At 32.8% G+C, this 57,671-nt stretch carries 50 protein-coding genes and 4 tRNA genes (2 of these 54 running past the window's edge); 32 read left to right on the top strand and 22 right to left on the bottom strand.

The genetic code is table 11. The features are described from left to right. Nucleotides 1-471: the 5' portion of a cyclase family protein gene (locus Q7I96_04295; protein ID MDO9626831.1), read on the bottom strand. It extends 264 nt beyond the left edge of the window; the window shows 471 of its 735 coding nt (coding positions 1-471); its start codon is at nt 469-471; its stop codon lies beyond the left edge, outside the window. A 163-nt stretch (nt 472-634) separates the two neighbouring features. Beyond that, entirely contained in the window at nt 635-2,002 is a 1,368-nt protein-coding gene (locus Q7I96_04290; GenBank protein MDO9626830.1) for a transglutaminase family protein, read from the bottom strand. Between the two features lie 312 nt (nt 2,003-2,314). On the opposite strand from Q7I96_04290, the gene thsA reads away from it, so the two are divergent. The 3 genes from thsA to Q7I96_04275 all read left to right on the top strand — a co-directional run bounded on the left by thsA (nt 2,315) and on the right by Q7I96_04275 (nt 5,596). Next, a complete protein-coding gene (thsA, locus tag Q7I96_04285) occupies nt 2,315-3,949 on the top strand; it encodes a thermosome subunit alpha (protein ID MDO9626829.1) in 1,635 nt (544 codons plus the stop codon). Nucleotides 3,950-4,382: 433 nt separating this feature from the next. Beyond that, the gene (locus Q7I96_04280) at nt 4,383-4,724 is read left to right on the top strand and encodes a rhodanese-like domain-containing protein (protein ID MDO9626828.1); all 342 of its coding nucleotides are present in this window, start codon (nt 4,383-4,385) and stop codon (nt 4,722-4,724) included. 104 nt (nt 4,725-4,828) lie between these two features. Further along, the gene (locus tag Q7I96_04275) at nt 4,829-5,596 is read left to right on the top strand and encodes a hypothetical protein (protein MDO9626827.1); all 768 of its coding nucleotides are present in this window, start codon (nt 4,829-4,831) and stop codon (nt 5,594-5,596) included. A 194-nt stretch (nt 5,597-5,790) separates the two neighbouring features. Here the strand turns inward: Q7I96_04275 and Q7I96_04270 are convergent, their stop codons facing one another. The 4 genes from Q7I96_04270 to Q7I96_04255 all read right to left on the bottom strand — a co-directional run bounded on the left by Q7I96_04270 (nt 5,791) and on the right by Q7I96_04255 (nt 8,708). Next, nucleotides 5,791-6,942, bottom strand: coding sequence for a thiolase domain-containing protein (locus Q7I96_04270; protein MDO9626826.1), 1,152 nt, complete (start codon nt 6,940-6,942; stop codon nt 5,791-5,793). 12 nt (nt 6,943-6,954) lie between these two features. Further along, nucleotides 6,955-7,995, bottom strand: coding sequence for a hydroxymethylglutaryl-CoA synthase (locus tag Q7I96_04265; protein ID MDO9626825.1), 1,041 nt, complete (start codon nt 7,993-7,995; stop codon nt 6,955-6,957). 562 nt (nt 7,996-8,557) lie between these two features. Then, nucleotides 8,558-8,631: transfer RNA gene (locus Q7I96_04260), tRNA-Gly, on the bottom strand. A 3-nt stretch (nt 8,632-8,634) separates the two neighbouring features. Beyond that, nucleotides 8,635-8,708: transfer RNA gene (locus tag Q7I96_04255), tRNA-Gly, on the bottom strand. Between the two features lie 443 nt (nt 8,709-9,151). Here Q7I96_04255 and Q7I96_04250 point away from each other — a divergent pair. Together Q7I96_04250 and Q7I96_04245 are read left to right on the top strand one after the other, a co-directional pair. Continuing rightward, nucleotides 9,152-10,507, top strand: coding sequence for a DASS family sodium-coupled anion symporter (locus tag Q7I96_04250; GenBank protein ID MDO9626824.1), 1,356 nt, complete (start codon nt 9,152-9,154; stop codon nt 10,505-10,507). Nucleotides 10,508-10,620: 113 nt separating this feature from the next. Then, on the top strand, nt 10,621-11,070 hold the full coding sequence (locus Q7I96_04245; protein ID MDO9626823.1) for a universal stress protein: 450 nt from the start codon (nt 10,621-10,623) through the stop codon (nt 11,068-11,070). Between the two features lie 58 nt (nt 11,071-11,128). Here the strand turns inward: Q7I96_04245 and cobQ are convergent, their stop codons facing one another. Then, entirely contained in the window at nt 11,129-12,652 is a 1,524-nt protein-coding gene (gene cobQ, locus Q7I96_04240; protein ID MDO9626822.1) for a cobyric acid synthase CobQ, read from the bottom strand. A 360-nt stretch (nt 12,653-13,012) separates the two neighbouring features. On the opposite strand from cobQ, the gene Q7I96_04235 reads away from it, so the two are divergent. Further along, a complete protein-coding gene (locus Q7I96_04235) occupies nt 13,013-14,983 on the top strand; it encodes a PAS domain S-box protein (protein MDO9626821.1) in 1,971 nt (656 codons plus the stop codon). A 453-nt stretch (nt 14,984-15,436) separates the two neighbouring features. Continuing rightward, nucleotides 15,437-17,359, top strand: a complete 1,923-nt coding sequence (gene lonB / locus Q7I96_04230; GenBank protein MDO9626820.1) for an ATP-dependent protease LonB — start codon at nt 15,437-15,439, stop codon at nt 17,357-17,359. 201 nt (nt 17,360-17,560) lie between these two features. Here the strand turns inward: lonB and Q7I96_04225 are convergent, their stop codons facing one another. Further along, entirely contained in the window at nt 17,561-18,418 is an 858-nt protein-coding gene (locus Q7I96_04225; protein ID MDO9626819.1) for a ribose-phosphate diphosphokinase, read from the bottom strand. A 392-nt stretch (nt 18,419-18,810) separates the two neighbouring features. Here Q7I96_04225 and hypA point away from each other — a divergent pair, with 392 nt between their 5' ends. The 3 genes from hypA to Q7I96_04210 all read left to right on the top strand — a co-directional run bounded on the left by hypA (nt 18,811) and on the right by Q7I96_04210 (nt 21,018). Continuing rightward, nucleotides 18,811-19,200: a hydrogenase maturation nickel metallochaperone HypA gene (hypA, locus tag Q7I96_04220; GenBank protein MDO9626818.1), complete on the top strand. Its 390-nt coding sequence runs from the start codon at nt 18,811-18,813 to the stop codon at nt 19,198-19,200. Beyond that, a complete protein-coding gene (hypB, locus tag Q7I96_04215; GenBank protein ID MDO9626817.1) occupies nt 19,184-19,837 on the top strand; it encodes a hydrogenase nickel incorporation protein HypB in 654 nt (217 codons plus the stop codon). The genes hypA and hypB overlap by 17 nt, the downstream gene beginning before the upstream one ends. Before the next feature lie 149 nt (nt 19,838-19,986). After that, complete coding sequence (locus tag Q7I96_04210) at nt 19,987-21,018, top strand: DUF354 domain-containing protein (protein ID MDO9626816.1); 1,032 nt, start codon at nt 19,987-19,989, stop codon at nt 21,016-21,018. A gap of 151 nt (nt 21,019-21,169) precedes the next feature. Here Q7I96_04210 and Q7I96_04205 read toward each other — a convergent pair. Continuing rightward, a tRNA-Ala gene (locus Q7I96_04205) sits at nt 21,170-21,242 on the bottom strand. 111 nt (nt 21,243-21,353) lie between these two features. Between Q7I96_04205 and Q7I96_04200 the strand changes: the two genes are divergently transcribed. From Q7I96_04200 to mch, 8 genes are all read left to right on the top strand, one after another. Beyond that, a complete protein-coding gene (locus Q7I96_04200; GenBank protein MDO9626815.1) occupies nt 21,354-21,857 on the top strand; it encodes a GNAT family N-acetyltransferase in 504 nt (167 codons plus the stop codon). 315 nt (nt 21,858-22,172) lie between these two features. Next, entirely contained in the window at nt 22,173-23,252 is a 1,080-nt protein-coding gene (locus tag Q7I96_04195) for a hypothetical protein (GenBank protein ID MDO9626814.1), read from the top strand. Nucleotides 23,253-23,302: 50 nt separating this feature from the next. Beyond that, nucleotides 23,303-23,764 carry a DUF1890 domain-containing protein gene (locus Q7I96_04190; protein MDO9626813.1) on the top strand — a complete coding sequence of 154 codons (462 nt, stop codon included), beginning with the start codon at nt 23,303-23,305 and terminating at the stop codon, nt 23,762-23,764. 2 nt (nt 23,765-23,766) lie between these two features. Further along, nucleotides 23,767-24,075 (top strand): DUF1894 domain-containing protein, encoded by a 309-nt coding sequence (locus Q7I96_04185; protein ID MDO9626812.1) that lies wholly within the window; start codon nt 23,767-23,769, stop codon nt 24,073-24,075. A 111-nt stretch (nt 24,076-24,186) separates the two neighbouring features. Continuing rightward, complete coding sequence (locus Q7I96_04180) at nt 24,187-25,119, top strand: MBL fold metallo-hydrolase (protein ID MDO9626811.1); 933 nt, start codon at nt 24,187-24,189, stop codon at nt 25,117-25,119. A gap of 149 nt (nt 25,120-25,268) precedes the next feature. Further along, a complete protein-coding gene (locus Q7I96_04175) occupies nt 25,269-26,228 on the top strand; it encodes a methionine synthase (GenBank protein MDO9626810.1) in 960 nt (319 codons plus the stop codon). Between the two features lie 148 nt (nt 26,229-26,376). Next, nucleotides 26,377-27,057 (top strand): thymidylate synthase, encoded by a 681-nt coding sequence (locus tag Q7I96_04170; protein ID MDO9626809.1) that lies wholly within the window; start codon nt 26,377-26,379, stop codon nt 27,055-27,057. Nucleotides 27,058-27,225: 168 nt separating this feature from the next. Then, the gene (gene mch, locus Q7I96_04165) at nt 27,226-28,188 is read left to right on the top strand and encodes a methenyltetrahydromethanopterin cyclohydrolase (GenBank protein MDO9626808.1); all 963 of its coding nucleotides are present in this window, start codon (nt 27,226-27,228) and stop codon (nt 28,186-28,188) included. Nucleotides 28,189-28,387: 199 nt separating this feature from the next. Here the strand turns inward: mch and Q7I96_04160 are convergent, their stop codons facing one another. After that, nucleotides 28,388-29,101 (bottom strand): head GIN domain-containing protein, encoded by a 714-nt coding sequence (locus tag Q7I96_04160; protein MDO9626807.1) that lies wholly within the window; start codon nt 29,099-29,101, stop codon nt 28,388-28,390. 208 nt (nt 29,102-29,309) lie between these two features. Here Q7I96_04160 and Q7I96_04155 point away from each other — a divergent pair, with 208 nt between their 5' ends. Further along, nucleotides 29,310-29,720, top strand: coding sequence for a secondary thiamine-phosphate synthase enzyme YjbQ (locus Q7I96_04155; protein MDO9626806.1), 411 nt, complete (start codon nt 29,310-29,312; stop codon nt 29,718-29,720). 88 nt (nt 29,721-29,808) lie between these two features. Here the strand turns inward: Q7I96_04155 and pheT are convergent, their stop codons facing one another. Together pheT and Q7I96_04145 are read right to left on the bottom strand one after the other, a co-directional pair. After that, nucleotides 29,809-31,470, bottom strand: coding sequence for a phenylalanine--tRNA ligase subunit beta (gene pheT / locus Q7I96_04150; GenBank protein MDO9626805.1), 1,662 nt, complete (start codon nt 31,468-31,470; stop codon nt 29,809-29,811). A gap of 169 nt (nt 31,471-31,639) precedes the next feature. After that, a complete protein-coding gene (locus tag Q7I96_04145; protein MDO9626804.1) occupies nt 31,640-32,017 on the bottom strand; it encodes a hypothetical protein in 378 nt (125 codons plus the stop codon). Nucleotides 32,018-32,401: 384 nt separating this feature from the next. On the opposite strand from Q7I96_04145, the gene Q7I96_04140 reads away from it, so the two are divergent. The 9 genes from Q7I96_04140 to Q7I96_04100 all read left to right on the top strand — a co-directional run bounded on the left by Q7I96_04140 (nt 32,402) and on the right by Q7I96_04100 (nt 43,109). Next, nucleotides 32,402-34,516: a hypothetical protein gene (locus tag Q7I96_04140; protein MDO9626803.1), complete on the top strand. Its 2,115-nt coding sequence runs from the start codon at nt 32,402-32,404 to the stop codon at nt 34,514-34,516. Nucleotides 34,517-34,801: 285 nt separating this feature from the next. After that, complete coding sequence (locus tag Q7I96_04135) at nt 34,802-37,465, top strand: valine--tRNA ligase (protein ID MDO9626802.1); 2,664 nt, start codon at nt 34,802-34,804, stop codon at nt 37,463-37,465. A gap of 126 nt (nt 37,466-37,591) precedes the next feature. Further along, nucleotides 37,592-38,863 (top strand): 3-phosphoshikimate 1-carboxyvinyltransferase, encoded by a 1,272-nt coding sequence (aroA, locus tag Q7I96_04130; protein MDO9626801.1) that lies wholly within the window; start codon nt 37,592-37,594, stop codon nt 38,861-38,863. A 281-nt stretch (nt 38,864-39,144) separates the two neighbouring features. After that, a complete protein-coding gene (locus tag Q7I96_04125) occupies nt 39,145-39,777 on the top strand; it encodes a VTT domain-containing protein (protein ID MDO9626800.1) in 633 nt (210 codons plus the stop codon). Between the two features lie 39 nt (nt 39,778-39,816). After that, nucleotides 39,817-40,362 (top strand): manganese efflux pump MntP family protein, encoded by a 546-nt coding sequence (locus Q7I96_04120; GenBank protein MDO9626799.1) that lies wholly within the window; start codon nt 39,817-39,819, stop codon nt 40,360-40,362. A 332-nt stretch (nt 40,363-40,694) separates the two neighbouring features. Beyond that, complete coding sequence (locus Q7I96_04115) at nt 40,695-41,153, top strand: GTP-binding protein (GenBank protein MDO9626798.1); 459 nt, start codon at nt 40,695-40,697, stop codon at nt 41,151-41,153. Nucleotides 41,154-41,389: 236 nt separating this feature from the next. Then, nucleotides 41,390-42,016, top strand: coding sequence for an endonuclease III (nth, locus tag Q7I96_04110; GenBank protein ID MDO9626797.1), 627 nt, complete (start codon nt 41,390-41,392; stop codon nt 42,014-42,016). Between the two features lie 102 nt (nt 42,017-42,118). Next, complete coding sequence (locus Q7I96_04105; GenBank protein ID MDO9626796.1) at nt 42,119-42,499, top strand: DUF2085 domain-containing protein; 381 nt, start codon at nt 42,119-42,121, stop codon at nt 42,497-42,499. Beyond that, nucleotides 42,483-43,109 (top strand): zinc ribbon domain-containing protein, encoded by a 627-nt coding sequence (locus Q7I96_04100; protein MDO9626795.1) that lies wholly within the window; start codon nt 42,483-42,485, stop codon nt 43,107-43,109. Before Q7I96_04105 ends, Q7I96_04100 begins: the two co-directional genes overlap by 17 nt. Nucleotides 43,110-43,180: 71 nt before the next feature. Here Q7I96_04100 and Q7I96_04095 read toward each other — a convergent pair whose 3' ends face one another. The 8 genes from Q7I96_04095 to Q7I96_04060 form a co-directional block, all read right to left on the bottom strand. Further along, complete coding sequence (locus Q7I96_04095; GenBank protein MDO9626794.1) at nt 43,181-43,486, bottom strand: hypothetical protein; 306 nt, start codon at nt 43,484-43,486, stop codon at nt 43,181-43,183. A gap of 176 nt (nt 43,487-43,662) precedes the next feature. After that, nucleotides 43,663-44,862: a cation:proton antiporter gene (locus tag Q7I96_04090; protein MDO9626793.1), complete on the bottom strand. Its 1,200-nt coding sequence runs from the start codon at nt 44,860-44,862 to the stop codon at nt 43,663-43,665. Between the two features lie 273 nt (nt 44,863-45,135). After that, nucleotides 45,136-47,316 carry a DHH family phosphoesterase gene (locus Q7I96_04085; protein MDO9626792.1) on the bottom strand — a complete coding sequence of 727 codons (2,181 nt, stop codon included), beginning with the start codon at nt 47,314-47,316 and terminating at the stop codon, nt 45,136-45,138. Between the two features lie 260 nt (nt 47,317-47,576). After that, a complete protein-coding gene (locus Q7I96_04080) occupies nt 47,577-48,068 on the bottom strand; it encodes a hypothetical protein (GenBank protein MDO9626791.1) in 492 nt (163 codons plus the stop codon). Between the two features lie 254 nt (nt 48,069-48,322). After that, a complete protein-coding gene (locus Q7I96_04075) occupies nt 48,323-48,706 on the bottom strand; it encodes a desulfoferrodoxin (protein ID MDO9626790.1) in 384 nt (127 codons plus the stop codon). Between the two features lie 99 nt (nt 48,707-48,805). Then, nucleotides 48,806-49,387, bottom strand: coding sequence for a rubrerythrin family protein (locus Q7I96_04070; protein ID MDO9626789.1), 582 nt, complete (start codon nt 49,385-49,387; stop codon nt 48,806-48,808). Between the two features lie 245 nt (nt 49,388-49,632). Beyond that, complete coding sequence (locus Q7I96_04065; protein MDO9626788.1) at nt 49,633-51,777, bottom strand: thioredoxin domain-containing protein; 2,145 nt, start codon at nt 51,775-51,777, stop codon at nt 49,633-49,635. Nucleotides 51,778-51,927: 150 nt separating this feature from the next. Continuing rightward, nucleotides 51,928-52,470 carry a DUF1697 domain-containing protein gene (locus tag Q7I96_04060; GenBank protein ID MDO9626787.1) on the bottom strand — a complete coding sequence of 181 codons (543 nt, stop codon included), beginning with the start codon at nt 52,468-52,470 and terminating at the stop codon, nt 51,928-51,930. Nucleotides 52,471-52,890: 420 nt separating this feature from the next. Here Q7I96_04060 and Q7I96_04055 point away from each other — a divergent pair, with 420 nt between their 5' ends. The 4 genes from Q7I96_04055 to Q7I96_04040 all read left to right on the top strand — a co-directional run bounded on the left by Q7I96_04055 (nt 52,891) and on the right by Q7I96_04040 (nt 55,413). Beyond that, complete coding sequence (locus Q7I96_04055) at nt 52,891-53,817, top strand: DUF2121 domain-containing protein (GenBank protein ID MDO9626786.1); 927 nt, start codon at nt 52,891-52,893, stop codon at nt 53,815-53,817. Between the two features lie 263 nt (nt 53,818-54,080). Then, on the top strand, nt 54,081-54,857 hold the full coding sequence (locus tag Q7I96_04050) for an MBL fold metallo-hydrolase (GenBank protein ID MDO9626785.1): 777 nt from the start codon (nt 54,081-54,083) through the stop codon (nt 54,855-54,857). A 147-nt stretch (nt 54,858-55,004) separates the two neighbouring features. Continuing rightward, nucleotides 55,005-55,077 (top strand) — tRNA-Thr (locus Q7I96_04045). Nucleotides 55,078-55,272: 195 nt separating this feature from the next. Beyond that, nucleotides 55,273-55,413 (top strand): hypothetical protein, encoded by a 141-nt coding sequence (locus tag Q7I96_04040; protein MDO9626784.1) that lies wholly within the window; start codon nt 55,273-55,275, stop codon nt 55,411-55,413. A gap of 54 nt (nt 55,414-55,467) precedes the next feature. Here Q7I96_04040 and Q7I96_04035 read toward each other — a convergent pair whose 3' ends face one another. After that, nucleotides 55,468-56,841, bottom strand: coding sequence for a histidine kinase dimerization/phosphoacceptor domain -containing protein (locus Q7I96_04035; GenBank protein MDO9626783.1), 1,374 nt, complete (start codon nt 56,839-56,841; stop codon nt 55,468-55,470). A 393-nt stretch (nt 56,842-57,234) separates the two neighbouring features. Then, nucleotides 57,235-57,671 carry the end of a chorismate synthase gene (gene aroC, locus Q7I96_04030; protein ID MDO9626782.1) on the bottom strand. It continues 652 nt past the right edge of the window, so only the last 437 of its 1,089 coding nucleotides appear in the window; its start codon lies beyond the right edge, outside the window; it ends in the stop codon at nt 57,235-57,237.

Below are 57,671 nucleotides of genomic sequence, written 5' to 3'. Positions count from 1 at the left end.
TGGATTTTTGGTAAAATAATTATCTAAGCCCCAATTTTTACTCCATTTTGTTTTTATAATAACCAGGTCTCTTTTTTCCACACTATAAAATGAATTTACTTCTATTTCTTTATCAAGGTCTTCTTTTAATTTTAAATCATTCCTGGAATCAGTGGATAATGAGGAATTGGATAATGGACTTGAAAATTGATTTGGGTTTTTTGGAAGAGTTTTAAAATCTATAATTTTTACAGATCCCTCTTTAGAAGATTCCACTAATTCATCCAGTTTAATTTCACTAACTTTTTTTCCAGATGAATTGAAATGATAAGGTGCATCAATGTGTGTTCCTGCATGTAATCCTGTTTTTAAGATAGAAAGTGTAAACTCATCTTTTGTACTGTTTAATAACTCTTTAATTAAGAAATTAGGATCTTGAGGAAAAACAGGCATATTATTAGTTAGTGGTTGGGTTAAATCTACAATTTTCAAATTTACGCCTCTTATGGTCTTTGAGTGAATCTTAGTAATTTATTTATTAGTTTTTTGTTTCCATTTATTTTGAAAAATAATAAAATAAAAAAATGATAATCAAAAAAACAATCCAAACACTGGGAAAGTGTGCTAAAAATTGCAATGCTCTTAAATTGGCATTTTAAAGAGAGTACTGTAACAGCGTACCAGATATTTTTGATTTTTTGGGATCCCAACTTCTAATTACACCAAAAGAGTTTCTATAGTTTGTAGAATCTGCAGTTACCCAACCTTTCCCTCTGATCCATATTTGGGCCCATACATGACTGTAAGTATGTCCACTCACTATAAATTTACAGGTACCACGCACATACCTTGCTGGAAGGCCGGATGTTCGTGCCAGAGCCACTATTAAATGAGCCTGATCCACACAGTTACCCAGCCGATATTTTAGGGCATTTGCTGCACCATATTTAGTTCTGTAATAAAACGAATAATCCAAATTATCTCTTACCCATTTGAATATATTGTTTCCGGTCTCATAAGTTGTGATTCCTCTTAGATTCGTGGCTAAATAAACGATATTGGCATTAGTTACCGGACAATATTTTGTTGTTTTAAGAAAATTTCTTAAACTGCTGGAGGGAACATACCATGCTGATTTTTTTAAACTTTTATAACTACTTAATAAAGAATTTATACTATCATATTTCGATTGAAGACTTTTGAACTGGATTTGAAGTTTTTTAAGAGTAGTGGTATTCTTAGTTATTTTAATGATTGCTGCTAATTTACTCACACTTTTTTTGGTAGATTTTAATTGCGCCGTGAGACTTTTAATTCGACTATCAACATAACTGGAACTCATTATACGGGCCGTTGAGGGTATCTGACTTACTAATGATATTGAAGCCGGCATTTTTCCATTTATTTCATAATACCGGGCTATTTTAGAAAACATATAAATCATGTTATAATAATCAAGATTTCCATGTGTTGAACTAATATAAGGGAGAATCTTATGATAATTATACACATAATTTTTTGTTCTTTTGGCTAGATCAGTATACTGACTCAGAGTATAACTTGTTGAAAAGCGTGAGACGCTGTATATCTGTCCAGATACATTAAAAAGAGTTACATTGTTAGATCCTGAAATAAAAGAGGTTATTGCATACAGATACTGGTTAATGGTGATTACTTTTTTACCAATACTAATAGTATCTGGAAGTTTTTTGTTTTTTTCAATATAATATGCAACTGTTGTACCGGAATGAACAATTTCAGACTTATTTAAATTTGTTGTTGTGTTCTCACTGGAATTAGTATCATTTAGTCCATCAGAATCATCACTGGAATTGTAACTAATATTTCCAATAACTTCATCGGCCTGGACTGTATCTGCTGAAGAGATACTTAAAATAAATATTGCTACTAATAGAATTAAAGTGATAGATTTGTAACTATTACAAGAATTTTTTTGTTTTATAAATAAAGAATAATCCTTTGAATATTCTTTTTTTATTTTTCCTCTACTTTTAGTTGTCATTTTACCACTAGCAATGCTATTTTATATTTTCTATAAATCGATAGATAAGTATTTTTGGAAGGAAAATATGTTAATATAAATATTATTTAAAGTATTATTATTATATTATTTAACTCATTATAATAGTGCTAGTGATGATTCTTACTATATATTTATTATATTTTTGCAAATTTTTTACTAAATACAAATTTTTAATTAATTCATTAAATTTCCTTTAGAAAACTATTTATAGAACCTCTAACCCAGTGATAATAACATAAAACATAAAATAAATTGAAAAATAAAACAATTATAATTTTAGAGGTGATTATCGTGGCACAATACAGTGGAGCAGGACAACCTATTTTAGTACTACCTGAAGGTACTAACAGGTTTATCGGAAGAGATGCTCAAAGAATGAATATATTAGCTGGAAAAGTCTTAGCAGAGACTGTAAGAACAACCCTGGGTCCTAAGGGAATGGACAAAATGTTAGTCGACTCTTTAGGAGATATCGTTGTAACCAACGACGGTGTAACTATCCTTAAAGAGATGGATATCGAGCACCCTGCTGCTAAAATGTTAGTAGAAGTAGCTAAAACCCAAGAAGACGAAGTAGGAGATGGAACCACTACAGCAGTTATTATTGCTGGTGAATTACTCAAAAAAGCTGAAAACCTACTGGACATGGACATCCACCCAACCATAGTGGCTATGGGATACAGACAAGCAGCTGAAAAAGCTCAAGAAATATTAAATGATATTTCTATAGATGCTGATGACAAGGAAACTTTAATTCAAGTGGCCATGACTGCTATGACTGGAAAAGGAACTGAAAAAGCTCGTGAACCATTAGCAAGACTAGTGGTTGACGCAGTCAAACAAGTAGAAGAAGACGGCGAAGTGGAAATAGACCACATCAAAATCGAGAAGAAAGACGGTGCTATCGTAGAAGAATCCAAGCTAGTACAAGGTGTAATCATAGACAAAGAACGAGTACACCCTGGAATGCCTAAAAAAGTGGAAGACGCCAAAATAGCTCTCTTAAACTGTCCAATAGAAGTTAAAGAAACTGAAGTGGACGCTGAAATCAGAATCACTGACCCTACTCAAATGCAAGCCTTCATTGAGCAAGAAGAACAAATGATCCGAGACATGGTTTCATCCATCGTCGACACCGGAGCTCATGTTGTATTCTCTCAAAAAGGTATTGATGATTTAGCTCAACACTACTTGTCTAAAGCTGGTGTAATGGCTGTTAGAAGAGTCAAAAAGTCTGATATCGAAAAATTATCCAAAGCAACTGGTGCTAAAGTAGTAACTAACATCGAAGACCTCTCTGCTGATGATCTTGGAGATGCTGGAATAGTATCTGAAAAGAAAATCTCTGGTGAAGAAATGATCTTTGTAGAAGACTGCAAAGAACCTAAAGCAGTGACCTTACTAGTTAGAGGATCTACTGGCCATGTGGTTAGTGAAATCGAGCGAGCAATTGATGATGCTATCGGAGTAGTAGCTGCTACTGTTGAAGATGGTAAAGTTGTTGCTGGTGGAGGAGCTCCTGAAATCGAAATCGCTAAACGCTTAAAAGACTATGCTGATGCTATCAGTGGAAGAGAACAACTCGCTATCACTGCCTTCGCAGAAGCTTTAGAAGTTGTCCCTAAAACTTTAGCTGAAAACGCAGGTCTCGACAGCATTGACTCCCTCGTGGACTTAAGAGCTGCTCATGAAAACTCTGTTTACATGGGATTAGATGTTTTCGAAGGTGCTGTTACTGATATGTATAAAGCTGGAGTTATTGAACCTCACAGGGTCAAAAAACAAGCTATTCAGTCTGCATCTGAAGCCGCAGAAATGATCCTCCGAATCGACGATGTTATTGCTTCCAGCGGTGCTGGCCGAGCAGACATGGAAGGTATGGAAGGTATGGGTGGTATGCCTGGCGGTATGCCTCCAATGATGTAATTTAAAGGTGAAAACCTTTAATACATTTTTTTTATATTAAAATAAATTGTTTTTTTAAATTTACGTATAATTCGACTTATTCTATTAACTAATAATTTTAGATAGATTTTTTGTCATGATTCTATTTGGTTTACTAGTATTTTTTTAATTTTTTAAGAATTGATAATTGTATTTATGTTAATTTAATTTTCTTGGATATTCATTTTATCAGCCGATTATTCTAAGATTTATAATTATTTATCCAAATCAATTTTGAATATTATTTTAACCTATATAATTGCAGAGAATGCTTGCATTATTATACTAATTATCATATTTCATGCTTTATTCTTTGATGTTTATGATATTATTAGTTAAACTCTTGTTTTAGAAAGAAAAACTAATATAAATAGTATATATATCTTATTTCAAACATAGATAATTACGTGATATAATGGCAGATAATCAAATATTTAAAGATGTAACTCCTCAAGAATCTAGTGAAATTATAAAAGAAAATATTAATAACCCTAACTTTGTTTTATGGGATGTTAGAACTCCTGTAGAATTCCAAAGCGGCCATCTGGAAGGGGCAGTAAATGTGGATTATCAGAGTAATTTCAAAGCAGAAATTCAAACGATGGATAAAGGAAAAAAATATTTGTTATATTGTAAATCAGGTATTAGAAGTGCTAATGCCATGCAAGTAATGCTTCATTTTGGATTTAATGAAGTTTATAATATGCTGGGTGGTATAACTTACTGGGCTGATGAAGGTCGCCCAGTGCTTAGATAATATCGAAGATTAAATGCATAAAACATCTTATAAAAACATTATTTTAAAAATCACTATAATAAATATCTATTTTTTTATAAAAACTTCTTATAATGGTGAATTTAATGAAACAATATTTAATAACACCTGCTGCGGGTAAACGTTTAATTGCTAAAGCATTGGTCAAAGATAATTCTGTAAATAAAGCTCTTAAATTTGGCACCATAGTCATAATTGCTGGCATCACAAATGGATACGTCGCAGAGGAAATTTTATCAAAAATTGGTCAAAATAAGGAGTTTTCAGCAAAAAGATTCTTTAGAGGTATTGTATTGCCACCATCAAAACCAAGAAGAGATGATGGAAGGCTATCTGATAATAAAGGATTTCCTGGAGATGTAATCATAACTCAAGGGAAGTGGCAAAAAGGAAAAACCATATTTGATGTGGTGGACGATCTTGGTGAAGGTGATGTTATTTTTAAAGGTGCTAATCTTTTAGATTTATCACGAAATCAGGCAGGGATATATATTGGCCACCCCAAGGGAGGAACCATTGGAGTAGCTTTACAAGCACATATAGGTCGTAGAGTAAAACTTATTTTACCTGTGGGACTGGAAAAAAGAGTTGATATTGATATTAATAAAATTGCAAATAAACTGAATCAACCAGGGGTATCTGGCCCACGTATACTTCCGGTTACAGGAGATGTTTTCACAGAAATTGATGCCATTAAAATGTTGTCTGGTGCTGATGCAGAATTAGTGGCTGCAGGTGGTGTAGCGGGTGCTGAAGGGAGTGTTTGGTTGCTTATTAGTGGCAATAACGAAGAAGTTAAATCTGCTGAAGATTTAATAAATTCAGTTTCTAAAGAACCACTTTTTAGTTTGTGATTATGGAGAAATTAGAATAATCATATTAGAATTAATTGTTTATTGAATATGTCAGAAAATAAAATTTAAAAAAAATAGAAATATTTACTTTAAAGAAACTACTTTAAAGATATAATTCATTTAAAAAAATAAATTTTAAAATATAAAAAATATTTAATCTTTTTTAGTTAATGATTTTTTATTATATATAGAATTTATCTGGACAGGATATGCACAGCAGCTGTGCCACCGGTTCCACCAATGTTGTGGGCCATACCAACTTCTGCTCCTTCAACTTGTCTTTTACCGGCTTCCCCACGTAGTTGCCATACTAGTTCTGCGGCCTGAGCAATACCCGTAGCTCCTAATGGGTGTCCACGAGCTTTTAATCCACCAGATGGATTTACTGGGATCTCACCGTCCAGTTGTGTCATTCCATCTTCTATGGCTGGACCACCTTTTCCTTTTTCCACAAATCCAATATCTTCAATGGCCAAAATACCATTTATACTGAAACAGTCGTGTACTTCTACCATGTCGATGTCTTTAGGTGTCATGTTGGCCATTTGGAACGCTTTACGTGCGGCGTTCACTGTGGCATCGATAGTAGTGAGACTTTTCCTATCTTGCAGAGCAATGGATCCAGATGATTGTGCAGAGGCTTTTACGTAGATCGGGGTGTCAGTGTATTTTTTAGCGTCTTCTGCAGGACATAATATTGCTGCAGCGGCCCCATCCGATATAGGTGAGCAATCTAATAATCTTAATGGATCTGCTACCCTGGTAGAATTCATTACTTGTTCTACACTAACTTCCATAGGGTACTGGGCCCGGGGATTTTTAGCAGCGTTTTTGTGGTTAATTACTGAAACCATGGCCATTTGTTCTCTAGTAGTTCCAAACTCATGCATGTGACGGCGAGCCATCATTGCGTAAAGTGAGGGGAAAGTAACTCCCTGTTGAGCTTCCCATTCCTGATCAGAAGCAGTAGCAATGGCCGGGGTTGGATCAACCACGTCTGTCATTTTTTCTACACCTGCAGAAATTACTATATCGTGGTAACCAGAGGCCACAGCCATAATTCCATTTCTTAAGGCCAGTCCTCCTGATGCACAAGCCGCTTCCACACGGGTGCATGGGATGGGACTAAGTCCTGCATGATCTGCAATAAGGGAAGCAATGTGCTCTTGTTGTACAAAAAGACCAGCAGACATGTTTCCTACATACATAGCTTCTAGATCTGCACCTTCTATCTCTGCATCTTTAATAGCACCTAGGCCAGCATCTGTGATTAAATCTCGGAATGATTCGTCCCATAATTCTCCAAATTTGGTTTGTGATACTCCAATAATCGCAACATCTCTCATATTAATCCCCTCTTAAGCCATCCTTATTTTATCTTTAAATTTAGCATAAACGGCATAATCGACGTAACGTTTTTCTTTAATCATATCTTGAACCTTAGGGGCTAAATTCTGTTTTTCTTCAATTTTATCATTAACTGTAATACTGAAGGCATCGCTTCCAGCACCAGAACCATAAGAAACAGCTAATATTCTGTCTCCAGCTTTTGCTTCATCTAATATGGCGGCCAGTCCAAGTGGAGTGGCTCCAGAGTAAGTGTTTCCAATAACTGGAGTTAAAAGTCCGTGCTGAACTTGTTCCTTATTAAAACCTAATTTTTTAGCTGCTTTTAAGTAAAATTTACCATTAGGTTGGTGAAATACTGCATAATCGTAATCAGATGCATCAGTTCCCATTTTTTCAAACATTCCATTAGCTGCAGCGAGTACGTGTTTGAAAAAAGCTGGTTCTCCAGTAAATCTTCCTCCATGACTGGGGTAAGGCATTCCTTCCCTTCGGTAAAAGTCGGGAGTATCAGTAGTAAAACTGTAAGTAGATTCAAAATCAGCTATGGTGTCCTTTTTACCTATTATGTAGGCTGCTCCACCTGCAGATGCCGTGTATTCTAATGCGTCTCCTGGTGCTCCTTGAGCAGTATCTGCCCCAACAGCCAGACCGTATTCAACCATATTCGAATCTACTAGGCCCATACATGCTTGCATACCTGCAGTTCCAGCTTTACATGCAAATTCCATATCTGCAGCGGTTAATTCTGGTGCTGCACTCACAGCTTCTGCTACTATAGTAGCAGTTGGTTTTACAGCATATGGGTGAGATTCTGAACCAACATAAACTGCTCCAATTTTTTTAGGATCTATCTCTGCTCTTTTCATGGCGTATCTTGAAGCTTCCACTGATATAGTGGCTGTATCTTCGTCAGGGGCAGGGACAGATTTTTCTGTTACTACCAATCCCCTGGAAATAGCTTTTGGATCATCTCCCCATACACGTGCTATTTCTTCAACTTTTATTCTATATGAAGGTACATAGACTCCATATCCAACAATTCCTGCCATTAACATCACAACCTTAATTAAACAATCCTTTTATTATTTATTTTTAAAGATTGTTTTTGATTTTTTTAAAATATTTTAAAATTTCTGATTATTATTAATTTAATCAATTCTTAAAAGTTTGAATATCAAGTTTTAAAATAATATTTCTTCTAACTTTCGAATTTGTTCATTATTTTAATATTTTATTTTTAATATTTTATTTAATTTCTTAATTAGTAAAGAATATCTTGGTATCAAACTTATACTTTTTCTTATATATAATTGTAGGTTATAATACTCTATTTTTAATAAAAAAAGAAATAGGTTTATAATACTGCTTTATTTGTGTATTTGACAATATTTACTCACAAAATTATTTTTTTAATAAAAATCTTATTTTTAATAATAAATTCTTTAGATTCAATGTTATCAATTTTTTAATAAAAATCTATTGTAATCAAGTTGAAATTGATTCAATTATCATTTACAGATTATTTAAGAAAACTTAAGAATATGACGTAAAAATAAATCTAACAAAAATCATCAAAATAAAAAGCAATAATAAAAATTTAAACAAGTAGAGTGCGGCTGCCGGGATTTGAACCCGGGCTGTAGGCTTGGAAGGCCCAAGTACTAACCAGACTATACTACAGCCGCAGATGCGGCGTCCGGGATTTGAACCCGGGTCACTGACGTGGCAGGCCAGAGTCTTAACCAGGCTGGACTAACACCGCATGTTTTCGCATACCAACATTTGAGTTTATCCTATATAAACTTTTAGGTTTATCTAATTCTATTAAACTAAATGTGCTTGTTTTTTGGCTTAATTAATAATTTTTTAATTTAATTCATCTTTAAGATTTCATTAATCATTTTTTTCATTTAATTAAACTATTAAATTTGCTTAGAAAAATTTATATATTGGAATAAGGAAACTTACTTCCGACCTAGATAATTGATGTTTTATTAAATAAAATATTTTAACATAATAATCTCAATAAATTTCAATCATAGTATATTAACTAATTTTAAGGATATTTAATTTATAATTAATTACTTTAATTAAACATATTAGGTCGAAAATTCTATTAAATTATGGATTAATTAAAATACGGATAATAATAATTTTTACAGATATGGGGGTAATAAAACGAATGTTAAAAAAATTGGACTTCCTCTGGCGATTATTTTCGCGATCATAGTTATGTTGATTCCGCTACCGGGTTTAAGTTATGCAGGGCATGCTGCTATTGCATTGTTAATTTTTGCTGTTATTATGTGGGCTACGGAAGCGACCCACTTAGCTGTCACTTCGCTTATAATTTTATTTATACAGCCTATTATTGGGGTAGAGAGTTTTAATAATGCCGTAATTGGATTTGCAAATCCTATACTTTTCTTAATGATTGGGGGGTTTATCATGGCCGAAGCAATCAGAAAAAGTGGGCTTGCTCAACGTTTAACTTATGCTATGCTATCTAAACTGGGAACCTCGCCAAGAAAGGGATTATTTGTTAGTGTATTCTCTACAGGTATTTTATCTGCCTGGATTGAGAATGTAGTTGCTTTTGCTATGCTTTTACCTATTATTAAAGAAATAGTACTTCTTATGGGAGTTACTGACCCAGATAAAGGTAAAAGTAATTATGCTAAAGCTATGATTCTAGGGGCTTCTTTTGGATCACTAGCTGGGGGGTTCGGTACTGAGATAGGTACGGCGCCAAACTTGATGGCTGCAGCATATACTGGAATTCCTTTTGTTAACTGGATGATATTCGGATTCCCACTGGCTATTATGTTAATGACATTTATCTGGTTTGGCCTGAGTAGGATATTCCCTAGTGAAGTTAAGGGTATTGTTGGAGGAGAATCAGTTCTAACTGAAAAACTTTCCAAAATGGGCAATATCTCTAGAAATGAGAAAATAAGTATTGCAATACTATTATTTGCGATTACGTTATGGGTCACTGCCAGTAAAACTGGAATTGACAGCTATTCTGTGGCTTTAATTGGTGCAGTATTATTTATTTTATCTGGAGTAATAAGTTGGAAAGATGCTCAGAAAAATGTGGACTGGGGATTAATTGTGTTTTTTGGAGGGGCACTATCTCTAGGAGCCGCACTTCTCAACACAGGAGCTGCTGAATGGTTAATTAATGATTTAATTAGTTTAATGGGAAATAATCCGTCCACCATAGCAGTTATGCTGGTTTTAATGGTCATTGCTGTGTGCATAACTCAGGTAATGTCTAACATTGCTCTTTCTGCAATACTGATACCATTATCTGTGATTTTAGCTCAATCACAAGGTTTAGCAGTGGGTACCTATGCTGTTCCAGTGGCTATTGCATGTTCACTTTCATTCATGTTTCCTATGGCCGACCCAACAGTGGCCATGGCCTATGGTTCTGGATATGTGGGTGTGAAGGAGATATTCAAAGCAGGATTGCCAATGGTTATAGTTGGAATTATATTAACTGCAATTGTGATGCTGGGTGTTCTGACATTTGCTCCGTCTTTGTTAGGTACTTAAAAAAATAAGTTGGAACTTAATCAATTTATTTATTTATTTTTTTTAAAATCAAATTAGATTAATAGATTTATTTAACTAAAATTAAATAGAAAGACTAGTATTGAGGGTAAAACATGTACAAAAAAATATTATTACCTACTGATGGATCCGAACACGCCAAAAAAGCCGGTGAACACGCTATAATGATTGCTAATGCAGGTCTGGCCGATTTGGTTGTTTTAAGTGTAGTAGATGCGGGATATCTTGATGCACTAGTTGAAGAAGATTTAAAACAAAAATTGGATAATTCCTTAAAAAAAGAAGGGAAAGAAGCGGTTGAAAACTTTTCAGCACAGTTAATGGAAAGCAAATGCCAAGGCGTTTGTCAACAGAATGTTAAATTAACAACGGAAATAAAAGAAGGGAATCCTGCAGAAGTTATTCTGAAAACTATTGAGGAAGATGATATTGATTTAGTAGTAATCGGAAGTTCTGGAAAACATGCTTTAACAAAATTTGTGTATGGGAGTGTTACTGACAAGGTTGTAAGATCTGCGGAGTGTCCGGTTATGGTTATAAAATAAATTTTTTTAAAAAATTTAAATTAATTCAATTTTTTTTTTATTTGAGAATATTTTCCATTTATTTTTCTATTAAATTATTTATAAAATCCATATCTACATTTTCTTCTACAATTTTGGCCAACTTATCAATAGAAAACTGTTTGCTGGCTTCAAATGTATCTTCACCAAAACCTAGGGGCTTTAATCCTTTTTTAATCCTTAATTGGTCTGTAAATGCTCTTCTGAAGTTGAAATTGTGGAAAATTCCATGGAAATAAGTTCCAAATACCATTCCGGAAATGGCCCCATCAAATTCAGAATTTGGTGCATTTCCACATCCTTTGCTAACCTTGAACAGAGGTTTAGTATCTTTTATGTTAGTAATTCCTTCGTGGAGTTCATATCCTTTTAAGGTTTCGCCCTTAACATTTTTAAAAAAGGATCCATCAATAATCTCAGCTTCACTTTGGGTAATGATTTTAGGGACACTACCGAAGGTGGTTTCAATTTTTAAAATGTCCAAGCCATTAACACTGCCATATTTGGACTCTTTGTTTGATTCATCGATTATTTTCTCACCTAGCATCTGGTATCCGCCACATATGCCCACAATTGGGATTTTTTTAGATAGTTCGCGGATTTCATCGGCAAAACCAGATTTTTCTAGCTCAACCATATCATTGATTGTGTTTCGGGTACCTGGAATGATAATTGCATCTAAATTATCTAGACTTTCACCAAATTCGATTAATCTAATACCTAAATCGTCTTCATATTCTAAAGGATCAATATCCGTGAAATTAGAAATTCTAGGAAGTCGGATTACTCCGATATTGATATCTCCCTGGCCCCGATACTTTCTCTCAGATAGTGAAGCGGAATCTTCTTCAGGCAATTTTAAACTGGGTTCATAAGGCAGAACTCCCAGAACTGGAACTCCTACAATTTCTTCTATTTGTTCAATTCCAGGCATTAAAATATCAATGTTTCCACGGAACTTGTTTATAACAATTCCCTTAATTCTGCCGCGGTCTTTTTCATCTAGAAGAGAAAAAGTACCGGCAATGGAAGCGAAAACTCCGCCACGATCAATGTCCGCCACTAGAATAACATCCGCATCGGCCAGATGAGCAATTTCCATGTTGGCCAGATCTCGATTTCGCATGTTTATTTCGGCAGGAGACCCTGCGCCTTCGATTACAATGATTTCATATTCTTTTTTTAGATATTCCAAAGATTCCTCAATTGCTTTAAGTGCATGTTCCCTAAAATTCTGCTGATAATGATAAAAATTCATATCTCCAGCAGGTTGGCCATGAACTATTACTTGAGAAACAAAATCTTCTTTTGGCTTTAAAAGTATGGGATTCATGTGGTAAGATGGATCAACACCGGCTGCTTCTGCCTGCAAGACCTGAGCTATGGCTATTTCCCTGTTTTCTTTAGTAGTATATGAGTTGAGGGACATATTCTGTGACTTAAAGGGAGCTACTTTGTAACCCATTTTAGAGAATATTCTACACAATGCTGCTACCATAACACTTTTACCAGCATTAGAAGAAGTTCCCTGTACCATTATACATTTTGAAGTTAATTGAGACATTGAAAACCCCTATTAATAAATAATTTTTATTTTTAAAATTTGTTTTGCTATCTTAATCTTTAATTAAATTATTTAATATTTAATTATTAGAAACAATTTGTTTTGCTATAATATTTTAATCGCTATTTTAATCTTTGATATATTTAATATTTTAATTTATAGAAACATTCGAGAAATCTTGGGTTGTTTAAGTTATTCAGCATTGATTTTTTTATTAGGAATTGATTAAAAATGCCTAATTCATGATAGTTCATTAACATATGAATATTTTTAAATAAAATCAAAGAGATAATAGTTTATAGATAATTAATTAATTTATTAAAATATTCAATTTATAATAGGGGATTGCTGGAGGTATAAATGATGGATAGTGATGAATTTGATGCTTATTTCAAAACTATTTTCCATAATAGTGGGACCGCAGGCATTATCTACGAAGAAAAAACAGTGATCATGGCCAACGATCAATGTAGAGAATTATTTGAATATGAATCTGAAGATATGGTCGGTAAAAATTTATTTGATCTTGTTTTTGAAGAAGATTTTGGAATATTTGAGCAGTGCTGTGAATCAGGAGTTTGTTCAGAAGAAGCAGGTCAAAATGATGAGATAAGAATCATTACCCTCAAAAATAAAGTTAAAAACGCTATTATTAGAGTATCATCCATCCCTAACACTTCTAAATGTTATATTTCTTTTTTAGATATTAATGATCAGAGAATTATTGAAAAAGCCCTAACCAGAAGTCAAGGAAACTTCAATGCCATCACAGAATCTGCCATTGATGGAATAATAACTGCGGATAGTGAGGGTAATATTGTTTATAGCAATCCTAGCTTTAGGAAAATCTTTGGATATTCCGCCGATGAAATTTTAGGTAAAAGTGTTAGTATATTAATGCCTGAAAGATTTAGAGATGGTTTTACTTCAAAAATGCACCATTTCCAACAAACAGGGGAAAACATTCTAGTGGGGAAAATCTTTGAAAGCACAGGCATTAAAAAAAATGGGGAAGAGTTTCCATTTGAAATGTCCATTACTTACTGGAAATCTGCTGAAGAAAAATACCAGACTTCTATTGTAAGAGATATAACTGCAAGAAAAGGAGTTGAAAAGTCTTTAAAGGATAGTGAAGAACTATTCAAAGAAGTTTTCAACAAAGTAAATGACATAATGACTTTGATTGAGATAGATGCGAATGGTCGTGCTGGAAATTTCATTAAAGTTAATGATGTGGCTGTGGAAAAACTGGGTTACACTCGGGAAGAATTTACTAAGATGACTCCTAAAAATATTGGTTCCACTGCACCAAATAACCGGAAACGCATAAAGGAACTGGTAACTGATGGTAGAGTTACTTTCCAGAGAACTTATTTAACCAAAGATGGCAATTCTCTACCCGTGGAAATTAATTCACATATATTTGATTTTAAAGGGAAAAAAGTAGCTTTATCTGTGGCTCGGGATGTCACTGAGCGCGAAAAAGCTGAAAAATCATTAAAAGAAAGTGAAGAAAGACTTAAAGATTTATTTGACAATGCTACGGATTTAATTCAAATGATAAGGCCAGACGGGACATTTTTATATGTAAATAATTCTTGGAAGGAGTCTTTAGGATATTCTGATGATGAAATTGAAAAAATGACTGTTTTTGATATTATTTATCCAGATCATATGGAGCAATGTAAAAACATATTTCAAAGAGTTATGCAAGGCTTGAGGGAAGATAAAATTGAAACGGGCTTTTTGACCAAAAATGGCGATGAAATTGTCTTAGATGGTAATGTAAGTGCTAAATTAGACTCAGAAGGAAATGTTCTATATTCTCGGGCTATTTTTAGAGATATTACTGAAAGAAAAAAATCTGAAGTTGAAATTGAAAGATTAGCAAGTATTGTTAAGTCTTCTGGTGATGCCATAGTAGTTTATTCTTTAGATGGTACTGTTTTGGATTGGAACCCTGCGGCTGAAAAAATATATGGGTATTCTGCCAATGAGATTAAAGGTAAAAAAGTTTCTATTCTAATGAAGCCGGAAAAATGGGAAGAAAATCTAAAGAACATTGATAAGATTAAAAAAGGAGATGATGTTTCCCATTTTGAAACTACTCGCATAAGAAAAGATGGCCCAGAATTTGATGTTTCCATAACATTATCTCCAATCAGAGATATTGATGGGGAAATTATTGGAATATCTACAATTGCTCGTGATATTACTGAGGCTAAAAAAGCTGAAGATGCATTAAAGGCCAGTGAAGAAAAATACAGGCGTATTGTAGAGAAATTTATTCAGAATGCACTGGCTTTGATTGGTGAAATTAATAAAGTATAATTAAAAATATATTTGTATCCAGATACAGTATTCACAGATCACGTCACCGGTGCTTATTTAATAACCAATCAACTTATTATTTTTTTAGAAATATTTTTTTTAATAATTCATTAAGAATATCATAATTAAATAGAATAATCATTATTTATTAATATTTTATCATTAATATTAGATTTTTTATTAATCTTCTAAATTTTCTTCAGTTTTTGAGAAATATTTATATATAATTTCAATTCATATAACAAAACTTTATATATAAAATATTAAAATAAGTTAAGGTAAGTAAAACATTTGAAGTGATAAAAGCAAAAGATAACATCTTGAAAAGAGAGATAAATATAATAATATAGAAAACTAAAATTACAGAAATAAACTTAATATTTAAAAATAGATTTTTTTTAAAAAATAAAATTTTATAAAATTATTCAAGCCAATGGAGGCACTGGAATAGAAATGACAACCACCCTAGAAGCATCAGATATCAAAAAAACGGATGAAAAAAATTCAGAAGTTAATCAAGATGATGTTTATAAAACCTCTAAAGACATAGAGGTTCCTAAAATGTTAATTGACCAGATTATTGGTCAGGACGAGGCTGTGGAAACACTAAGAAAGGCCGCTAAACAGCGCCGAAATGTACTTCTAATTGGAGAGCCAGGTGTAGGAAAGTCAATGATTGCCCGGGCTATGGCTGAACTTCTCCCTCCAGAAGAATTACAGGATATTTTAGTATATCCTAATATGGAAGATTCAAATAATCCCCTAATCGGAGCAGTTCCGTCTGGTGAAGGTAAAAAAATTGTAATGAACCATAAAAACAAGGCCAAAGGCCAGGATGAGAAGAAAAATCTGCTCATGATGATGATTATTGGGTTCATTCTGATTATCGGGTTTATGGTAAACCAAATTTTAGCAGCTATTATTGCTGCAGGAATTGTTTTTCTGGCATTACAACAAATGAGGCCTAGAACCACAGCAATGGTCCCAAAATTACTGGTTAACAGTGAAAACAAAACTATTGCTCCCTTCATCGATGCTACTGGAGCCCATTCGGGTGCTTTATTAGGTGATGTTCGGCACGACCCTTACCAGTCCGGTGGACTGGGAACTCCAGCTCATGAAAGAGTGGAATCTGGAATGATTCACCGAGCACACAATGGTGTTCTTTATATTGATGAAATAGGCACTATGAAGATGAAAACCCAGCAAGAACTTTTAACTGCTATGCAGGAAGGAATGTATTCTATAACTGGTCAAAGTGAGACTAGTAGTGGGGCTATGGTCCGATCTCAAGCGGTTCCTTGTGATTTTGTATTAGTAGCATCTGGAAACATCCAGGTTTTAGAAGGAATGCACATTGCATTGAGATCTCGTATTAGGGGATATGGATACGAAGTATTCATGAGAGATTCTATGCCTGATACTCCGGAAAACAGGCAAAGTCTGGTGCAATTTGTGGCTCAAGAAGTGGAAAATGATGGAAGAATACCTCACTTTAATAAAGAAGCTGTTAATGAGATAATCCGAGAAGCACAACGAAGGTCTGGTAAAAAAGAGTCTTTAACACTCAGATTAAGAGATTTAGGTGGTCTAATAAGAGCTGCAGGTGACATTGCTAAGGGTGAATCTGCTGAATTTGTTACTGCTGAACACGTCTCTAATGCTAAAAGACTGGCCAGAACTTTAGAACAGCAAATTGCTGATAGATACATTGTTCAAAAGAAAAAATATAGTGTATTCAAATCTGAAGGTGGAGAAATTGGTCGGGTAAATGGTTTAGCAATTATTGGTGATAGAAGTGGTATCATACTTCCAATAGCTGCTGAGGCTGCTCCTGCTCAAAGTAAAGATGAAGGTAAAATTATTGCTACGGGTAAACTGGGAGAGATTGCATTGGAAGCTGTTCAAAACGTTAGTGCTTTGATTAAAAAGTACACGGGAACTGATATTTCCAACTACGATATTCACATACAGTTCTTACAGGCCTATGATGGTGTGGAAGGTGACAGTGCTAGTGTATCTATAGCCACAGCAGTAATTTCTGCCTTAGAAGAAATTCCTATTGACCAATCTGTTGCTCTAACCGGATCTTTAAGTATTCGTGGAGATGTTCTACCTGTTGGCGGAGTAACTGGAAAAATAGAAGCCGCTGCTGAAGCTGGAATCAAAAAAGTTCTCATCCCTAAATCTAATATGGATGATGTACTACTGGAAAAACGATACGAAGAACAAATCGAAGTGATTCCGGTGGAAACATTAGGTGATGTTATTAAATATGCACTTCTTGGAAAAGGAAAGACGGGGTTTGTTGAAAAAATGCAAAAAATTAGTGAAATAGTACCAAAGACTATTTTAAAGAACCCTACTACTCACTAATTTTTTTATTTTTTTTTAATATCTTTTTTAATCACGCTTTTTTTTTTAAATAGGAATCCATTTTAATTCGTTTTAAATTAATTAAAAATAATTTATAAATTAAGATTTAGCTTCTTTTCAATTATTTATTTAGTTTTTAATTTTATTTAGTTTTAAAAATAAAAAAAGAAAAAAATACTTTATTTAATTTTAGGAATAATTTTATTTTAATACGTTTGCAATCAAAGGAGCAACGGAAAGGGTACTCACATCAGATGATAAAGTATCTGTCGCTAAAACATCTTCTACTCCGGTTGCAAAAATCTTTAAAAGAGCATCTTCTACTAATACTGGATGCACACAAGTCACAGTAACGCTTTGGGCCCCATGTTCTTTCAATATGTTTGATGCATTAACAATAGTTCCACCCGTACTGATAATATCATCAATAATCACAGCCTGATAACCTTCTACATCCAAACTACTAACTCTGGTTTCTACTGTATCTGGGGATAGTCTTGTTTTTTCCATATGGTCACAAGGACAATTTAATATATCTGATATTTCTTTAGCGTGAGGTAATGCCCCTTTGTCTGGTGCTATTATCACCGGATCATCTAAATTTTCACCGATGTACTCCGCAATAAGAGGCATGGCTGAAATTTCGGTCACTGGAATATTGAAGAAGTCAGTGACTTTATTTTCATGGAGGTTGACTGAGAAAAGTTCAGTGGCCCCAGCATATTCAATAAAATCAGCAGTAATTGATGCAGAAACTGCTTCACCGTCTTTAAAACGTTTTTCTTGTCTTCCATAACCAAAATAAGGAATCACAACTTTAATTTCTTCTGCACCTAAACTTTTAAGATTTTTTAAAATAAAAAATAATTCCATCAAATTTTCATCCTGAGGATATCCAGTGGACTGGACTACTACTACTTCTTTTTCGATTTCTTCCTTAAAACGAATGTAACGTTCCCCATCAGGGAATTTTCGAGTTTCAACAGGACAAAGATAATCATCAAGTTCTTTTGCAACTTTAGCTGCTAGTTTTTGAGATGCTGAACCACCTATTATCAAAATTACCACCCAATATATCAATAAAATATTTTTAAAACTACTATTTTCAATAAATATTAAAATAATTTCACTTAAACTGTATTATATTGAAATTAATATTAGAAATGCTTTGTATTTATTTACTTCATTTACTTCTAATATATTTGTTCAAATGTTTACAAATAATTTACTAGACTAAAATTTTAAGAATAAAATCTTAACTAGATTGAATTTATATTTGTTAACTTTATTAATAAGCATCTTTAATAGTTACATGTTTATTAAGAATTTCATAAGCTATAAGCTCTTAAAGTATATATCTAATAAAAAAATGTTATTAAAGTTTTTATTCATTTATACGACTTAAATAAAGATTATAACAAATTTAGATTTAATTTGATAGAGGTGTAATTATGCATGAATTATCCATGGCCGATGCCATTGTGAAAACAGTAATTGAATCTGCGGAAAAAAATGACGCAATTGAAGTGCTGGAAGTAACAGTGGAGATTGGGCAAATGACCATGCTCAACCCAGAGCAAATAATGTTTATGGTTGAAGTTTTGAGCGAAGATACTATTTTAAAAGGTGCTAAATTCAATATGGAAGAAATTCCCATTGAAATTAAATGTGAATCCTGTAATTTTGAGGGAAAAATTGATTTTGAAGGAATAGATCACTATGCACCAATAATAAACTGCCCGGCATGTGAGGGCAGGCAATTGTCCATTACTGCAGGCCGAGAATGCAATGTAAAAAATATTAAAATTGAACAGAGGGAAGAAGATGCACAAGATAGCTGAAGTCGAGATACAACACGATATCATGGTGGCTAATCGAAAATTGGCCCAGAAAAATCAAAAAATCCTGGATAACTCTAATGTTTTTGGAGTTGATGTTTTAGGAGCTATTGGTTCTGGTAAAACATCTTTGATTGAACAGTTAATTCAACAAATAAAATATCCTGTGGCAGTTATTGCTGGTGATGTTATAAGTAAATTTGATGCTGGTCGATTTGAGCAATATGATGTTCCAGTAATTGGATTAAACACTGGTAAGGAGTGTCATTTAGATGCACACTTAGTTGAACATGCTTTCCATGATTTACCACTAGATGAAGTGGATATTTTATTCATTGAAAATGTTGGAAACTTAATCTGCCCAGTGGATTTTGATTTAGGGGCCCACATGAGGATGGTAGTTATAAGTGTCAGTGAAGGTGATGACACAGTGGAAAAACACCCATTAATATTTAAAGATGCTGACCTGGTTGTAATCAATAAAATAGACATAGCTGAAGCTGTTGGTGCCGATTCTGATAAAATGGTCGCTGATGTTTTAAAATTAAACCCAGATGTTCAAGTTATAAAAACAAGCTTAAAGACTGGTGAAGGATTTAAAGAAATAATGGAAGCTTTAGAAAAGGCTAAAAATGAATAAGATACTTAATTTAGTATTTTATTTATAATTAATATTTTTATTTAAATATTTTATTTATAAAACTATGTTAAAATAGGTTTATTATCAAATTAAAACATATTTTATTAAAAAGACAAGTTCTCAAATTTAACTTCAGTTTGGTGATTTAAGTGAAAATCTGGATAGATTTAACCAATGCTCCTCATGTGCGATTTTTTAAAAATATAATTGAATATTTTCAGGACCAGGGTGACGAAGTCATAGTCACGGGCCGTAAATTTGGGGACATTCATAAATTAATGGATTTGTTCGGGTTTGAATTTATTTCTATTGGTAAACACGGAGTTACACTGGGTCAAAAACTTGAAGAAAGTACATTACGGGCTCATGAGCTTTCTAAGCTAATTATAAAAGAAAAACCAGATGTTGCTATTTCTAAACATTCTATAGAACTTCCCAGAGTTACTTTTGGATTGAATATTCCTAGTGTGTATGTTTTGGATAATGAACACGCACTGGCTGCTAATAAATTAACTTTGCCTCTTTGCAATAGGATTATAATGCCTCAAGCAATTGACATGTGGACTCTTTTGAGAGTAGGTGCTGATCCAAATAAAATAATTAGTTACAAAGGAACTTCAGAAATTATTCATTTTAAAAACTTTGAGTATAATGAAAATATATTTGAAGATCTGGAATTAAACTTGAAAAAGGAAAAAACTATTTTGATGAGGCCGGAACCCTCACTAGCTTCTTATCTTGATGCAGACTGTAAAAAATCTGTTTTATCTCCAGTAGTAGATATTTTAGAAGAACATGCCAATATTTTAGTAATTCCTCGGTTTAAAGAGCAAGAAGAAATATTTTGTGATTATGAAAATGTGACAATCATCAAACCGCCAGTGGACACATTTAGTTTGATTAAAAAATGTGACTTAATAATTGGGGCTGGTGGAACAATGAATCGGGAAGCAGCTATTGTTGGCACTCCTGTTATATCCTGCTATCCTGGTAAAACACTTTCGGTGGACCAGTTTTATATAGATCAAAATCGTATGTTCCGATCCAATAATTTGGATGAAATTGTGGATATGGCCTTGAAATTAATGCTTAATAAAGATAATTCTAAGCAATTAGTGGTTGATGATCTTTTTGAACTGATTATTGACAACGTATATGATGTTGCTGGAAAAAATAGATGATTTAAGTTCTTATTTTTAATAATTTTAATATATTTTTATTAAAAGTAAATATTTTAAATTAGTTTAAAAAGCAATGATTTTAAAAGTAGCACTATGATCTTATTATAAGTCTTTTTAAAAGGTTATGTTAAGAATATTATAAAAATAGTAATGGAGTGGCCGGGATTTGAACCCGGGGCCTCCGCCATGCCAAGGCGACGCTCTACCATCTGAGCTACCACCCCACTGTGCATTAACATATGAACTTAGATTTCTTTATATTTAAAGTTAATGCTTTTCATCTTTATATATTTATTTGTTTAATTTGATTTGTAAGGCCAAATTTTGGTGTTTTGATGGATAATATTAGAATAAGAACCGCAAAAGAGGATGATTTCAAGGCTATATTTCAAATAGCCAATAATTGTAGGCCTATGGTATCTGAAAGAATTTCTATTTATCATATTTTCACTAAATTTTTTCAAAATACAGTTTTTATCGCTGAAAAGGTTCAAAATAATAAGGTGATAATGATTGGGGTTTTAATTGGTTTTATTTCTCAATCAAATCGTTCTGAATGTTATATTCATCTTCTGTGTGTTGACCCAAAACATAGGGGTGAAGGTACGGCTTTTAATTTAATTCAAAATTTCCTCGATGTTGTATCTCAAATGGGATGTAAAAAAGTTTATTTAATTACCAAACCCATTAATCAAAAAGCAATATCTTTCTATAAAAAATTAGGGTTTAATACGGAAGTTCCAGATTCTAAAATAGTTAAATTTGTAAATTTAAATTTATTTAAGGATTATGATGGCTTTGGAGAACATATGATTGTTTTTGTAAAGGATATTGAATAATTTCAGGATATGGGATTTTTTAAGATTAATTTTTAAGGTTAAGTTATAAAAATTATTTTATGTTGGTTCATTGCTTCAACTCATGTATTTTCAATAGAATTTTTAAATTTGTGAAATAGTTTTTATATTATTAAGTATAAGTAAATCTTAAATCGATGTTTAATATCAGTTATAATATTCAATTAATATCACATAATAATCTGTAATTCATAAAATATTTCAAAAATTTAGAAAAAATTATTCAAATCATTTGTAATTATATAAATATTATAAATTTACAATCTGGAACAATTATTAATTTCATGGAGGCATAAATTGGCTTTAATAGCTCAAAATCATCTTCAACTAATCATAGAATTTGGCTTAATACTTTATTTGGGAGTTATATTCTTTTTAAATCTAGCTCCGATTTCTTTAAGTGCAGTACTGTTATTTGCACTGTTTTTAGGGACTGCGCTTTCGGTTTTATTTGGAATTGATGCCATATTCCTTTTTGTGAGTTTTGGTCAGAGCGAATTTTCTCATCCATTCGGGCCTCTGGCCTTGCTAGCTATAGTAACTGCCCTAGTTGCGTTACCTATGATGAGAGAAGCTGGAATTGGTGTGGGAAGGCTTAAATTATTTATTTACATGATTCTCATAGCTCTAACAGTATTTGGTGGATTAGTTCACAGATCATTTTTAATTTTGTGGATAATCGGACTAATAATCGGGTTTTATATTATTTCCAAATCCTTCCGCCAACAATCTGTTTTATCTATTAAAAAGGCAGTTGCTTTCATAGGTATGATTATTGCTGCTTTCGGGGCCCTAGAAATATTTTCTAAAATTCTTTCAATGCCAGTTTTGAGTCCTTTGCTTAGAATTTCAAGAATTGAACAAAACTCAGACACGGGACTGGGCATGGTTGTTCATAATACTGCTCTTCTGGGTCATATTCCGACTTCTGCTTACTGGGGAGCTTCTAGCTTAGGGTTTGCTGATGGTTATATTACTTTACCAATAAATTTAATCACTAGTTTTGGCCTACCGTTTCCTGTCTTTTATGGATTACTGGTTAACAAAAAGGATGCAATAGATTACATGCTGCCAGGCATATTCGGATGGGGTTATGACTTTGGTTATCTTACCTTGTTCTTCCTTTTACTTTGGTGCATTGGTGTAATTATAATTGGATTTAAGATGCTAGCCACCTATAGGGAAAAAAGAGAAAATGGTAGTCGCAGATTTTTGGGAAGAGAAGCCCTTCTTATTGGATCATTAACTGCTTTTATAGCACAGGCACTAGTTGGTTTATTTATTATGAATCGTACGGTTAATGGAATGGCTTTATTAACATTTATATTTCTCAGTGCATTAATTGTTGGTCATATTATTACTGTAAAAAGGGATTAAAAAATATAATATTGCGGATTATTGCATCATTAAGTATTGGAGAGAAAATCATGAAAAAGGCACTTATACTTCTGGGCTGCCCAGAATCACCGGCTCAAACCCCCATGGCACTTTATGCATCTTATAAGCTTAAAAAAGCAGGATATGATGTTACAGTGGTTAGTAACCCTTCTGCAATGAGGCTGCTAGACGTTTCAGATCCAGAAGAGGTTTATGTTCAAAATAAAACTGATATTGAATCCTGTATTGAAAACTTAAATGAAGGGGATTTCGACCTTCTCTTAGGCTTTGTCCACAAGGATGCTGCAGTTGCCTATTTTGTAACTTTTTATCATATTTTAAAAACCAAATCCATGGCATTAATCTTTGAAAAAGATGCTGCTTTGTTGGAAAACTTTGAAAAACAGGTTGCTGAAAATACCGAGGCCCAGATAGTTTCTGCGAGGGCTTATCACAATCCAACACCTATCCGAGTCAAACTGGATAAGGCTATTAAGAGCTTGGAGGATTAAAAATGTCATTTTGCCTGGAAACTTATCTTCAACAATCTGATGATTATGATATTTTAGTTAAACAATCAGGATTCAAGGACTGTGCTAAACTTATAGAAGAAAAGGCCAAAAGCATTGTTTATATCAATCCTGGTGAAAAAATACTTGGTGCTCGTATTATTGGCCTACCACCTATTCCCATTGGTGTTGATGATGAGAAAGGAACAGTCATGATGCCGTATACTAAACCATGTTATGGTACTGCAGTGGTGGAATTGCCGGTTGAGGTGGAAGAGATTGATAAGATAAGAGCAGTTTCTATTAAGAAATAGGATTTTTTAATCTATTTCTTTGATTTTTATTAATTTTAAATTATAAGAATAAATCACTTAATAATTTTTTAAATATTTTTTTTTATTTATTAATTAAAATGGAGGCATTTAATGATTGAATCAAAACTAAGGCCAGCAGATCGAGTAGAAATCACAGTTCTGATTGATAATTATGTTGATATGCTTTTAGGTCAAAATTCTAAAATATGCCAGAGACCGACCTTTTCCACAGAAGATATATTCATGGCGGAACACGGTCTGGCTTGTGTCATAAAAGTTTTTGAAGGTTGTGAGGAACATATCATACTCATGGATTTTGGAATATCATCTAAATCATTATTACACAATGCAAAGATATTAAATATTGATTTAGAAAAAATTGATGTAACTGTTTTAAGTCATGGACACTTTGATCATACTGGGGGAATTTTTGAGTTCATGAATCAATTTAATGGCACCCCACTTATTATCCATCCAGATGCTTTTCTGCAACGCCGTTTAAATAACCCTGATGTGGGCCCGGTGGATAGGCCTAAACTTGAAGAAGAATCTTTAAAAGAAGCGGGAGCTGTAATTGTTAAATCTGAGGGCCCAACTTGGATTGCTTCTGATTTAGTAATGGTTACTGGCCAAGTGGAAAGGAAAACTTCATTTGAAAAAGGTTTTCCATGGGCTGAGGCCAAAATTGACGGTGAATGGATAGTAGATCCCATTAATGATGATCAGGGAATTGTCATAAATCTCAAAAACAAAGGTTTGATTGTTATTAGTGGTTGTGCCCATGCAGGAATTATCAATACTGTAAAATATTCTCAAAAAATTGCCCAAAATGATAAAGTTCATGCTGTTTTAGGTGGTTTCCATCTAACTGGGCCGTTATTTGAATCAATAATTCAACCCACTATTGATGAGATGAAAAGGATAAATCCAGATTATGTGGTGCCTATGCACTGCACTGGATGGGATGCTATTAATCAATTCAAAGCAGAAATGCCAGATCAAGTTATTTTAAATACTGTGGGAACTACTTACATTTTTGAATAATTTAATTTTCTTATTTTTATCATATATACAATAAGAATTTAAATTAGAAATAACATTTTTTTTATATATCCTCCAACTCATATTTAATATAAAAAAATTTTATATCCTATTTAATTATACTATATTTAATTATTATTTAGAGACCAATCATGCTAACTACAGTAGTGGGAAGTTACCCTGCACCCCCTCAACCTCCCCAATCAGTGGGAGAAAAATTATCAAATTTCATAGGAAGCTATGACCCATATAAATCAGCCATAGCTCTAGCAGTGTCCCATCAGATAAAAGCTGGTGTGGATTTAGTTTCTGATGGCCAGGTAAGAGGGGACATGATTGAAATTTTTGCCAGGTCCATCCCCGGAATGGTTATAGAGGACAATAACTGCAAAATAAAGAATAAAATTAGCCCACCATTGAAATCTATTGGTGCAGAAGATCTGAAATTGGCCATTAAAATCATGGAAAATACATTGGGTGAAATGGACCTTTCTGAAAAAGATTTGGCCCAAAAAGGAGTTAAAGGAATAATAACTGGCCCTACGACCATGGTTTATTCTTCGCGTCTGGATGGATTTTATAGCAATGATAAAAAAGATAAAGCCGTTTTGGACATGGCCCAGGCCCTTAAAAAAGAAGCTAAATATCTGGAAGATGCAGGAGCATCAATTATTCAGTTAGATGAACCCTTTATTTCCACAGGAATGGTGAATGTTGCCACTGCTCGCAAGGCGATAGAAATAATCTCTAGAGATTTAAAAGTTCCTGTTGCGATGCATGTTTGTGGGGACTTGGAACAGGTTTTTGATAAAATTTTGAAATTTAAAGTGGATATTATTGACTGTGAATTTGCAGGAATTGCTCGTAATGTCCAGCTTTTAGAAAGTCAAACTAGTTTTCACGGGAAAAAAATTGGATTTGGAAGTGTAGATACTAAAAAAGAATCCATAGAAACCGTGGATGAAATCAAAAAATTGATTAAGATGGGGATGGATATTATTGGTCAGGAAAATATGTTAGTGGATCCGGACTGTGGAATGAGGATGCTGCCATACGAATCAGCCTTTTACAAGTTGAAAAACATGGTTGAAGCTACTAAATCATTATCTTAATTGGATTAAACAGTATTTAGATTAAAAAAGTATTTGTATTGACTTAAATTTTAATATTGGATTTATAATTAATTTTTGTAAGTAAAATTTTTTCTTTAGTATCATTTATAAAAATAATCGCGGATGATATATTAGTGGAGGCAAATAAATGGCTGTTTTGATTGAAGTTTCAGAGATTGTAGAGGGCTGGGAAAAGTTGGTCAAGAAAATTATGAAAGAAGGAGCTGAAATTAGGGATGAGCGAGGCTCTCTCACCAAAGAACTTTTAAATGTCATGGTTTCCATTAAAAATCCATTAGGTAAATCTCAATCCAATAATTTTTATCTTAATAATTTAACCGATAAATTAGCAGGTATAAAAGATATAAGGGTTCCTGAAGGCTATTTCTGGAGAGGAGAAAAGTTAGAAACTTATTCTGAACAGTTTATTAGTGCTGACCTTCAGGGATTTATATATACCTATGGAAATCGTCTAAGAGCACATTTCAATGATGTTGATCAAATTCAAGAAGCAATAGAACGCTTAAAAAATTGTCAAGAATCAAGAAGGGCCATTTCAGTTACCTGGGACCCTAATATGGATACTAAAAGCGATGAAGTACCATGCATGATTCTAGTAGACTTTAAAATCCGAGATAATAAACTTCAAACCACTGCTTTATGGAGATCCCATGATATTTATGGGGCTTGGTTCCCTAATGCCGTTGGTTTAACCTATCTGGCCCAGTATGTGGCCGGAGAAGTGGGCCTGGACTTAGGTTCGGTTACTATTCATTCCATTAGTGCCCATATCTATGAGGTTAACTTCAGTGAGGCCTATAATTATTGAGTGTGCAAATTAAATTATCTAAATAAATTTTAAACTTTATTCTTCATTTTCTAGTTTTAAAAAAATTAATTTTAATAAAATCAAATAGTAAACTAATTAAGATTAAAATTCCTAAAATCATGATGATAAAATAATGTTTATTCAAAATTCTTATTGAGGTGAATTTAGATGGTTAGTGTTAACTTAGAAGCAAAAAAAACCGTAGATGAAATGATTGCAAAAGCTGACTCGCTTAATATTAAAGTAGAAAAATTGGACAATGGTTCTACTGTAATTGACTGTGGAGTGAACGTAGCTGGTAGTTTAAAGGCAGGAGAATTATACACCAAGGTATGTCTTGGAGGCCTGGCCGAAGTAGGAATATCTATTCCTGGAGACTTATCAGAAAGCTTTGCCTTACCATCTGTTAAAATTAAAACCAATTCTCCGGCTATTTCCACTTTAGGAGCACAAAAAGCTGGATGGTCTGTAAGTGTAGGAGACTTCTTTGCCTTAGGTTCTGGACCTGCTCGTGCTTTAGCTAAAAAACCAGCGGAAACTTATAAAGAAATTGGATATGAAGACGATGCAGATATAGGTATTTTAACTTTAGAAGCTGACAAGCTTCCTGGAACTGATGTCACTGATAAAATTGCTGAAGATTGTGGCATATCCTCAGAAAACGTCTTTGTCCTGGTAGCCCCTACTTCTTCCCTGGTTGGTTCCATCCAAATTGCAGGAAGAGTTGTAGAAAACGGTACCTACAAAATGTTGGAAGCACTTCACTTTGATGTCACTAAAGTGAAATTCGCTGCAGGTATTGCTCCTATTGCTCCAGTTGACCCGGATGGCCTTAAAGCTATGGGAAAAACAAATGATGCTGTTTTATTCGGTGGAAGAACTTACTACTACATTGAATCTGAAGAAGGCGATGATATTAAAGCATTAGCTGAACAATTACCATCTTCTGCATCTGAAGGATATGGAAAGCCATTCTATGACATATTCAAAGAAGCGGAATACGATTTCTACAAAATAGACAAAGGCATGTTTGCCCCTGCTGAAGTTGTTATTAACGACTTGCGGACTGGAGAACTATTTAGGGCCGGATCTGTTAATGTAGATCTTCTAAAGAAGTCCTTTGGATTATAATTTGATAGATAGTTAATAATTTAAAATAAACTTTAAAATTAGTTTATTTTAATTTTTATTCTTTTTATTAGCTTATTTTTAATTTTTCTGATTTTGTATAAATTTTTTTTTAAAAATAAAAGATAAAATATTTTAAATTAATTTAGTTTAAAATAAAAAGAAATAAAAAAAGAATTTTATTTAATAGTTTTACCATTTTTTAATGCACCAAATGATTTATTTTACCTACACCATTGATTTGTTTGGTTATCTGAGGATTTCCAAAGAAATTTACTTGCCCGGCCCCGTTTATTATAGCATTTAACGTTTTATTAGCATTAACAGTCCCTTTTCCTGCTCCATTTATAGTAATTGTTGTACTTTGACTTAATAAAGATGGAGCATTAAATTCACCGGCCCCATTGATAGTTATGGTCTGTGTATCTACGTTTCCACTTGCACTAAGTTTCCCAGCGCCAGAAATAGTTAAAACTAATGTATTCATATTAATATTTGTTAAATTGCCCTCTGCTGCTCCATTCACAAATAAATTTAAGTTATCAGTGCTTAGATTATTAGCATTTAATTTTCCAGCCCCGGAGATATCTATAGAACTTATATTTTTAACAGTTAAGTGTAATTTCACGGGGTTTGTTGGTGTGGGGGTACCTGCATTGTCATAAGAAATTTGAAGCCTATTATCTTTAACCGTGGTTTTTATATGTGGAATTACATTGTCTTCTGCTTCTAAAGTCAATGATTCTGTGTTTCCCTGGGTTATTATTAGTGTGCCGATACCATCAAGTGCAACTTGATTAAATCCACTTACTTTTGGTGTTTCATTAATCACATTTCCAGATCCGGTTCCCCCAATACAACCTGATGCCGCAACTACTACTCCTAAAATAAAAATCAAAAACAGATATTTTTTCAAATAATCCCTCCCCTTTTTGGATTTATTTACATATATTTATTCAAGTAATAACAATTAAATTTTTAGACGTGATAGTGTGGGCATAGGAATATCCCCCAGAATACAAAAGAGTTATTGATTAAAAATTAAAAATAAATTAATTAGAAAAAATTTATCAGAAAATAATCAACTTTAGAAATAATAATTAAATCTAAAATAGGGGTATTTGATGAAAATTATCACTGATGAAATTAATATTGAAACTTCTAAAAGGCTGGAGATAATAGATATAAGTTCTAAAATTGCTGAAATTGTTAATTCATTTGGAATGAAAAATGGATTGCTCAATATATTCACCAGACATTCCACTTCGGCCATTGTCATTAATGAAAATGAGCCTAGGCTAATTAAAGACTTTGAAAATCTTTTAATAAAAATCGTACCTGAAAATGAAACTTATGGCCACAATACAATCGATAATAATGCGGCGGCCCATCTTCGATCATTTTTACTGGGTGGCAGTCAGCCCATACCATTGAATAATGGCCAGCTAGATTTAGGTATCTGGCAAAGTATCTTTTTTGTGGAATTGGATGGTCCCAGAAACAGAAAAGTTAAAATTACAATCATGGGCCAGTAATATATTAAATGATTTATTGTTCAATTCTTTTCAATTTTAAAAAAATAAATAAAAATAAATTAATTATAGATAATCACTCAATGAATATCTATTTTCCAATTAATTCCAACTCAAAGGCCACAATTGGATATTCCATATTGAAATTGGTTATGACTTCTGGGTGTATTTCTCCAAAGAAACCTTCAATACTATTTTTTCCATCAATCTGCCCACTATTCACTTTAGCACAGCGGCCATTTATAAAAGAAGGGTGGTCAAAGGGTTCTATATTTAAAGTGTAGCCAGTATTTTCTAAAAATGAGGCCACGGTAGATTTTATTTCTGTGAAATTAGCATGGGAATGAATTATGGCCCCAGCTATTTTTTTACTGACTTTGGTGCAGGTTTCAGCTCCTTCATCAATATAGATAACATCACCAATTTCAAATATTTTCTGTGGCAGTTCTTCGTGCTTATTATCTTCTAAAAACTCCATTAATCCATTTAAAAGACTTTTACGAATCATGGTTCGGTCCTGGGAAATAGGTTGTGAAACTTCCACCCTTTCGTCCTCTTCCAACCTCAAATTATGGTAATGTTTTTCTTCACTGGTCAACATTAAGCTCATAATTTCCTGGAAGCCCAGGCCCACCATAACTTCCCTTAAGAGATTGTCTGAGGTGTACCACTTATTTTCATTAGCTATGGTGGCAATATCAGGTAAATATGATTCAATATTATTGAAACAATATTCCACTGCCACATTTTCAATTAAATCTGCTTCATGGAGGATATCAACCCGGTAAACCGGAATAGTAACTTTTAGTTCGTCTTCTGAAATTATTTCAGCGTCCATTCTGGCTTTAGCAATTAGATCTTTAATTTGTTCAGCATCCAGGTCCAGGCCACTGTATTGACATGTTTTGGCTACACTTAAAGTCTTGGTTTTAGGTTTAAAATCGGGGGTAATCACGGTTCGATCTGGATAGACTATTTGCAGTGATTCTATTTCTCCACCAACTTCTCCAAAGGAAGCACAGATAATGTTTAGGGCATAGTCCACTGCCTTTTGATCAGTACCAGTCACATCAACCAGAACGTTTACTGTCTCTTCGGTTAGTTTAGTAAGCTCACCATTAATTATAGGTGGCATGGACAGGACATTGTTATATTTATCCATAATAATGGGATATGCCTCGAATTTTTCCATTAAATGGGCGTATTTCACACCTTTGGGATGTTCCTGAATCACTTCTAATGGTGTCATTTCTGATATGGACTCCAGGGGTGTGAAACAGATTTCATTACCTTTCATGGCATTATAATAAAATGGGCCTTCTATAACATCTAAATTATGGATTCCAATGGCTACTTTTTTCCTATCTCTACCAATTACCCAGTGAAGATCTTCCTGGAATTCCATGATTTGTTTTAACTTTTTTTCATCCATTTTGATGTTTTTTATGAGGGCAAAACTGATATATGGGCGAATATTAGTTATTTTCTCATCTACAAAAACTTCCAGGCCAGAATCTTTTACTGGGTAAATGGGCATTCCTTTTTCTATGCCTAAAAATCCCTTTAAGCTTCGAGCCACTCCTTCTACAGATAATTGGTCTGGTCGGTTGGGAAAGAATTCTACTTTAATGCTTTCATCATCAAAGTCTTCAATATCACTTCCCATCATGGGTAATATGTCAATAAGTTTTTCTTTGCTTATTTCAATGCCTAATTCTTCTAAATCTTTATAATCAAATGTTATAACTGGCATTTAATTTCTCCTAATAGATTATCTAACAATATTATGAATCATTTTATTGAATTGTGAATTTCAATTAATTCTAATTTATCTAGTTAATTCTAATTTAAAAATAATATTTTATTTAATTCATTAATAATTAGTCCTTAAATTAGAATTTAAATTATAATATTTATTCTTCTTACATTCCCGATAATATCATTATAAAGAATAGGGACTCTATAGTGAAGTGCAATGCACGGTGGTAAAGCCAGCCATAATCGGTTCCCACCAATTCATGGTAAATATCAACTACCATGTGGATTGAAGCCCCTAATATTCCTATTTGAAAGGATAATAACCCTAGGGGAATGAAAAATACTACTGAAAGCACAATAAAATGGAAAAAGGCCTCCATACTTTCATGAACTAGCCACATCCGAATATTGGATGAGACAGTTTTCCGTATAATTCCAGCGAAAAGAACGTAAAAATCAAAGAAAATTTTCCAAAATACGCGGCTGTGGATTTCATCACTGATGGCCAGGACAACTGCTATATAAAACCATAATAATTCCATTATTTTTTCACCATTAGGATTTAACAAACTGACTGTTTTAAACAATATTTTTTAGAATATATTAATTTAAGTTGTTATTGAATTTATATTATTCATCTTCATTTGGTAGTTACTTTAAGTTATTTTTAAGGTTTACTATTAGTTATTTCTAATAGATAATTAATTTTTATAATAAAATTTGCTTAATCCTTTATTTATGCTATATTTCGAAATTTTCCTGATTACTAAATAGTTTCTTTTGAATTGACTATTAAGTAAAACTTTTTCATATTTTGGATTATAATAATTATGTAAAGAATTACTTTAATTGGAAGATAATAATATATTATAACTAATTAATATGTGTCATGATTCAGATGATTATCTCATTTGGGAGGGTTAAATATGCAAAAAAGTTTCCTTAGAATTTTTATTGAAGAAGAAAAATATATGCAAAATTATCCATTAAAAACTAAAGAATTTATTGACTATTGTAAAAAAAGAGGAATAGAAACCAATGAAAAAGAATTAGAATTCTTTGAAAAAGAAGGATTATTTTATCCTATTTTTAGAATTGATAGGCCAATTTTAGAAGAAGAATGGGTGAAATTTAAGGATGTTGAGGGTGAACCTAAGTGTAGACCTTCTAATAATGGTTTATTAGATGGTGAAGTAGAAATTGAAAGATATATGAGAGATCATTATTATTCTTATGGATTCTCCAATAGAGATAAAGAAAATTTGTTACACTTGATGGAGGAAGGTAACTTATTTGATCCTAAAACAAAACCATTTCAAAAATGGTCTTCTTTTGAAGGCAAGAATTTAAGCAATGGAAATGAAAAAATAGTAACTTATTATTCTTATTTTCAAATTTATTGGCTTGAAATACTTAAAAAAGATTTCACAGTAACAATTAATTTTGCTGGAGAAGAAATTAAAGTTTCTTCAAATTCACATTGCATAAGAGCCAATTCTGGAAGTTTTTCAATCAAAAAAATCGACGAATTCAATGACAAATATAAATCAATGGCTGAAGATAAAATCTTTAAAAATTTTTTCGATTTTAAAATAAAAAAGGAATGTTTAAATAAACAGTATGAACAATTTGAGCAAATTTTAGAATTTTTATTATCAATACAATCCATATATGTGCCATATGGTAGATCCAGTTCTAAAACTATTAGTGTTATGGATGGAAATTGGCATGAAAAAAGGAATAATTTTGACCCCAAAATAGTATTAGATGTTTCGGGATTTATAATCCAAGAAATTGTTAACTTATACTGGAATTTTTCAAGAAAAACTGAGGAAATACTTGGAATCAAAAGAGATGACTGGATACAATTATGGAAAAGCATTGGATGGGATGAAAAAGATAGACTTGAAGGAACTGTTAGATTAGGAATTGAGTATTTACAGTGGGCATCAATGCTTAAACGGTTTATTCAGGATTATTGTGGAAGAGAAATTCTTGATATTGATGAAATAACTAATATTTCTCCAGATGATATTTTAAGATTCGATCCTTCTGAAATGGATGGGCAAGGTAGGTTACTAAGACAACTAAGGACCAAATGGTATTCGGATCCCGAAAAAAACAAGAATTATTATCATGATAAGTATAAAAGACTGTTTTATCTTGCTAACGATTTTAATTTAGATTACCAACCTCGCGTCATGGTTTTTGTAGAGGGAGAAACTGAAGAAGAGTTTTTCCCTAAAATATTTGAATGGTATTCGGATTATCCAGAAAACCACGGTATCGAAATTGTAAATTTCAAAGGGGTTGATCAGTTATTATCAACGTCTAAAAATGCTAAAAAATTAAAAAACAGTATAAGAAACATAGAAATAGAATGTAGGAAGCAATTTATAAGCCCAAATCAAAAAAATAATCTTAGTAAGTTAATTAAAGAATTAAAGAAAACTAATATAATTATTTCAAATTGGACTTCTTTTATAAGTTACAATTTGGAAAAGTGGCAGATTATTCCCTTTTTCGTATCTGACAATGAAGGTAATGTAAAACATTTTTTAGAGGCTGAAGAACCTATAATATTTGAAGGAAAAAATTATAATGTTCCTGATGAATGGAAATATCTTTGGGGCATTACAAATGATAATGCTCCTTATTACGGGAATAATTTTGAATTAGCTAATTTTTCTGACGAAGAACTGTTGCTAGCTATCAATCAAGTTCTTGATGATGAAATTGATATTAATAAGATTAAAGAAATTCGAGAAAATGAAGAAGGGATTAAACAAATAGATGATAGATTAAATCATAAGAAAAATAAAAGAGGCTCCAAAAATAAAAGAGATGTTGTAAGGGCCCTATTTGAAAATTTATTCGAAGAATATGAAGAAACTGAAAATAAACTATTATTAAAAAGACCGATATTCGAATTAATTGAGAAAATAGTTGAATTAGGACATTTTAACCACCCTCCTGTTTGGACCGAGATTGAGATTAAGAATAAAAAATATATTTCAGATATTTTAGGAGGCAATGTATAATTATTTAAAATCATTTAAAATCAATAGATACATATTCAACCTAAGCATTAGGTATGAGTAGTTAAACTAATTAATTTACATAATCTATATTTTATTTTTTAAAGATTTTAAACTAAACTATTATATAATTGATTTAAACAATATAAATTATTAAAATAATGGATTTTTTATTATTAAACGTATTTAACAAGGTTTATAAAGTTTTATTAGAGAATAAAATCTTTTTTATATCTAAAAAATAGTTATATTTACGAATATATTCAAAATACCTCAGGAGAGAGGAAAATGACAGTTGATGATATTCCAAAGGATTACGACCACAAAAAAGAAGAATATTGGCAGAAAACATGGCAAAAAAATCAACTTCACAAGTTCATTGGTGATGGAACCCGCCCTAGATACATAATTGACACCCCACCACCATATCCTACTGGTTCTATTCACATGGGCCACGTTTTAAACTGGGCTTACATTGATATGAATGCTCGTTTTAAAAGGATGAAAGGTTTCGATGTGATGTTTCCACAAGGATGGGATTGTCACGGCCTTCCCACAGAAGTGAAAGTGGAAGAAACCAATAATATTAAGAAAAATGACGTTTCTCGTGAAGAATTTAGGCAGATGTGTGTAGATTTGACCCGGGACAATATTGCTATGATGAAAACTCAGATGCAGTCCATGGGATTTTCACAGGACTGGAGCAGGGAATTTGTAACCATGACTCCAGAATACATGCACAAAACCCAGTTATCTTTCCTTAAAATGTTTGAAAAGGGCCTGATTTACCAGGGAATTCACCCAGTTAACTGGTGTCCTCGTTGTGAGACGGCTATTGCCTTTGCTGAGGTAGAATATCAGGAAAATGAAACTTACTTAAACTACTTGGAGTTTCCGGCAGAAGACGGCGAAAAAGGAGTAATGATTGCTACTACTCGTCCAGAACTCTTATCTGCATGTGTGGCGGTGGTAGTACATCCAGATGATGAAAGATATCATGATTTAACTGGTAGGAAAGTTCAAATCCCTATATTCGGCAGGAACGTAAAAATAATCACGGATACTGAGGTAGACCCGGAATTTGGTACGGGAGCAGTCATGATCTGTACCTTTGGTGATAAAACAGATGTTTCTTGGGTCAATAAATATGATCTGGATATTATAGAGGCCATTGATGAGAAAGGAATAATGACTGAAGTTGCTGGAAAATATCAGGGACTCACCATGCCTCAATGTAAACAACAGACCATTGAAGATCTGGAAAAAGAAGGATTTTTAGTTAAAAAGGAAAATGTAGACCAGAATGTTGGCCAATGCTGGAGATGTAAAACTCCTATTGAAATTTTAGTCAAAAAACAATGGTTTGTAGCTGTAAAAGAACTCTCCAAAGAAGTAGAAGAAGCAGCCAATACTATGGATTGGATTCCTGAGCACATGAAAATTAGATTACTTAATTGGTCGGAATCTATGGAATGGGACTGGTGTATTTCCCGTCAGAGGATTTTTGCCACACCAATTCCAGTATGGTACTGTAAAGACTGTGGGAAAGTTCATGTAGCATCTGCGGAAATGATTCCTATTGATCCCACTCAAAAACAACCAAAAAACCCATGTGAATGTGGTTGCAGTGAGTTTTTAGGTGAAGAAGATGTTTTAGATACCTGGATGGACAGTTCCATATCTCCTTTATCCATTGCTGGATGGCCAGATCCTATTTATGAAAATTACTTCCCTGCAGATTTAAGGCCACAAGGACACGATATTATTCGGACCTGGGCTTTTTACACTACTTTAAGATGCAAAGCACTCACTGGAAAAGAACCATTCTCTCAAATTGTGGTTAATGGTATGGTTTTCGGTGAAGACGGTCATAAAATGAGTAAATCCCGAGGCAATGTAATTGCTCCAGAAGTCGTTTTAGAAGATTATGGTACAGATGCACTCCGATTATGGGCCTCCAACAGTGTGCCTGGTTCTGATGTTCCTTTTGCCTGGAAAGATGTTAAATATGGATATAAATTTTTGAGAAAGTTCTGGAATGCATTTAGATTTATCAGTATGCATATTTTTGACTTTGATGGGGAAGAAAAACAGATTAAACAGAATCTTAACCCCATGGATAGCTGGATTTTATCTAAGCTCAATCAATTAGTATTGGATTCAACTGAGGCCATGGAAAATTTCAACTTCGCCCAAGTAGTCAATAAAACTCAGAGCTTTATCTGGCACGATTTCTGTGATGAATACATAGAATCGGTTAAATACAGGCTTTATGGGGATAAAGCCAGCCCTGAATCAAAACAGGCAGCTCAGTACACCTTAAAAACGGTGGTTGAAACTTCATTAAAGATATTGTCCCCTATAACTCCTCACTTTACAGAAGAAGTTTATCAACATTTAGGATATGATTCCAGTATCCATCAAACTTCCTGGCCTGAAGTTCAAACTGATTTAATCAATGCTGAGATGGAAAAACAGGGCGATGTGGGAGTGGAAATAATTGGAGAGCTTAGAAGGTTTAAATCATCCTCTAAAATACCTTTAAATGCTCAATTGAAGTCAACTATTATTTATACTACCAATTCTGGAATTTATGAAGAGATTGAACCATTATTAATGGATATTAAAGGAACTCTCAATATTCTGGATTTGAAACTGGAAACTGGAAAACCAGATACTCAGGAGATTGTGGTGGAAATCACCCCACTTATGAGTAAAATTGGCCCGGAATTTAAGGGAGACGCTCCTAAGATATTAGGATATTTACAATCTAGAGAACCTCAGGAAATCGCCCAAACCCTGGTAAATGATGGAGAAATCATCATTGAAGGCCATAAAATTACCGAAGATTACATGACTATGAAAAAAGAGTCAGTAGGCAAAACTGGGGAAAAAGTAGAGATTATACATCCTGAAAAGATGGATATTGTATTGGAAATTGTTATTAGATAATAAATTAGATATTTAGGAAGATTATATAATGATAATTTAAATTAAATTATTCCTAAATTGTCTTTTAATAAAATCTTTTATAAATTTCGAGATAGAATTTTTAATATCATATTAAAGCGTGGGAAAATGGAGCTTGTAGTCAAAAAATCTTCAAAAATTTCAGGAGTAGTTAAAGCACCTCCTTCCAAAAGTTATACTCATCGAGGAGTAATTATAGCTTCTCTTGCCAATGGAAAATCTTTTTTGAATGATCCTTTATCTTCAGAAGATACTTTAGCGTCTCTAAACGCTTGTGAATCTTTCGGAAGCAATATCCAAAAAATTGATGGTCAGTGGGTGGTAGATGGAGTTGATGGAATCTTAAAAACTCCGGAAGATGTGATTGATGTCAAAAATTCGGGAACAACTCTGCGTATCATGACATCAGTAGCTGGACTCGCTCCAAACCACTCTGTATTCACGGGCGATAGTTCTTTAAGGACCCGGCCTATGCAGTACTTGCTTGATGCTCTGGAACCGTTAGGTGTCTCAGCAGTGTCTTCTAGGGCCAACGGACGTCCTCCTATTATTGTTCAAGGTGGCTTTAAGGGAGGAAAAACTTCAATTCCAGGAAATGTAAGCTCACAATTCATTTCATCCATTATCATTGCTGGTGCTCTTGCTGAAGAACCTGTAGAACTGCAAATCGTGGGAGAATTTATTTCTGAATCTTATGTAGATATGACTCGCCATGTTATGAGTAAATTCGGAGTTAAAGCAGATTATAACTCTTCTGATAGAATATTTTCAGTCAAACCTCAAGAATACCAGGCCACAGAATACACGGTAGAGGGAGATTATTCATCTGCATCATATCTAGCTGGGGCGGCAGCAATATCTGATGGGGAATTAACTATAAAAAACCTATTTAAAGATTCTAAACAGGGAGATAAAGTTATTTTAGACATTATTTCACAGATGGGTGCGGATGTAGAAATCAATAAGGATAATGTTGTGGTCAAAGGCAATGGTGAATTAAATGGGATAAATATTGATTTGCACAATGCTCCTGACCTTTTACCAACTTTATCTGCATTAGGGGCCCTGGCCCAAGGCACCACTACAATTAGTGGGGTTGAACACGCCAGATTCAAGGAAACAGATCGTATCAGTACTTGTACCCAGGAACTGACTAAATTGGGAGTTAAGGTCAAGGAAAAAAAGGATGGTATGATTATTGAAGGTGGAGTTAAATCCGGTGTGGTGAAATCTCATGGTGATCACCGCCTGGTAATGGCCTTAAGTTTAATAGGCCTTAAAGTTGGGGTTAAAATAGAAAATGCGGGTGTGTATGATGTTTCATTCCCGAATTATCCGGCCATTATGAATAAATTAGGATGTAATATGGAACTAAAATAAACTTTTAAATTTTATAATTATTTTATATTATTTTATAGATCTAAATGGAGTTTCTTCCTTCTCTCTTTTTTATTCTTTTTTAATTTAAAATATAAATCAATCTGGGATAAAGAGTAAAAAAAATAATTAAGAGATTTCAATATCAATATCTGAAATTGTAAATAATGTAATGAAACTCTCAAATAATGATCAGTTCTTTTAATAAATAATAGGGTTTGAATTCATTTTATTTGGATTCAATATCAAATACCAATTTAATATTGTTCAATGGGGCTTAATTCATGCTTGAAGAACTAACAACGCTTTTACAAAATTTTATAATAAGTTATGGCGCATTAGGAATCTTTTTTGCCAGCATTCTGGAACAGATTATTGCTCCTATTCCTTCCACAGCAGTTATAATGGGATCCAGTTTTTTTATAATGGGGAATTCTCAAGTTTCATTTTTTTCATTAGAAAAACTATTTTTATTCATAGCGCTGCCAGTTGCCTTTGGAGTCACTATTGGTGCTTTAATTATTTATGGTGTAGTATATAAAATTGGTAAGCCATTTGTTGATAGATGGGGCAAATTTATAGGATTATCCTGGGAAGAAATAGAAAAAACCGAGGAAAAATACTCAAAAAGTAATTCACTGCTTTTATTTCTATTTATGACCTGGGCTATTCCTATTTTCCCCAGCGTAGTCATAAGTGCGTTTTGTGGTTTCATTAAATTTGATATTAAAAAATATATTTATGTAACTTTTTTAGGGACTCTGGTTAAGGCCTTTGTTTTAGGATTTGTGGCCTGGCAGTTTGGAAGTTTATACTCTTCTTTGGGGCCTAAAATGGGTATTTCAGAAGATCTGGTTTTAATTGGATTGATAATAGCTTTCATAGTTATTATTACCCATAAAAAATACAAAAAATAGATAATTAAAATAATATAATTAATTTAAAGAGTTTTTAACATGGATTTAATTTCTATATTCTTATTAGCAGTAGGGCTGGCCATGGATGCCTTCAGTGTTTCCATTACCAGAGGATTAACTTTAAAATGTAATATTAAGTACGCTCTAATTATTGCCATATTTTTTGGAGGATTTCAGGCAATAATGCCAGTACTGGGCTGGTATTCTGGCATGCAACTTCAAAGTCTTATTTCTACAGTTGCTCCCTGGATCGCATTTATACTTTTAGCTGCAATCGGTATCAAAATGATTTATGAGAGTTTCTCATCAGAAGAAGAATGTAAATTTTTTTCACTTAAAGACTTATTGGTTCTTTCTATTGCAACCAGTATTGATGCCTTTGCCGTTGGTGTGACCTTTGCTATTTTAAACATTTCCATAATCACGCCGATTATAATCATTGGGCTAGTAACATTTGTTCTTTCATTCATAGGAGTTTATATTGGGAAAAATGTGGGCCATCTATTTGGAAATAAAATAGAGATTCTGGGTGGCCTAATTTTGATAGGAATTGGACTTAAAATACTACTGGAAAACATATTATAAAATTTGAAAAATGAAGTTTAAAAATTATTAATTTATTTAAATAATTTTTTAAAAATCAATTCTTAAATATAACTTCTCAATCTAACTTATTCTATATTCTCCCCTAAAATTCAAGTAATTTCTTTATCTTCTCAGTAGATTTTACTCAGTAGATTTTAGATATAAAAATATAATTAAAGGTGTAACATTGGATTTCACTCTAAAGAGTGATTAGTAACAAATTATATAAAAGATAAAGTTTATTTTATTATTAGTTAAGGAGTAGTTAATTGGTGGGGGCTTTTAGGCTACTAATAATATCTCATTTTTCATAAATCTTTAAGGATGGGAACATGAACGGTAGAAAAAAAGAAACTAAAATAGTCATTTTCGGAGCATTTGATTCGGGAAAGACCACGACCTTAGATAATCTTTGCGAAAAGAAAACTAATGTGGAGTACAATGGAACCACTATTTCCCTGGATTATGGAAATACACATGTTAATGGAGAAAAAGTACACCTTTTTGCTTCTCCAGGCCAGGAAAGATTTAAATTCATGCGGGAGATACTTTCTACAGGTTTAGATGGTGCCATAGTGGTGGTGGATAATTGCCGTGGAGTTACAGACATGGAATCGGAAATAATGTCTAAACTGGAATCAGGTAATGTTCCTTATGTCATTTTTGCCAATAAACAGGATTTATCTAATGAAAAACTTTCAATTACTTGTAGTGCAGAAATCGTTCCCACAATTGCTACCAATGGGGCAGGGCTAAGATACGGCCTGGAAATACTGTTAGAGAAGATTTAAATAATTATTAATCTTAAAATACTTTTAAAAAACACTTAAATACTATCTTAATTTCTTATAATTACTTTTAAAATACATTTATTCTTTATATTTGTTTTAAACCATTTTTTTTATTACTATTTATTTAATTTAATAGATATGAGATTAAATAATAAAATAATTGAACTTAAAAACAATTAATTTAAATTAATTATTAATTATGTGGTGTTAAAATTCCAGAACGTATTGAAACTATAATGGATGAGCTTAGAGTTCTTTATAATCTTCGAGTTTTTGAAGATAAAGATCCTTACCGTGTTTTAATTAGAACCATACTTTCCCAAAGGACTCGAGATGAAAATACTGATCAGGCCAGTGCAGAATTATTTGCTGAGTACCCTAATATGGAAGATGTGGCCATAGCTCCTCAAGAAAGATTAGAAAAGCTGGTTAAAAAAGCAGGATTTTTTAGAGTCAAATCCAAAAGAATAAAAGAAGTTTCTAATATTTTACTGGATGAATACGAAGGGATTGTTCCAGATACCATGGATGAACTTTTAAAACTTCCAGGTGTGGGCCGTAAAACCGCCAATTGTGTTCTGGTTTATGCCTTTGAAAAGCCAGCCATTCCCGTAGATACTCACGTGCACCGTATCTCTAATAGAATCGGTCTAGTAAATACAAAAGACCCTGATGCAACTGAACGTGAACTGGAAAAAGTTGTTCTTAAAAAGTTCTGGATTGAATTAAATGACCTCATGGTACAGTTTGGCCAAGATATTTGCAGGCCCATAGGGCCCAAGCATGAGGAATGTCCCATTGCTGAGATTTGTGATTATTATCAGGGTATTTTGAATCAGGAAGAAAATGAAAAAGAAGACTGATTTTTAATTTATTAGTATTTTCAATTTAAATAATATGGACATATTTTTCTATTTAGATGTAATAAAAAATGATATTATATTTAAATCTATTAAAGATTAATAATGAATAATCAATTTTTGTCTGAAGAATCTAAAAATCTTTCAAAAGTGTACATCTGTCACCGTTTACCTAATCGGACTTTTAAAATTAGAGGATATTACTTTCCAGTTTGTTCTCGATGCATTGGAATGTATATTGCGGCCTTTTCTTATTTCGTTTTAGCTATGTTTTATTATATTAATTATGACTTAACTTTAATGATAACTGCCTTATTATTAATAATTCCTACATTTATCGATGGGTTAACTCAATTAATCGGTTTCAGAGAAAGTAACAATACATTAAGGTTTTTTTCAGGTTTAATTGCAGGAATTGGTCTTGCAATATTCATTAAATACTTTAAAATAATATTAATGGGGGTTAATTATGGTTTATTGTCCTAAATGTGGAAAGGAAAATACTGATCAAAATAAGTTCTGTGATAATTGTGGAATAGAATTGACTAAAAGTGTGAATAAGGATCATCAAGTTGATAAACAAGCTAAAGGATTGCAGGGTTGGTGGAGTCAGCAAAATTCTGGTGTTAAAGTATTGAGTATATTTGGAGTTTGTTGTATAGGCCTTATATTGATTGTTGGGATATTTGGAATGTTATCACCTGATCAAAATACATCTAATGTGACAAATACTTCTTTAGATGAGCCCACAACTACAACTAATACGACAAGTGGTGTTTCTTCTCCAACGTGGCATAGTGTAGCAACTTTCACAGGTACTGGGGATAAAGATACCGACACATTCCAAATTAAAGGAGATAAATTTAAGTTAAAAGTTACAGCCAAAACAGAAAGCTTAGAATATGGTCTTTTTTCAGTATATGTTTATCCAGAAGGTGAAACAGCATCTTATTCTGGCCAAGGAGCTATTGATAGTTTTGATAAAAACACTGAAACTGATGAATTCTTTATAAACGCTGGTTCTGGCACTTATTATCTTAAAACAATAGCTGCAAATTTAGATAAATGGAATATAGAGGTTTTTGACTATTATTAAACCTCATTTTTTTCATTTAAAATTTTAAATAATCAAAAAAAATAGTTATTTAAATATTATTTCAAATATTATTAGATCCTTTTATCTGGAATTCTTTGTTGTTCAGCAGTTCCTTTTCCAGATTCTTTATCTTCATCATATCTTTTAGCTGATTTTTTAGAACTATGTTCTGCTTGTGGCCTTATAAGGTTCCTTTCCAAGAAATAACGTTCTTCAACCAATCTATTTAGAACTTTCTTAAAATCAGGCCTTGATAAATCTGGGAAATCCAGTATTAGTGCACTATATAATCTTTTTTCAATATAAACGCCATTATGTTCTTTTAAAATCTCATCAGCCCTATTTTCTATTTTTAAAAGTTTATCGTTATCAGTCATTTTTTATCTCCGTAATCTAAAGGTTTTAAATTATAATATAATAGTATGTTTTTTCTAAATAATGTATATTTCTAAAATCTATCATCTAAAATTAAAGATTTGAAAGCATTTTTTCTATTATCAATTAATAAGCATTAGTTTATTTAAAAAAGTTTTTCATTGAAGATGATTTTAAATTATTTAACTTCTTCAACTCCAAAAGCACTCTTACCCACATACCGCACGGCCAGGGCCCCTAAAGGTGAAGTAAACAATATTGATAAAACAGCAATGGCCAGAATCAGCTCCCCAGAGGCCACACCCGCGGCCAAGGGTATGGCCCCTATGGTGGCTTGTACCGTGGCTTTAGGTATGAATGAAACCACGCAGAATAGTTTTTCTTTTAAATTAAATTCAGTTCCCATAAGTGAGATATAAACTCCAGCACTACGGGCAGCTAAACCTATTAAAAGCACTAAAATACCAATTAAAGTATAATTCCAAACTAATAGAAGATTTACCTGAGATCCTACCAGTACAAATACTAGTATTTCAGCAAATATCCATATTTTATTGAAAGTATGGGATAATGGAACTCCTAAATCACTTCGGCGATCCATAATCACGAAACTGAGAACCATAACTCCTACCAGCCCGGCCAAGGGGATTATAGGTGTTGAGAAATCCCCTATATTCTTTAATATTATGGCAAAGGCCAGTACCAGCAATGCTTTTTCAGTATTGTGAATATCGAACTTTCTAAATATGGTCAGAGTAACTAATGCAACTATAAAACCAATTACCGCGCCTAAAACGATGGAAATGGGTATAGATAAGATTTCTCCAGCAATGTTTATGGAAGATCCTCCATAGATTCCCATAATGGCTGTAAAGACGGCAATAACTATTACATCGTCCAGGGCAGCGCTGGCCAGAATCAGATTAGGTATTCCTTTTGAGGTACCGATTTTTTTATCAATAAAAGAAAGCATTTGGGGTACTATAACTGCCGGAGATACAGCGGCCACAATGAATCCTAACATGGCTGACTCTAAAAGTGGAATTCCCAGTAAAAGATGGCCCACTGCCATTATGGTCAGACCTTCCAGTAAGCTGGGTATAAAACTCATCTTAACTACCGAAAGGCCCACATTATGGATGGAATCTTTATTTATACCAAAACCAGCTCGCAGGAGAATAATTATGAGTGTTAAGATTCGGATGTCTGGTGAAATATTCATTAAATTGCTACTAATTAAATTGAAACAATAGGGCCCTATTAAAATTCCCAGGATTAACATTCCAAAAAAACCAGGCATTTTGATTTTTTCAAATCCCTTAGTAAATACCAATCCCAGTATTATGATTATTGCTAAAGAAAGGGCCACGGACTCCATTTTTATCGCTAAATTATATTATAAGATTTATTTTGTTTTTTGATTATAAAAATTAAAATAATAATAAATCTTAATCTAAATTTTATTATATTTAATTTAGATTACTATTTAATTAATTTAATGAATTATGGGTAATTTAAAATCAAAATAGTAAAATAAGTTTTAAAATTGGACTAAAAGAAGTTTAAAAAATACACTTAAAAAAATCAAATGAAAATGAAGATAATGTAAAATAGAATTCAAAAGATTAAAAAATTAATTTCATCTAAGATATTAATCCTTTAAATCCGCTATTTCATCTGCAAAGGCCCCTAAAACCTTATCAGACAATCCTTCCAGGTACTTTAGGGAACCGGCACATTCGTGGCCTCCACCATCAATTCCAGCTTCAGGAATGGCATCTGCCAGTTTCCTAACCACTTCATTTAAATTGAAGCCGAATTTTTCATTAACTGCATCGGTAGCCCTTATAACTCCAAAGTCCGGTCCAGTGGCCAAGGTGACTATAGGGCGCTCTTCGCCGTGTTTTTGTACCATAGCATCATGGACAAATCCACAGGTTTTTCCAGGAGCAGGGAAGGTAAACCGGTGGGCGTAAAGTTCTACATCCAGTACATTGAAGAGAACTCCATTATCTAATTCCTTGGATTTTAAGTTTGGTAAGGCAGCACGCAATTGGGTTGCAACACGTTTGTTAAATTCTTTATACAATGCATTTAAAAGCTTTTCGTGTTTGTCCTTGTTTTCCAAATTGAGAATGGTATCGATAATGCCTCTACCATTCATAAATCGCAGATAAAATGCTTCAAAATCAATACATTGGGCTATTTTTTCCAAATCTTCTAAATTGTAACCTTTTGATTCGGCCAGTTTTATGTACTGGCTTGCCTCATCAGAACGGGCGTGATCTCCCACGGCTGCAATTCCAGGCAAGTGTAAAACTTTATCAGTGACATCGGGGTTCACCATTTTAGCTACTTCCACAGAAAGTGCACCTGCAGTGATTTGAGAGTCTCCACCAACTAAATATGGGTTCACATGCACATCCACGTATTCATCAACTTGCACTTTACCATCTATGACTTCTCCAGGGAAGTGGTGATCAATTACCACTATTTCAATGCCGTATATTTTGGCCTTCATCAGGGCCAGAATGTCTTCTTCTGTGGATCCATTATCCAGGAGAACTATTAATGGTAATTTTTGGCCGTGGCGTTCGAAATCTTCCAGTGCAAAGGATAAATCCTTAACAACATCTTCTAATTCGTAAAAGGGTGCTTTACTCGGAGCCCTTTTAAAGTAATGCCATTCAGCATCGCTATTGTGATTCAATTCTATTAATAAAGGAACCACGGCTTTTTCCATGGCCACACCAGCACAGATTCCATCTGCATCGGCATGGTGCCTAACTAGGATTGATCTTCCGTCAAATACGGCTCTTCTAATGGCGTGAGCGGCTTCTTTCATTTTTGGCCGTAGCTTTTCCAGTGTTTCACTTTCAATCAGAATTGCAGTGGTTTCAGGCTGGGCCTTCTCATCAATTGCTGCATCAATAAGCTTTCTAATTTCCTCTGATTCTTCGCTGGAAAGGCCTTCAATAGATTGAGATTCAATCTGGATTTTTCCACTGTGCTGGTTAACTTCACCAATTACTTCCGCAATATCGCCCATATCTATTTCCGGATAGACTCTAACTCCTGCTTCATCAAAGGCGGCAGCCCAAGTAGTGCTGGTCTCGTCAGATATGGTGAATATAGTAGGTCCGGAGGTCTGTTGAATCTGAATTACTTCTCCCACTATTCTTACATTTCTTCCCAGAGTTTTAGTAGTTATATCTCCAATTAAAGTACGGGCCAGATTCTTTTTAAGTGTAACCAGTTCATAATCTCCTTTTATGTTGGCAGGTCCTAAGTCCACTTCTCTTCTTTGAGGCTTTAATTCGATGACTCGGACAAATATTTCATCCCCTACATTGTAACCAGAAGCTCCAGTTCTCATTAATCCCCATACTTGATTTGAGAGACTTACAAAAACTCCATATTTTTCTACTCGAGTAATTTTTCCTTTGTAAGCAGATCCTATTTCCAGATCAGACATCTCACAAGCTGCTTGAAGGACGTAAACTATTTCTTTTTTGTCCTTACAATCATCACAGTATTCAGTATCGTTATTTAAAATTTTACCACATTCCCTACAAACATTTATTTCTCCTGCTCCTTTACAAACAGGACAGCTTTCATGTAATTCAATTTCCCCTTTTCCTTTACATACTTCACAGGGGACGTCATGATCCTCTTCCAGGTCAAATCGCTGGCGAGCATTAGTAGATACTCCTTTAAAATGGCTTTTAACATCTTCAGAAGATGCATAACCCGTTCCGCCACAAGCATCACATTCTTTGTGGCCTGTAACTTCATAACCTTTCCCTTTACATCCTATACAAGTTTTATTCATGTTATTCCTCATATTTTAAAAAATGATTTATAAAATTTATCTAATTAATAAAATTAGCTAATTAATTGAATTTATTAATGTAATCTATTAATCAAAATAAATTAATTGAATTATATATTATTAAATTTTATATTTAATATAATATTATGTTTTATTGATTATTAGTATAGTCATTTGACTATATACTATTTTAAATATTTGTTAATTCTATTAGTTTTTAATATAGAATTAACTAAAAATTTAGAATTAACTAAAAATTTTTATTTGAATTTGTTTGGATTTTCTTTAACCATCTGCTCTTTTTGTTTTTGGAAATCCTGAGCATTTACCATCATACTGTTAGCAGAACGTAAATTACTATTTGCAGTTTCATTATCTCCTGTTTGGAACAACTGTCCTGCAGTTCTAAGTTCAGAGGTGGCATTTAATTTAGCATCTATTTCTGATAAAACAAGCTGTAAATATTGAATATAAACATCATCCTGAGCACTTTGAGCATAAGATTGTGCCTGGGAGGTTAAAGTTCTTGCAGAATTATACTCGGTAAATGCACTATCGCACTTATCTAGACTGGCATTAATTTCGCCGTTGTTAATGTCTTTTGCTGATTGATTGTAATAATCATCTCCTTTCTGGAGGTGGCTATTTATCTGAGAACTCAATTGATCAATTTTAGTGATATCTGATTGAGTACATCCACAGATCAATGTTATAGCAATGAGAATAATTAGAATCATGAACTTGGTCTTCATCTATTCCACTTCTTCTTTTTATGATATTTAAAAATTATGAACATTATACTAAAATAAGTAATATTCATAGTCATTTTATAAAATAATTTCTTATAAATTAAATTGTGAACCTTATTTTGAATGAAAATGTAATTTTTTTAAATTTAAAATTTTATTTAAATAAAGAATTTAAATTGTTTTCAAAAAACTTAAATTAAAAAATAAAAAATTAATTAGAAAAAATATGGCTAGGAAAAATAATAATTGAAATTTGATTAACCATGCCATAGGCCGTGGATTATACAGTATTCCCTAACTTTTAAATCCTTAATTTCATCTTCTTCTAATTCAAATTCGGCAGAAGGTTCATCTCCCGGATTCAATGTTTTTCTGTAAACTTTTCCATCTACAATAACTTCTATTAAATGGATGTAGTGACTTTCTTCCATAGGGTGTGGAACTTCACCTACTTTAACTATTACTCCATTTTCTGTTTTCTCAACAATTGGAATGTGTTTTTCAGGGCCTACATCAGTCTGGCGCTCTACTAAAAGTTCCATTGGTTGTCCGCAGCAAACTAATTCTCCACCGCCTACTTTAACAACTTCAACCATGTTTCCACAAACATTACATCTGTAAATTTGATTAAGTTCAACCATTTTCTTTTCTCCAATTAATTAATTTCAATATTTTATTAGTATTTAAAATTTAATAATAGGGTAATTTCAGCTTATTTGAATTAAATGTACTTATCAAAGCTAGTAAGTTTCACTGAGTATCTGGTAGTACTTGGAAGGATGATCACAGGCCGGACATTTAACTGGAGGTTTTTTTCCTTGATGGAAATATCCACACTTGCGACAAATCCATGTAACTTCTTCTTTTTTATTGTAAACAGTTCCAGTTTCCACTAATTTCAATAAATTCATGTATCGAGCTTCGTGATGTTCTTCTGCATTAGAAATGGCTAATAATCGCTCTGAAATTTCTGGGTATCCTTCTGTTTTGGCTATGGCCGCAAATTCCGGGTACATCACTGTATTTTCGTAGTGTTCTCCACCAATGGCAGCAATAAGATTTTCATCAGTGGTTCCCAAGATAAGTGGGGCTTCTGCTTCTACAGTTAAATCTTCTAATGATTCATCAGCTTCCCTTAATTCTTGAATTAGTCTAAAGAGCCATTTGGCATGTTCTCGCTCATTATCTGCTGTGGCAAGGAAAATTTCAGAAATCTGCTCGAACCCTTCATTTTTAGCAACTTTGGCATACAGTGTATACCTGTTACGGGCTTGACTCTCTCCAATGAATGCTTTGGCCAAATTTTCAATGGTTTTTGTCATAATATGCACCTCAAACATTTTCTTATCATTACCTTTTTTATTCTTCATGCATTATAAGTTTATTTTATTACAATTTTTGCACTGTATTGGGTTGGGTTTAAAGATTTTTTAGTAAAAACTTTTGTTAAAAAGATTAGAATAATCAATTATTTCTAAAAATATCTTCTATTAACATAATATCTTCTTCAGAGTCTTTTTTTTTTCATTGAATATTATAAATGGGTATTGGACATATGCTCTCAATTTTATTGTTCAATAACTTTTAATAATTCCTTAATTTCAGTTAAAGGAGGTTTACAATCTTTATCACTACATACATAAAATGTACATTTATTTTCCGGAGATTTTTTAGCTTTTAAGGATTCTGAAACTTCAAATGGCAATTGTAAACTACCATTCTCTTTAGAATTTTCTTCTTTTGTTTCAGTGGGAGTTATATCCATAATTGTAAGATTGGGAATATATCTTATAGATAAATCTGCTCTAAGTTTTTCATGCATTATCATGGATTGATTTTTGTTGTTGCAAACCACAACAACATTATAAGATGACCCTAATCTAAAATCAATAGCATTTATCATATTGGTATGGGCTAAAGGGGATCTTTTTATCTTTTCGGTGAAATAATGCTCTATTCCCAAGGCCATTTCTTTTAAGGACTCATCTTCACTTATATGGGCCATTTTCAATAAATTCATCATCTGCACAGAATTTCCAGATGGAATGGCACTATCATAACTTTCTCTTTTCCTTAAAATTATTTCTTCTGCATCATCTGAAGTAAAAAAGAATCCTCCTGATTTTCCATCTAAAAAATGATTAACCAGAGTTTCATTTAAACTAAATGCATATTTTAAATATTTAATTTCAAATGTAGCAGAGTATAGTTCCATCAGACCCCAAATTAGGAATGAATAATCATCTAAATTCCCATCAATTGCTGATTCTCCGTCTTTATATCGATGAATTAATTTTCCATTTTGATATAAATTATTTAAAATGAAATCAGCAGCTTTTTGAGCGGATTCTAAGTACTTTTTATTCCCTATAACATTAAATCCACGAGCTAAGGCTGCAATCATGAGTCCATTCCAGTCAGTCAGGATTTTATCGTCTTTTTGGGGATGTATTCGATTTTTCCTATGATTAAAAAGTTTTTCCAGGCATCGGGCAACAGTTTTTGTTAGATCATCAAGTTCAAGGCCTTTTGCATTAGCAAAATCTTTTAAAGAATTTTTTAAATGGATTATATTCTTTCCGTTCTGTTTTCCAGTAGATTCTTCTTCAAAATTTCCGAAAGTCGAAATATTGAATAATTCGCAGATTAAAGGAGCATCCTCTCCTAAAAGGTGATCTATTTCGCTTTTTCTCCATAGGTAAAATTTACCTTCCACCCCTTTGCTGTCGGCGTCCTCTGCCGAATAAAAACCACCTTGGGGTGATTGCATATCTCGAATTACATATTCAAAAACTTCTTTGGCAATATTTTGATAGAGCATATTTCCAGTTGCTTGAAATGCCTCTAAGTAAGCCATAGAAATCAAGGCCTGATCATATAACATCTTTTCAAAATGAGGAACCACCCACTGAGGGTCTATGGTGTAACGGTGGAAACCAAACCCTATATGGTCGTGAATTCCACCATAATACATGTTATTCAGTGTAATTATGGCCATATTTAAAGAATTTGGATTTAAAGTCCGCTTCCAGTGCCTTAATAAGAAAAAAATATTAGTAGGGCTTGGGAATTTTTGTATCATCCCAAAACCACCATAATCATAATCAAAACTTTCTTCCAGGGATTGATAGGTTTCGTCAAAAATTTCCTCACTGAGAAGTGCACCTGGAACGTTTTCAGAAATCTGCTTTAACACGGCAACAACTTTATCTGCCGACTTCATAGCTTCCTGAGGATTTTCATCCCATAAAACTTGTATCTTTTTAATGAGTTCTTTAAGGCCTATACGTCCGTATTGACTTTCTCGGGGAAAATAAGTCCCTGCAAAAAAAGGTTTTTTCTCAGGGGTTAATATTATGGTTAATGGCCAGCCACCACTTCCCGTCATCATTTGACACACATTCATGTAGATATTATCTATCTCTGGCCTTTCCTCTCGATCGACCTTAATGGGAACAAATACTTCATTAATTAGTTTGCCTATTTCAGGGTCTTCAAATGATTCATGGGCCATTACATGACACCAGTGACAAGTTGAATATCCAATTGATAGAAAAATGGGCTTGTTTTCTGTTTCTGCTTTATTAAATGCATCTTCACCCCATGGATGCCAATCCACAGGATTGTACGCATGTTGTTGGAGATAGGGGCTTTTTTCTTCAATTAATCTATTTTGGTACTTATTTTTTGATTCTCGATCCGGGTAAGACATTTTTATTCCTCAATAGATTCTAAAATCTAATTTATATAGAATAATAATAATAATAATAATTTAAAGTGTTAAAACGGAATAATTATTAATTATAATCAATTTGGACGATCAAAATGGTATAATAATTGAAATGATAATGGAATGTTTAAATTAGGTTTCATCAAGTCTTTTGAGAATCCTATTAATCGTTCTCCAAGTTCTGGTGGTCACATTTTTACTGAATTCTTTGTCCATCCAGCGCATTAAATTCGGTTTTTTCGTCTTAGTTAAGTCAACTATGCTGTAAATAGCATTATGCTGTATTCCCAAAAGGACAAAGCCATTATTTTTAAAATGATATGGGAATTCAATATTGTTGTTAGGTTTATTCTTTAAAAAAGTGACATTTAATTTGCATTTAGAAGTATCCCTCCGGCCATTAAATGGTTCTGAATTAAAAATAGATTGTAATTCATCTCTGCTACGAACAATGGTGGTACTTGTAAAATTTAGCTGTTCTGGAAGTGATTTTTCAATTATATCCTCGATTTCAGCTGTATTTGAGGTTTGACTTTCAAATATGACATTACCACTGGAGAGAACTGTCTGAACATTTTGAAAACCAATATCTTCAAAAAGACTCCTTAACTTATTATTATGTATATTGGGGTTAGAATGAGTTATTCCTCTAATTAGAGCTACATACTGCCCCATTTTTTAACATCCATTTATATATTTCTATTTGATTAGATAAATTCTAATTTTTTGGCTTTATTTAAATTCATAATTGGCCGGATACTTATATTGTCCACATTATTGCCCAATGATAATTGTTAATAATTTGTAGTTAAATTTAAATAAATGTATCATTATTTATCCCTCTGAAATGAAAAATATAAAAACTACAGAACTTAAAATAGAGATAGAAACTATTTACCATGGTGAAATAATTAATTCAAATTTATTTAATTTATTAATCTATGATTTAGATCAAGAATTTTTAAATAAAATTTTATCATTAATATTATTTTATCCTAATATTATTTTATCCTAATATTGGTTTAACAAATTTATAATACTAATAAATAATGAATAATCTAAAATAATGAATAATAATTGTATGGATGTGTTTTCATGAGTCTTATAATGTCTTATATTGGCAGTAAAGGTTGCGTAATTGCTGGTGACAAGAGAAGAATTGCTTACTTTGGAGATAAATCTAATAGGGAACAGTTAGAAGAAGAATTGTATGCTGGAGCAATTATTAATGATAACGAATTGCAGGCAAGAGCATTAGATTTGGGAATAACCCTTAAAATTAGTGATGATGTTTGTAAAGTTCGCAGTGTAGGAGAGGTTGTCGTTGGTGAAGTAAGTGTTAAAAGCCCATTTGAAACTAAACGGCGGCGTATTTATGGAACAACTAATGGCTATCAACTTGTGGAGTTATTAGGTTCGGACATAGCTAAAATGGAAAAAGGTGAAAGTTCCATAGTTGTTTTTGGAAATAAGATAACTAAAAAAATGGCCAATGAAATTATTACAAAGCGATGGGAAAATAAAACAACCTTAAATGGGATATCTGACATTTTTAAAGAAGTAATGTCTGAAGTGGCTAAAGTTTCACCATCAATTAGCTCGAAAAACGACATTTTTATAAAACATCCTAAATTAGACAAAAAGGAAGCTCAAAAGTTATTAAGAGAAACTATACTGCGGGATGTTAAACTTCTCAAAAAATGGAGAGAAAAACTTCAAAATGACCTTCTAGAAAAGGCAGAATCCATTAAATTGGCCTCTAATATTCTCACTGGAGGGGAAATTGGGCGTGTGGTCTCTATTGATGAAGAACTGCTGGAAATTATTTTAGGTAAAAATGTGAGGGCTTTTGACAATAGGTGGAAACCGGTGGCCCTGCCTGGTGAAAAAGTTTTGATGTATTCTGATGAACCTAAAGATGTTTTGGTGGGTGATGTGGCAGTTATAGAAAATGAAAACCTTTGTCTAAAACGCAATAATTCAGCACTTCGCTGCGATGTTATACTTTGTAAAACAGAATAAATTAGGTAAGATTATTTCAGAAACTAACACAAAATTTTATTATTAATAATGCAATATAATTTTATAATATTAATTAAAATAAATATTTTTATATAATTTTACATTAAATACATAGATTTACATTAAATAGCATAAATCAAATCTTATTTGAAGTTAATTTAAAAATTATGTCCATTTTTAACTGGATTAATTAATCAAAGGCTTTTTATAAGACAAAACAAATTAATGGGTGTAAGAAATGGAACTTAATTTCTTGGGAAGTGGTGGTGGACGATTTCGCTACCATTACCCAGAAACGGATGACTGGTGGATTTAGAATAGATGATATTGATGGCAAAAATATCCACATTGATCCTGGGCCTGGAGCATTGGTAAGGAGCTACCAATTTGGATTAGATCCTCTTAAATTAAATGGTATTATGGTTTCTCACTCACACACAGACCATTACACTGATGCAGAGGTTTTAATTGAGGCATTCACTAAGGGAATGACTCGAAAAAAAGGAGTTGTTTTAGGTAGCCTGAGCGTTATTGAAGGATATAAAGAATGGGGCCCATGTATTTCATCTTATCACCTTAATAAACCCGATGTGTCTATTCTAGGTGCAAATAAATTAATAAAATGGGATAATTTGAAGATTAGGGGCACTAAAACTGTTCATGGAGATCCAACTTGTGTGGGCTTCCGAATACAAGACGAAAATCTAACTATTTCCTACACTTCAGATACTGAATACTTTGATAAATTACATAAGTATCATGAGGGTGCAGATATATTAATTGGAAGTGTTATTAGGCCCCATGCTGAAAGGATTCGGGGCCATATGTGTGCCAATGATTTCGCTAAATTGATAAATGAAGTTAAACCTAAAATGGCAATTATGACTCATTTAGGAATGAAAATGATAATGAATAATCCTGAAGAGGAGGCCCGTCGAATCAGTGATGAAACAGGGGTTAGAGTTTTAGCAGCCAGAGATGGGATGAAAATTGATTTGGATGAATTTTCATATTCACAGCAAAACTTGGATGAATTTTAAGTGGGAATAAAATTATACGCCAAAATAAGGATTTTCACGAACAGTTGTGAAGAATTAATTTTCTATTTTTATTTAATAAACATTAATATGGATAATATCTGTATAATAAATATATATTTAAAAAACTAATACAAAATAAGATTCAATGCCTCGATAGCTTAGTAGGTAGAGCGCGGGATTCGTAATCCCGAGGCCGCGGGTTCAATTCCCGCTCGAGGCTTAAAATAAATTTTTTTTAGGCTATGTATTTATTATCTATAAATTTATTTTTCGCATAATATAATTTAGTTTAATAATAATTAATAACAATCAATAATAAAACGCTAATTGTAAAAATTAGTCAAAAAATTAGTTATATTATTAATTAAATAATAGGTAGCAGATAAAATGGGAGTAATGTTTAAAAAGGATATGTATGTGTCAAGATTCATACAAATGTCCTCATGAAAATTGTACTCATCATGATTGGCATAAGCAAAAAAGTTCATGTCAAGCAAGAGTTTGCAACAAAACTGAAAAGAACGTGAGATGTGTGGCCACACCTCTTGAAAAATGAAAAATGCAACAAATAATAATATCTTTCTCTTAATAATATCTATTCTAAAATTAATTAAATTTTAAATTCAACTTTTATTTGAGTTCCATTTTCACTTTGGATAGTTAATTTTCCAGCAATTTGACGCACTAATGTATTCACTATCTCAAAACCAAGCGAGTTAATATTACTTATATCAAAGCTTTCAGGAAGTCCCATTCCATTATCTGAAACTTCAAGAACTACAAATTGTTCATTTTTACTTAGCTTTATCTGCACGGTGCCTATCGTATCTTCTGAAAAAGCGTGTTTTGATGCATTTACGACCAGTTCATTCAGTATTAGACCCAGAGGTATGGATATGTTGACATCTAAAAGTATATCTTCTAATGAGAGCTCTAATTTAATACTTTTATTTTTGTTTTGATGCCCCCGTAGGAGATCGGTGGCAATTGAACTAGCATATTCTCCAAAGTTTAAATTTTTTAAATCAGAGGATTTATAAAGTCTTTCATGAACTAAAGCCATAGAGCGGGCTCTGTTTTGACTATCTTCTAAAATTTGCTTAGCTTCTTCATTATCAATGTATCTTGATTGTAAATTCAATAAACTGGAAATAACCATTAAATTGTTTTTAACTCGATGATTAACTTCTCGAATAAGCATTTTTTTCTCTTCAAGAGACTCTTTAAGTTCTTCTTCAACATTTTTTCTTAATGAGATGTCTCTACTAGTGGCAATAATCTGGATCAAATCAGAATCTTTATCTATGATTTTTTTGCTAGTTGTTTCTATCCAGACATAATTTCCATCTTTTTTTAAGATCCTAAATTCAATAGTAAGACTGTCATAGGTTTTTGATAGTTTAGAGAAAGATTCTTCAACAAGTTTCTGTTCTTCTGGATGAACTACATTAGTACAATCTTTTCCAATGATTTCTGCAGCTTTATAACCTAAAAGAAACTCACAAGACGGTGAAACATATTGGACTAAACCTTGATTATCATGAATGGATATAAGGTCCGTTGAATTATCTGCCAGCAAACGGTAACGTTTTTCACTGTCCTTAAGCTTTTTTTCTAAATCGCTTTTGGTTAAGGCCAGTTCTATGGCAAATTTTAATTCGTGACGATCAAAAGGTTTGCTAATAAAACTGTGGGGGAGAGTATATTTGGCCCTTTCTTGAGTTTTTTCATCATTATAAGCAGATAAATAAATCACAGGTACATCATAACTCTCTTTGATTTTTTCTATAGCCTTTACACCATCCATTTCACCTTCTAAAACAATATCCATTAAAATAAGTTCTGGGTGGTGTTCTAATGCTAGTTCAATTGCTTCCTGACCTGCTGGTGCTAATAATGGCTTGTAACCCCATATTTGGAGATTTGCCTCTAGTTCCATTGAAGTTAATGCTTCATCTTCCACAATAAGAATCTTTTTTTTCATGGTCCCCCACCAAGTCTATCTTGTCACTTTTAATCGTTAATTAATGATTATTATATTATAATATTGAAAATAGCATAACAAAACTAATTTATTATCATAATATGGTTATTTTAATTGATTTAACTTATTTAACCATCAAAATAAGTATTATTCAAATATATTATTGATTTTAATAATACTTTATAATCGAGTTTGTATCCATTATTTAAAAGTTTTACTATATCATTATATATTTATTTTAAATTAGATTAGTATTTTTGCTCAAATATAATGGCTATGGAGGTATTGGGACCTATTTAGTTCTTATTTTTTTAAAATTAATCAAAAGTAATATGATGAATAGGTTAATGTGTGTAATAATCATTGTAAATAGAATATTAGAAAATAAAATGATTAAATCTGGCAGGGGTGAATAAATCCACTTCTAATCAGGTGATCTACCATTAACATGGCCACTGTGGCTTCTGCAACGGGAACAACTCGTGGACAGATGCACGGATCATGCCGGCCTTTTATTTCTATTTCAGCATCTTCCATTGATTCTAAATCAACAGTTTTCTGTAATGTAGAAATGGATGGTGTAGGTTTAACAGCCATGCGTAGTATTATGGGCATCCCATTGCTCATACCTCCTAAAATACCTCCTGAGGTGTTGGTAGTTGTTTTAACTTTTCCATCATCTAAATAATACTCATCATTTATTTCTTTAGCAGTATATTCCGGAACCTTAAACCCAAATCCTATTTCTACTCCTTTTACTGATCCAATTCCCATTAAAGCCCCGGCCAAATCAGCATCTAGTTTTCCAAAAACTGGTTCTCCCAGCCCAG

Source organism: Methanobacteriaceae archaeon (assembly GCA_030656015.1).
Lineage (GTDB): Archaea > Methanobacteriota > Methanobacteria > Methanobacteriales > Methanobacteriaceae > UBA349.
Note: the sequence above shows the minus strand (reverse complement) of the source record. Positions and strands in the feature narration are given on the sequence as shown.

What these genes read in the sequence shown, in the direction of transcription:
- Q7I96_04100 (MDO9626795.1), top strand. Translation starts at nt 42,483, where the DNA reads ATGGTTTATTGTCCTAAATGTGGAAAGGAAAATACTGATCAAAATAAG.
- Q7I96_04170 (MDO9626809.1), top strand. Translation starts at nt 26,377, where the DNA reads ATGGCTGTTTTGATTGAAGTTTCAGAGATTGTAGAGGGCTGGGAAAAG.
- Q7I96_04280 (MDO9626828.1), top strand. Translation starts at nt 4,383, where the DNA reads ATGGCAGATAATCAAATATTTAAAGATGTAACTCCTCAAGAATCTAGT.
- Q7I96_04190 (MDO9626813.1), top strand. Translation starts at nt 23,303, where the DNA reads ATGAAAAAGGCACTTATACTTCTGGGCTGCCCAGAATCACCGGCTCAA.
- Q7I96_04085 (MDO9626792.1), bottom strand. Translation starts at nt 47,316, where the DNA reads ATGAATAAAACTTGTATAGGATGTAAAGGGAAAGGTTATGAAGTTACA.
- Q7I96_04040 (MDO9626784.1), top strand. Translation starts at nt 55,273, where the DNA reads ATGTGTCAAGATTCATACAAATGTCCTCATGAAAATTGTACTCATCAT.
- Q7I96_04115 (MDO9626798.1), top strand. Translation starts at nt 40,695, where the DNA reads ATGAACGGTAGAAAAAAAGAAACTAAAATAGTCATTTTCGGAGCATTT.
- Q7I96_04185 (MDO9626812.1), top strand. Translation starts at nt 23,767, where the DNA reads ATGTCATTTTGCCTGGAAACTTATCTTCAACAATCTGATGATTATGAT.
- Q7I96_04095 (MDO9626794.1), bottom strand. Translation starts at nt 43,486, where the DNA reads ATGACTGATAACGATAAACTTTTAAAAATAGAAAATAGGGCTGATGAG.
- aroA (MDO9626801.1), top strand. Translation starts at nt 37,592, where the DNA reads ATGGAGCTTGTAGTCAAAAAATCTTCAAAAATTTCAGGAGTAGTTAAA.
- Q7I96_04175 (MDO9626810.1), top strand. Translation starts at nt 25,269, where the DNA reads ATGCTAACTACAGTAGTGGGAAGTTACCCTGCACCCCCTCAACCTCCC.
- Q7I96_04135 (MDO9626802.1), top strand. Translation starts at nt 34,802, where the DNA reads ATGACAGTTGATGATATTCCAAAGGATTACGACCACAAAAAAGAAGAA.
- Q7I96_04125 (MDO9626800.1), top strand. Translation starts at nt 39,145, where the DNA reads ATGCTTGAAGAACTAACAACGCTTTTACAAAATTTTATAATAAGTTAT.
- Q7I96_04060 (MDO9626787.1), bottom strand. Translation starts at nt 52,470, where the DNA reads ATGGGGCAGTATGTAGCTCTAATTAGAGGAATAACTCATTCTAACCCC.
- Q7I96_04140 (MDO9626803.1), top strand. Translation starts at nt 32,402, where the DNA reads ATGCAAAAAAGTTTCCTTAGAATTTTTATTGAAGAAGAAAAATATATG.
- hypB (MDO9626817.1), top strand. Translation starts at nt 19,184, where the DNA reads ATGCACAAGATAGCTGAAGTCGAGATACAACACGATATCATGGTGGCT.
- Q7I96_04245 (MDO9626823.1), top strand. Translation starts at nt 10,621, where the DNA reads ATGTACAAAAAAATATTATTACCTACTGATGGATCCGAACACGCCAAA.
- Q7I96_04075 (MDO9626790.1), bottom strand. Translation starts at nt 48,706, where the DNA reads ATGGTTGAACTTAATCAAATTTACAGATGTAATGTTTGTGGAAACATG.
- Q7I96_04275 (MDO9626827.1), top strand. Translation starts at nt 4,829, where the DNA reads ATGAAACAATATTTAATAACACCTGCTGCGGGTAAACGTTTAATTGCT.
- Q7I96_04180 (MDO9626811.1), top strand. Translation starts at nt 24,187, where the DNA reads ATGATTGAATCAAAACTAAGGCCAGCAGATCGAGTAGAAATCACAGTT.
- Q7I96_04120 (MDO9626799.1), top strand. Translation starts at nt 39,817, where the DNA reads ATGGATTTAATTTCTATATTCTTATTAGCAGTAGGGCTGGCCATGGAT.
- Q7I96_04265 (MDO9626825.1), bottom strand. Translation starts at nt 7,995, where the DNA reads ATGGCAGGAATTGTTGGATATGGAGTCTATGTACCTTCATATAGAATA.
- Q7I96_04235 (MDO9626821.1), top strand. Translation starts at nt 13,013, where the DNA reads ATGATGGATAGTGATGAATTTGATGCTTATTTCAAAACTATTTTCCAT.
- Q7I96_04200 (MDO9626815.1), top strand. Translation starts at nt 21,354, where the DNA reads ATGGATAATATTAGAATAAGAACCGCAAAAGAGGATGATTTCAAGGCT.
- nth (MDO9626797.1), top strand. Translation starts at nt 41,390, where the DNA reads ATGGATGAGCTTAGAGTTCTTTATAATCTTCGAGTTTTTGAAGATAAA.
- lonB (MDO9626820.1), top strand. Translation starts at nt 15,437, where the DNA reads ATGACAACCACCCTAGAAGCATCAGATATCAAAAAAACGGATGAAAAA.
- cobQ (MDO9626822.1), bottom strand. Translation starts at nt 12,652, where the DNA reads ATGTCTCAATTAACTTCAAAATGTATAATGGTACAGGGAACTTCTTCT.
- hypA (MDO9626818.1), top strand. Translation starts at nt 18,811, where the DNA reads ATGCATGAATTATCCATGGCCGATGCCATTGTGAAAACAGTAATTGAA.
- Q7I96_04145 (MDO9626804.1), bottom strand. Translation starts at nt 32,017, where the DNA reads ATGGAATTATTATGGTTTTATATAGCAGTTGTCCTGGCCATCAGTGAT.
- Q7I96_04155 (MDO9626806.1), top strand. Translation starts at nt 29,310, where the DNA reads ATGAAAATTATCACTGATGAAATTAATATTGAAACTTCTAAAAGGCTG.
- pheT (MDO9626805.1), bottom strand. Translation starts at nt 31,470, where the DNA reads ATGCCAGTTATAACATTTGATTATAAAGATTTAGAAGAATTAGGCATT.
- Q7I96_04055 (MDO9626786.1), top strand. Translation starts at nt 52,891, where the DNA reads ATGAGTCTTATAATGTCTTATATTGGCAGTAAAGGTTGCGTAATTGCT.
- Q7I96_04105 (MDO9626796.1), top strand. Translation starts at nt 42,119, where the DNA reads ATGAATAATCAATTTTTGTCTGAAGAATCTAAAAATCTTTCAAAAGTG.
- Q7I96_04290 (MDO9626830.1), bottom strand. Translation starts at nt 2,002, where the DNA reads ATGACAACTAAAAGTAGAGGAAAAATAAAAAAAGAATATTCAAAGGAT.
- Q7I96_04035 (MDO9626783.1), bottom strand. Translation starts at nt 56,841, where the DNA reads ATGAAAAAAAAGATTCTTATTGTGGAAGATGAAGCATTAACTTCAATG.
- Q7I96_04270 (MDO9626826.1), bottom strand. Translation starts at nt 6,942, where the DNA reads ATGAGAGATGTTGCGATTATTGGAGTATCACAAACCAAATTTGGAGAA.
- Q7I96_04090 (MDO9626793.1), bottom strand. Translation starts at nt 44,862, where the DNA reads ATGGAGTCCGTGGCCCTTTCTTTAGCAATAATCATAATACTGGGATTG.
- Q7I96_04070 (MDO9626789.1), bottom strand. Translation starts at nt 49,387, where the DNA reads ATGACAAAAACCATTGAAAATTTGGCCAAAGCATTCATTGGAGAGAGT.
- mch (MDO9626808.1), top strand. Translation starts at nt 27,226, where the DNA reads ATGGTTAGTGTTAACTTAGAAGCAAAAAAAACCGTAGATGAAATGATT.
- Q7I96_04080 (MDO9626791.1), bottom strand. Translation starts at nt 48,068, where the DNA reads ATGAAGACCAAGTTCATGATTCTAATTATTCTCATTGCTATAACATTG.
- Q7I96_04065 (MDO9626788.1), bottom strand. Translation starts at nt 51,777, where the DNA reads ATGTCTTACCCGGATCGAGAATCAAAAAATAAGTACCAAAATAGATTA.